Below are 57,362 nucleotides of genomic sequence, written 5' to 3'. Positions count from 1 at the left end.
CCCCCTGATTGTTCGTTCATCCGGCCGCGCACCGGCCGAGACCCAGCGGCTCGCGAGGATCGGAATGACCCTGCGACCGAGCGCCCTCATTCAAGGACCATGCCAAGCGGAACCTTTTGCGGAGCCGCGTTTCTGCCCAAGGGGTAAGCGTCGGCCGCGCGCAAGACGGGCAGCACCGACGGACAAAATGATCATAAAATATGCAATAAGCTGACTTTAGCAGCAGATTTCTGCTTAATTTTGCTGCCAAGCTGCATCTGAGACTGGAACAGCTCGAAGATTGGCGTCCGAATGATCACCTAGTGACGGGCGCGGATCAGCCCTTCCTGGGCGACCGAGGCGATGAGCTCGCCGGCCTCGTTGTGCAGGGTTCCACGGGTGAAACCCCGGGCGCCCACGGCCGTCGGAGTATCCTGCGAATAGAGCAGCCACGTATCGGCCCGGAACGGTCGGTGGAACCACAAAGCGTGGTCGAGGCTCGCCGATTGAATGTCGGAATCGAACACGGTGCGCCCGTGCGGAATCAGGGCGGCATCGAGCAGCGTCATGTCCGAGGCGTAGGCCAGCACGGCCCGGTGGATCGCCGGATCCTCCGGCAGCGCCTTCGTTGTCCGCATCCAGACATGATAGCGGCCCGGCTTCGGCGTGCGGTCGCGGTACCTGTCCGTCTCGACCGGGCGCAGCTCGATCGGCCAAGCCTGGGTGAAGTAGGCGAGCATCGGCGGAGGAACGATGCTGCCCTCGCTCCGCGCGAGGGTGCGGGCGTCGCGGAGCGCCTCGGGTCCGGGAACGTCCGGACGCTCGGCGGCGTGATCGAAGCCGGCCTCCATCTCGTGGAACGAGACCGACATCGCGAAGATCGCGCGGCCCTTCTGGATCGCCTTGACCCGGCGTGTGGTGAAGCTGCCGCCGTCGCGGATGCGCTCCACCTCGTAGACGATCGGCACTGCGGGATCGCCGCCGAGCAGGAAATAGGCGTGCAACGAGTGGGGCGCGCGCGTGGAGACCACGGTTCGTGAGGCCGCCACCAGGCTCTGAGCCACCACCTGCCCGCCGAACACCCGCGGCCAGCCGATCGGCGGGCTGACACCGCGGAACAGGTCGGTCTCCAGTCGTTCCAGGTCGAGGATCGCGAGGAGGGTGTCGACGGGATCGGACATGGCGGATCTCAAGCGGTGGAACGACGCGCGGGGGATGGGCCGCGGCGCGGCTATCACTCGACGCGGGCGCACGGCAAGGGCATGAGACCGGAACGCCGCCAGGGAGAAGTCGCCGATGGGCGAGATGGATCGCCGTTCCGGAAGCCGCAGGTTGGTGGTCGCCGGTGCGGGCTTGCCGGGCCTGACGCTCGCGGTGGCCCTCAAGCAGGCGCATGGACCGGCCCTCGACCTCGCGGTCTGCGACCCCGGCCTTCCCGCCGGTGCGACGCGCCATCGCGGGCGGGCCTACGCGGTCGCGGCAGGCCCGCGGCGGATGCTGGAACGGCTCGGCCTCTGGGCGCGCATCGCCCCCGCGGCGGAGCCGATGCGCCGCCTCGTCATCACCGACAGCCGGGTCGGCGATCCGGTGCGACCGGTCTTCCTCACCTTCGGCGACGGCACCGACGCGGCCCCCATCGAGGGCGAACCCTTCGCCCATATGGTCGAGGCGGAGCCCATGGCGGCGGCCCTGCTCGATGCCGCCCGCGACGCCGGCGTGCGGCTCGTACCGAGGGGCCTGCGCGCGGCGGTGCCGGAAGCCGGGGGCATCCGCGCGATGTTCGGCGACGAGACGTCCGAGAAGGTATCGCTCGTGGTGGCCGCGGACGGGGCGCGCTCGGCCCTGCGCGAGGCGGCGCAGATCGGCTGGGTCGGCTGGTCCTACCCGCAATCCGGCATCGTCGCGACGGTTCGGCATAGCCGCGACCATGAGGGCCGTGCCTTCGAACATTTCCTGCCGAGCGGCCCTTTCGCGATCCTCCCGCTCCGGGCCGGGGGTGAGCTTGGCCATCGCTCCTCGATCGTCTGGACCGAGCGCAGCGCCGATGTGCCGGCCTTGTTGGGAGGGGATGCGGCTGAGACGCTCGGCGAGATCGAGCGGCGTTTCGGGGCGGAACTCGGCCGGATCGACCTGGAGCACGGCCCCTCGGCCCATCCGCTCGCCTTCGGCATCGCGCGCAGCTTCAGGGCGCAGCGCCTCGCCCTGCTGGGCGATGCCGCCCACGTCATCCATCCGGTGGCGGGACAGGGGCTCAATCTCGGGCTTGCCGGTGCGGCGGCGCTCGCCGAGGCGGTCACGGAGGCCCTGCGGCTCGGCCTCGATCCCGGCACGGACGATGTGCTGAAGACCTATGAGCGGGCGCGCCGCTTCGACACGGTGGCGATGGCCGCCGCGACGGATGGGCTCAATAGGCTGTTCTCGAACGACAGCATGACCCTGCGCCTCACCCGCGACTTGGGGCTCGGCCTGGTCGATCGGCTGCCGGGGTTGAAGACCTTCTTCATCGGCCAGGCCGCGGGCCGGCGGGCACAAGGCCCGCGCCTGCTCCGCGGCGAAGCGCTCTGAGGTCGGGCTCCCGAAGGAATCATCCCTCTGGCGGGGTGCCGGGGCGAGGCCCCGGCGTCTCTTCAGGGCCCCGCCCTGGACCCGCGAAAGGACTCGTCCTTTCGAAACCTGGACTTACGCCTTGGCCTTGTTGGCCTTCTCGCGCTCGATCCCTTCGAGGATCAGGCGGTGGGCCTCCTCCTTGTCGCCCCAGCGGACGACCTTGACCCACTTGCCGGGCTCCAGATCCTTGTAGTGCTCGAAGAAGTGCTGGATCTGATGCAGCGTGATGTCCGGCAGATCGGTGTAGTTCTCGATCCGGTCGTAGCGCTTGGTCAGGTGACGCGAGGGGACGGCGATGATCTTCTCGTCCTCACCGGCATTGTCCTCCATCACCAGCACGCCGACCGGGCGTACGCTGATGATCGCGCCCGGCGCGATGGCGCGCGTATTGGCCACCAGCACGTCGCAGGGATCGCCGTCACCGGACAGGGTGTGCGGGATGAAGCCGTAATTGCCCGGGTAATGCATCGCCGTATAGAGGAACCGGTCGACGACGAGGGCGCCGGCCTCCTTGTCCATCTCGTACTTGATCGGCTCACCGCCGATCGGCACCTCGACGATGACATTGACGTCGTGCGGCGGTGTCTTGCCGATCGAGATGGCGTTGATGTCCATGGCGTCCGCTTTCTTGAGTTTGGCCGCGCGAGACCGATCCTGTCGGGGCGCGGCACCCGGTCGCTGTCTTAGGGCGCGACGCGGCGAAAGAAAATCGGCCGTTCGGACAGGAAGCCGCGAGTGTTGCTGCCGCGCATGGACTTTCAGGTGAAAAGGTAGACGATCTTGGGCAGGCTGAAGCCCGAGACACGCTCGAATCCCTCCGGCCCCGGAACGCCCCCGAGTCCCTCGTAGAAGGCGCAGGCGCGGGCGTTGTCGGCAAGCGCCCAGACGCCGATGCGGCTCATCCCGCGGTCGATCAGATCGTTGCGCACCGCCCGGAACAGACGTGTGCCGAAGCCGAGCCCCTGAAACTCGGGGGCGATGTAGAGCTCATCGATCTCGCCCTCGGCCCGCATCGTCCGCTCGCGCGCGCGACCATAGGCGGCGTAGCCCGCGATCCGCTCCCCGAACTCGACCACCGCGAGCCCCCGCCCGCCCCCGATCATGCCCCGCCAAACAGCGCCCCCGCGCCGTGCCAGGAAGCGCTCCAGGGCCACGCCGGGAATCACGCCCTGATAGGCTTCCCGCCAGGACGCGTCGAACACGTCCGCGAGCCCCGCCGCATCCGCCATTCGGGCTCGACGGATGCTCACCGTGTTCGTCGCCATAGCCGGCTCCGCTGAGGGGATCGCCGGCCATGATGCCGGCAAAGGCCGCACTTCGGCAACGGCCAAACGGGTGCGGAAGCGACGCGCGTTGTCGCTCGAATCACCGGCTGTTAGAGGAGCGTTCCCTCCGGCCATTCCGGCGTCCTGTGTTCAACCGCCTCTTTTCCCCCGAGACGCGCCTCGCCCGACGCAGGGCGCGCCTCGCGAAGTTCGAGCAGCCGATCGCCGGGCCCGTCGCGCGCGCCCAAGCCTGGGCGAACATGCTGCTCGTGGATCACGGCGTGTTCCGGCTCGCGTATCTCAACCGCCATCGCATCGGCACCGGACTGGTCTGGCGTTCGGCCCAGCCGAGTCCGCATCAATTGGCGTGGTTCAAGCGCCAGGGCGTGCGCACCGTGGTCTCGCTCCGCGGCGGGCGCGAGCACGGGTCGTGGCCGCTGCAGCGGGAAGCCTGCGAGCGGCAGGGATTGCGCCTCGTGGAATTCGTGCTGCGCTCCCGCGAGGCCCCGTCGCGGGAGACGCTCCTGGCTGCCAAGGATTTCTTCGGCGGGATCGAGTACCCGGCGGTGATGCATTGCAAGTCCGGCGCGGACCGGGCCGGATTGGCCGCCACCCTGTTCCTGATCCTGCACGAGGGCCGGCCGGTGCGGGAAGCCCTGCGCCAGCTCTCGCCGCGCTACGGCCATTTCCGCTTCGCCAAGACCGGCATCCTCGACGCGTTCTTCGCGACCTATCTGCGCGAGGGCGAACCGCGCGGCCAGAGCTTCACGGAATGGGTCGAGACGAGCTACGACCCGGAGGCGCTGAAGCGGGATTTTCGGGCGGGCTTCTGGTCCGATCTCGCGGTCGATCGGCTGTTGCGGCGGGAGTGAGCAGGGACCCCGCCGCGTTTTCATACCGAGGGGCTCGCCCTTCGAGGAACCCTAACCGTCGCTTTTCGGATCGCTGCCGGAGCGTTCGGCCAGACGGGCGAGCGTCGTCAATTCGCGGAACCATGCCCGCACCGGCTTTGCCGGGGTACCGCCCCAGCGCGATCCGGGCGGAACGTCACGATTGACGTTGGACGAACCAGCAATCTGCGATCCCATCCCGATGCGCAGGTGTCCCACGACGCCGACCTGACCGCCCAGGACGACGTAGTCCTCCAGCGTGGTCGATCCGGAGATGCCGACGCCCGAGACGATGACGCAGTGGCGGCCGATCACCACGTTGTGGGCAATCTGCACGAGGTTGTCGATCTTGGTCCCCTCCCCGATCACCGTGTCGCGGGACGCGCCCCGGTCGATCGTGGTGTTGGCACCGATCTCGACATCGTCCTGAACGATGACGCGGCCGATCTGCGGAACCTTGAGATGGCCGCCGGGCCCCATGGCGAAGCCGAACCCGTCCTGCCCGAGACGGGCACCGGGATGAACGATCACGCGATTGCCGACCAGGGCATGGGTTAAGGTTGAGCCCGCGCCGATCGAGCAGTCGCGCCCGATCCGCACATTCGGTCCGATCACGGCATTCGGACCGATTACCGTACCGGAGCCGATCTCGGCACCCGGCCCGACCACGGCACCGGGATCGATCCGCACACCGTCCTCAAGCCGAGCCTGCGGATGAACGTGGGCGCCGGGGGAGACACCGCTCGCCGCGAACAGCGATCCCGGCCGCATCGCCTCGCCGTAGAGTCGCGCGAGCAATCCGGCATAGAAGCGGTAGGGGTCGCGCAGCACCAGGGCGACCGTCCCTTCCGGGACGCGGGCGGCAAAGCGCGGCGAGACGAGGCAGGCGAGTGCGCGGGTGGTGGAGAGCGCCTCGGCATAGCGGGCGTTGTCCATATAGGCGATTTCGGTCGGCCCCGCCGATTCGAGGGGGGCCGCGCCGGTGACGGGGCGGGCCGGATCGGCGCCCTCGGGCAGGGAAACGCCGCAAGCCTCGGCGACATCGCCGAGGCTCAGGCCAGTCTGCGGTGTGATGAAAACGGGATCGGACATGAGGCAACAACGCGCCGACCCGCGAAGGGTCGGCGCGTCATAGGGTCAGAAGCGCGAGCCGCCGGAGAAGCGGAAGGCCTGGAGCTGATCCTTGCCGACCCGGCCGAAGCCGTTGTTCACACCCTCGTCCTTGGTGAGGGCATAGGCGTAGTCGAAGCGGATCGGACCGAGCGGCGAGTTCCACAGGATCGAGGCACCGACCGAGGACCGGATCTTGGCGCTGTCGCGGACGTTCACGCATTCCGGCTCGACGGTGATCGCGCCGGCGCCGAAGCTGTTGTAGTTGCAGGTCGCGCCGCGGCCGTCAGGCGTACCGTTGATGAAACCGTCGCGGTTCACGTCGAAGTTGCGACGCCCCGAATAGCCGAACAGCGTACCGGCATCGGCGAACACGGCGCCCTTCAGACCGAGATCCTTCGGGATGCCCGGGATCGGGAACTGAACTTCGAGCGTACCGCCGATATAGGTCGTGCCGCCGATGGCGTTGGAGCGGGCATCGGCGATGCCGACGTCGCGCGGGCCGAGACCGTTCGGGGCGAAGCCGCGGACCAGCGATGGGCCGAGGAAGAACTGGTCGGTGATGCGCAGCGGGTTGCCGTCGAGCGCCGAGATGTGACCGCCCTGGAGGCGGACGAACCCGATCACGTCCTCGAAGAACAATTCCTTGTAGTAGCGGGCATCGCCCGTCACGCGGAAGAACTTGGAGTCGCCGCCGAGACCGGCAACGTCGGGCTTCACTTCACCGTAGAAGCCGTTGGTCGGGCGCTGCAGATTGTCGAGGGTCGAGTAGGCCAGGGTCACACCCGCGAGCGAGGTGAGGGTCGAGCCCGTCGAGCCCTTGAGCGCGATCGACGCTTCGCCGTCATAGGCGCAGTTCGGATAGAGCGCCAACTGACCCGGCTGCGTGATCGGCTTGCCGTCCTGACCGAGCGTATAGCCGGGGATCGGTGCCGAGCAGTCGTTGTACGGCCGCTTGATGTTGTTCGGGATCGTCAGCTCGGTGTTGTACAGCGAGTAGCGGAACGTGACGCCGAAATCCTCGGTGATCGGCAGGCCGACGCGGAGCTGGCCGCCATAGACGGTCGTCTCGTAACGCGAGTAGCGGGTCAGATCCGAGTACTTGTAGAAGGCGTCGAAGCCGGCCGCCATGCGGTAGCCGAGGAAGTACGGCTCGGTGAACGAGAAGTCGAAGCCCTTGGCGTACTGGCCACCCTGGGCGGCGACGCGCACGTACTGGCCGCGGCCGAGGAAGTTGGACTCGGAGACCGAGACTTCGCCGATGATGCCGTCCTGGGTGGAGTAGCCGCCCGCCACCGAGAACGAGCCCGTGGGCTGATCCTCAACGTCGATGTTCACGACCACGCGGTCCGGCGACGAGCCGGGCTCGTTGGAGAAGCGCACCTTCTTGAAGAAGCCGAGACCGTTGAGGCGGCGCTCGGCGCGGTCCACCAGCACGCGGTTGTAGGCGTCGCCCTCGGTGAGGTCGAGCTCGCGGCGGATGACGTAGTCGCGGGTGCGGGTGTTGCCGCGGATGTTGATGCGCTCGACGTAGACGCGGGGGCCGTCCTCGACCACGAAACCGAGGGAGACCTGGCGGGAGGCGCGGTCGCGCTGACCGGTCGGGCGGACCTGGGCGAAGGGATGGCCCTGGCGATTGACCTCGTTGGTCACGCCGACGAGGGACTTCTCCACATCCTCGGCGTTGTACACGTCGCCGACGCGGGCGCGGATCTGGCCGTCGAGGGCCTCGCGATCGACACCGGGAATGCGCGGATCCACCGCCACGGCGCCGACGGTGTATTGCTCACCCTCGTCCACCGTGATGGTGACGACCCAGCCGGTGTTGTCGTCACCGCTCTCGACGTAGCGGGCATCGGCGTTGACGACGCGGAAATCGGCGTAGCCGTTCTTGAGGTAGTAGCGGCGTACGAGGTCCACATCCGCCGCGATGCGATCAGGATCGTAGACGTCGGACGTCTTGATGAAGGAGAGGAAGTTCATCTCCGTCGAGGTCATCAGACCGCGCAGGGTCGATTCCGAGTAGGCGCGGTTGCCGACGAAGTTGATGGCGCGAATGCCGGTCTTGTCACCCTCGTCGATGGTGAAGACCACGTCGGAGCGGCCGTTCGGCAGGTCGACGAGACGGTAGCTGACCTTGGCGGTGCCGCGGCCGGAGCGCTTGTAGACGTCGCGGATGCGCTCGACGTCCGCAGCGATCACCGCCTGGCTCAGAGCGCCGCGCTCCTTCGACTCGACGATGCCTTCGAGCGTCGCCTTCTCGACCTTCTTGTTGCCCTCGAAGAAGACGCGGCCGACCACGCTGTTCTCGCGCACGCGCACCACGGTGGTGCCGCCGCGCGCCGAAACCTGCACGTCGGAGAAGAGGCCGGTGGAGAGGAGATTGCGGCGCGCTTCTTCGGGCGAGCCGGAGGCGGTGCCAGTGACGTAGGAGCGGATTGTGCCCGCATCGACGCGCTTGTTGCCTTCAACGACGATCTGCTGGGCCTGCGCGACCTCGCCGCCGAGGATCACGCCGGCGGCGGTCGCGACCAGAACGATGGCCCGCTCCGCCGACTTACGCCGGCGCTTACCCGTCATCGACATCATGTAATCGCCCGTCTCTTTTTATCTCAGCACGGGTTCGCACCCGCAGGCAGCCGTCCTTGTGAGACGGACCGCCCTCTGGTCCCAGCCACGCTTGTATCGGGATTCCCCTGCGACGCAACGCGGGGGAGGTTCGTCGTTAAGGGATTTTGGGGGGTCGTGGCCTTCGCGCCACTTAACGGCGCAGCGCTTGCCCACAGGATCGCAAATTAAGGTGAATGAGGCGTAAATGCGGCCCACAGAAGGGTTTTTCGGAACGGGACTCGACCGTCCTTAGGCCTCGTTAACCATGTCTTCGAATCGAAATCATGGCCCTCATCCACGCAAAAGGCCCGGCCGAAGGGCCGGGCCTCGAGGCACGTCAGGCTAACCGTTTTCAGGTCCCTCGGCTCAACGAAGCACCGAGATTGAGGATATCGTTCCAGGCCGCGAACAACATCAGCATCAGCACGAAGGCCAGGCCGATACGGAACCCGATCTCCTGCGCCCGTTCGCTCAAGGGCCGCCCGCGGATCACCTCGAAGGCGTAGAACAGCAGGTGCCCCCCATCGAGAAGCGGGATCGGGAAGAGGTTGAGCAAACCGATCGAGACCGACAGGAGCGCGATGAGCCCGATCAGTCCGCCGACACCGCCGACGCGGGCGACCTCGCCGGAGACCCGGGCGATGCCGATCGGCCCCGAGAGCTGGTCGGCGGATTCGCGGCCCGTGACCAGTTTGCCGATGTAGTCGAAGGTGCGCTCGACCACGAAATAGGTCTCGTGGACACCGAGCTTGAGCGACTCGTAGGGACCGTAATGCACGAGCTTGGCCGCGTCGGCACGCGGACCGTTGATGCCGAGCCGTCCGAAGCGATGGCGGCCGAACGGGGTGCGATCCTCGATGCGGTCGGGCACCGCGGTCAACGTCTTCGCCTCGCCGCCGCGATCGACGACGATCGAGAGGGAGGAGCCGGCCGCCCCCGAGACCACGCGCTGCATCTCGCCGAAGGTCGCGATGGCCTGCCCGTCGATCGAGCGGATCACGTCGCCGGACTGGAATCCCGCGCGCTCGGCGGCGCTGCCGGGCTGCACCGCCTCGACGCGGGCGGGGGTTTCGTAGCGGCCGCTGACATAGATCGCGCCGGCGAACACCGCGATGGCCAGGATGAAGTTGGCGATCGGGCCCGCGGCCACGATGGCCGCGCGCTTGGCCACCGGCTGGGCCGGGAAGCTGATCGCCCGCTCCTGCGGGTTCATCCGGGCGACCGCCTCGGGATCGGGAACGCTGGCGCCGTTGGCATCGCCGACGAACTTCACGTAGCCGCCGAGCGGGATCGCGCAGAGCTTCCAGCGCGTGCCGCGGCGGTCGTTGAACCCGATGAGTTCCGGACCGAAGCCGATCGAGAAGGCGTTGACGCCGACGCCGCACCACCGACCGACGAGGAAGTGCCCCATCTCGTGGACGAAGACCACGATGGTCAGCACGAACAGGAACGGGATCACCGCGCCGAAGAAACCGGCCGCGTTACCGCCCATGCTGCTGAGGAAATCCATTCCGGCACCTTTCTGGCCGCGATCGACTCACCTTCGCCCTGACAGGGCGACCCCACGAGCCGCAAGCCGCGGATCGTCGCATGCCGCGGGCCCCGGCGCGAGACTTTTCGACAAATCCGATTCGTGTCGGTCCAGCCGGTCCCCGGCAAGCCCGTGCCAGGGTTAATGCCGAGGATCAGCCCACTGCCCGGGCGGCCGGTACGGCCTCGAGGCTCCAGGCCCGCACCTCGGCGTCGATGGCGAGGGCTTCCTCCACATCTTCGGGCGCGCGAATATGGACCGTCGCGAACCGCTCGCAGGCCCGCTCGACGAGGTCGGCGATGCCGTAGAACGGGATGGCGCCGCGGATGAAGGCCGCCACCGCGATCTCGTTGGCGGCGTTCATCACCGTCGGGGCCGCCCCGCCCTCCCGGAGCGCCGCGCGGGCGACGCGCAGGCACGGGAAGCGCGCCTCGTCGGCCGGCTCGAAGGTGAGGCTTCCGGTGGCGGCCAGATCGAGCGGGCGGCCGCGGGCGATCTCCAGCCGATCGCCCAGACCGAGGCAATGGGCGATCGGCACCCGCATGTCCGGCATGGCGAGGCCGGCGGTCACCGCCCCGTCGCGCCACGCGATCAGCCCGTGCACGATCGATTGCGGATGGACGATCACGTCGAGTCTCTCCGCCTCGATGGCGAAGAGATGATGGGCCTCGATCAGTTCCAGCCCCTTGTTCATCAGGGAGGCGGAATCGATGTTGATCTTCATTCCCATCGACCAAGTCGGATGGGCGGCGGCCTCGGCCGGGCTCGCGGCGGCGATGCGCTCCCGCGCCCAGGTGCGGAACGGACCGCCCGACGCCGTCAGCGTCATCTTGGCGATGTCGGAGACACGCCCGTCGCCCATGGCCTGAGCCAACGCGTTGTGCTCGGAATCGACCGGCAGGATCTTGGCACCGTAGCGGGCGGCATCGCGCATAAAGGCGTCGCCGGCGCAGACGAGGCTCTCCTTGTTGGCGAGCGCGATGGTGCGGCCGAGACGGAGCGCCGCATGGGTGGGCTTGAGGCCCGCCGCCCCGCTCACCGCGGCGACGACGATGTCGGCCTCGCGGGCCACCGCCTCCAGGACAGCGCCCTCCCCCGCCCCGTTGGGAATGCCGGAGCCGGACAGAGCTTCGGCCAGAGCCGGCCCGGCGCTCGCGTCGGCGAGCGCGGCGAAGTCCGGCCGCATTTCCAGGGCGAGCTTGGCGAGGGCCGCCGCATCCTTACCGCCGACCAGCGCACCGACACGGAAGCGGCCGGCATGCTGGGCGAGCAGGTCGGTGGTCGAGCGACCGATCGATCCGGTGGCGCCGAGGACGGTGACGGTGAGGCTCACGACGAAAGTTCCTTACAGGCGTCCGGCAATCAGGCGGTGAGCCGCAGCAGAGCGAGACAGAAGCCGGCCAGCAGCGCGACGGCGAAGAAGCCGTCGAGCCGGTCCATGACGCCGCCATGACCGGGGATCGAGCGGCCGGAATCCTTCACGCCGTAGCGGCGCTTCAGAGAGGATTCGACGAGATCGCCGCCCTGCGACAGGATCGAGGCGATGCCGCTGAACAGGGCGACTACCGGCAGCGAGACGGCGGGCAAGGCGTCCCAGCCGTGATGTCGGGCGGCATAGGCGGTCAGGGTACCGGCGACGATGCCGGCGGTCAGGCCGCCGAGCGCTCCCGACCACGTCTTGTTCGGGCTGACCCGCGGCATCAGCTTGGGGCCGCCGACGAGGCGGCCGGTGATGTAGGCGAGGATGTCGGTGGACCAGACCACGGCGAACATCCAGGCCGGTCCGACGAGGCCGATGGCGGGGTCGATCCGCAGCAGCGTCGGCACGAGCGCAACCACGGCGCCCCCGAGGAGGCCGCACACCGCCTTGCGACGGGTGATCCCGCGACCGAGGGCGACCAGACCGGCGATACCGACGAGCAGCACGAGGAGGAAGACATAGGCCGGCGCATCGAGAAGTGCGGCGGCGGCCAACGCCGCGAGCGTGACGCCGGTGACGCCGAGGAGCGGCACCAGCGGCTCCGAGCGCGTCATGGCGAGCCATTCGGCGGCGCCGACGATGCCGGCGATCAGCCAGACCAGGGCGAAGGCCCAGCCGCCGATCACCAGCGTGCCGATCACCGCCGTGCCGAGGACCAGAGCGGAGACCGTACGCAGCCGGAACTCGCGGGTGGCGAAGGGCGAGCGCGCCGGGCGGGCGAGGTCGGGAGCGCTCATGAGCCGGCTCCAGGACCGAGGCCACCGAAGCGACGGTCGCGGCGATGATATTCGGCGAGCGCCGCCTCGAAGGCATCGTGGTCGAAATCCGGCCAGAAGCCCGGCTCGATCACGTATTCGGCATAGGCCGTCTGCCATGTCAGGAAGTTCGACAGGCGCTGCTCACCGGACGTGCGGATCACGAGATCGGGATCGGGGATCCCGGCGGTGTCGAGGGCCTCCGTGATCGTCGGGAGGTCGATCTCCTCCGGCCGCAACCGGCCCTCCGCGACCGCATCGGCGATCCTGCGAATCGCACGAAGGATCTCCTGGCGACCGCCGTAATTGAAGGCGACGACGAGCGTCAGGCCGGTGTTGCCACGGGTGCGCGCCTCGGCCTCGTCGAGCAGGGCCGCGATGTCGTGGGAGAGATCGTCGCGGGCCCCGATCACCTTCACGCGCACATTGGCGGCGTGGAGATCGGCCAGATCGCCGCGCACGAACAGGCGCAGCAGGCCCATCAGCTCGGTGACCTCAGCGGGCGGGCGCCGCCAATTCTCGGAGGAAAAGCTGTAGACGGTGAGGTACTGGATGCCCAGGCTGATCGCCGAACGGACCGCGCGGCGCACCGCCTCGACGCCGCGGCGATGCCCCTCGAAGCGGGGCAGCCCCTTGCGGGCGGCCCAGCGCCCGTTGCCGTCCATGATGATGGCGACGTGACGGGGCGCAGGAGGCGATGCGGAACGCGCCGTCCCGGCGGGGGCGGCGTCCGCGGCCTCCCCGATCTGCCGCGCGCCTTCCGAGCGAACCACTCGTCTCTCCCCCGTCCAGCCGGGGCTCCGCCCCGGCACATCTCCGAAGGATTTGCCCTTCGGGAACCCCGTCCCAGCGATCGAACAGGTTCTCAGACCTGCATGATTTCCTTTTCCTTGGACGCCAGCACCTGATCCACCTCGGCGATGGCGTCGTCGGTGGCCTTCTGCACATCGCCGGCCTGACGCTTCTCGTCGTCCTGGCTGATGGCCCCGTCCTTCTCGAGCTTCTTGAGGATGTCGAGACCGTCACGGCGCACGTGGCGCACGGCGACCCGAGCCTCCTCGGCGTATTTATGAGCGACCTTGACCATCTCCTTGCGGCGCTGCTCGTTCATCTCCGGCACGCGCAGGCGGATGGTCTGACCCTCCGTCATCGGGTTGAGTCCGAGATCGGACTCGCGGATCGCCTTCTCGACGGCGGTGACCATCGAGCGGTCCCAGACCGAGATCGACAGCAGCCGCGGTTCGGGCACGCTCACGGTCGCGACCTGCGCCATCGGCATCGACGCACCGTAGGCCTCGACATTGATCGGTTCGACGAGGCTCGGCGTCGCGCGCCCCGTGCGCAGCGAGCCGAGATCCTTGCTGAGCGAGGAGACGGCGCCCTGCATGCGGCGCTTGATGTCGCCGAGATCGAAATCCGGTGTGGCCATAGGTGCAAAAATCCCGACGCGTTCGGGTGGCAGATCGGCACGAGGGCGCGGGGCCCCCGTCGCGGTGGCGCTACATGAACGAAAAATCCTGGGGCCGCAAATAGAGGCCGCGTGCGTTCCGCCTACGGCACCACGCGGGTCGAGACCGATCGACCGGTGAGAATCGCCGTGACCGAACTCGGGGCATGGACCGAGCCGACGACGATGGTCAGGCGGCTCTCGCGGGCGAGCGCGAAAGCGGCGGTGTCCATCACCTTGAGATCGCGGGCGATGGCCTCGTCATGGGTGATGCTGTCGTAGCGGATCGCCTCCGGATCGCGCTTCGGATCGGCCGAGTAGACCCCGTCGACCTGCGTCGCCTTGAGAACGGCGTCGCAGCGCAATTCCGCCGCGCGCAGCACCGCGGCGGTGTCGGTGGTGAAGTAGGGATTCCCCGTACCGCCCGCGAGAACCACCACCTGCCCCTTGTCGAGGTGATGCAGGGCCGGCTGGCGGGCATAGGTTTCGCAGATCGTCGGCATGGACACCGCCGACATGGTCCTGGCCTGCACGCCCGCGGCGTTGAGCGCCGTCTCGATCGCGAGGGAATTCATCACCGTCGCCATCATGCCGAGCGAATCGCCGGTCGCCCGGTCGATCCAGCCGGCCTGCGAGATGCGTGCCCCACGGATCAGATTGCCGCCGCCGACGACGATCGCGATCTCGATTCCGTGGGCGATGGCCTCGCGGATATCTTCGGCAAGCGCGGCCAGCATCGGTGGATGCAACCAGTAGCCGTCGGGGGCGGCCAGCGCCTCACCCGACAATTTGACGAGGACACGGCGGTAGGGCGTCGTCTCCGGCATCGGATCCTCGCTCGGCTCGGGGGTGCGGCGCCGGCTTCTAGCAAGACGGGGGGCCAAACGTCGAGGGGCGGCGGCATCGCTGCCACCGCCCCCTGTTCCGTCCGTCGTGTCTCTGCCGCGCTCAGCGCGACATGCTGGCCACTTCCGCGGCGAAGTCCGGGGCCTCTTCCTTCTCGATGCCCTCGCCGAGAGCGTAGCGGACGAAGCTCTTGATCGTCACCTCGCCACCGGCCTTGCCGGCGGCTTCCTTCAGCACCTGGCTGATGGTCTTGGAGCCGTCATGGACGAAGGGCTGCTCCAGGAGGGTGACCTCCTTGTAGTAGCTCTTCAGACCGCTCTCGACGATCTTGGCCATCACGTGGTCCGGCTTGCCGGCGTTCTTCTCGCGCAGGATGTTGCTCTCGCGCTCCACCACGGCCTGATCGATGCCCGAGGCATCGAGCGCCACCGGGTTGGTCGCGGCGATGTGCATGGCGATCTGGCGGCCGAGGGTGGAGAGGGTCTCCACGTCGCCCTCGGACTCGAGCGCGACGAGCACGCCGATCTTGCCGAGGCCTTCGCTGATCTGACCGTGGACGTAGGAGGCGATCACGCCCTTGCTCACCTCGAGCTTGGCGACGCGGCGCAGCGTCATGTTCTCGCCGATGGTGGCGATGAGGTTCGAGAGCGTGTCCTTCACGGTCGCGGACGAGCCGGGGAAGGTCGCAGCCTCCAGGCCCTCCAGGGTGCCGTCGGTGTTAAGGGCGAGCTTGGCGGCTTCGCGGGCGAAGGACTGGAAGCCATCGTTGCGGGCGACGAAGTCGGTCTCGGAATTCACCTCGACGATCGCGGCATGGCGGCCGGCGGACTCGACGGCGACGAGGCCTTCGGCGGCGACACGGCCGGCCTTCTTGGCGGCCTTGGCAAGACCCTTCTTGCGCAGCCAGTCGACCGCAGCCTCAAGGTCGCCGTTCGTCTCGTTGAGCGCGCCCTTGCAATCCATCATGCCGGCGCCGGTCTTTTCGCGAAGCTCCTTCACGAGAGCGGCGGTGATGTTGGCCATGGCGATCCTCTTGAGGCTGAAGTGCAGGTCTTGAAGTGAGCGAGCCCGGCGCTCGTTGAAAGCACCGGGCTTTGCAGGACGATGACGATCGCGCCGCCGGGACAGAACCCGGCGGCCGAGCGATGGGGCTTACGCCGCAGCGGCGTCGACGAAGGCGCGGGACTGCTCGATCCAGCCATCGCGGGCGATGCGGCCGTTGAGCTTCAGGTCCGCGTCGAGCTTGGACACGTCCTCGGGCTGCATGGCGGCGATCTGCCAGTAATGCCACACGCCGGCATCGTTGAGCTTCTGCACCAGCTGCGGGCCGACGCCGCTGAGCTTGGTGAGGTCGTCCGGCGCGCCGCGGGGGGCGGCGAGCTGCTCGAAATGCTCGGTCGACTCGGCCAGCGCCGCCACGTCCGCCGGGGCGATCGCGTCGGACGCCACGGAAGCGGCGACGTCGTCGTTGGCCGGGAGCTCCTCAGCGGTCGGCTCCTCGGAGGCGCCGGCATCGATGCCGAGCGCGCCCTGGCCGCGGCCGATGCCCTCGATCGCCGCACGGGCGATCAGGTCACAGTAGAGCGCGATGGCGCGGCCGGCATCGTCGTTGGCCGGGACGATATAGGAGATGCCGTCCGGGTTGCAGTTCGTGTCGACGATGGCGGCGACCGGGATGCCGAGGCGCTGGGCCTCCTTGATGGCGAGCTGCTCCTTGTTGGTGTCGATCACGAACAGGAGGTCGGGCACGCCGCCCATATCCTTGATGCCGCCCAGCGCCTTCTCGAGCTTATCCTTCTCACGGGTCAGCATGAGGCGCTCCTTCTTGGTGAGGCCGACGGCCCCGCCCTCGAGCGTCTCATCGACCTTGCGCAGGCGCTGGATCGAGCCGGAGATGGTCTTCCAGTTGGTCAGCATGCCGCCGAGCCAACGGGAATTGACGTAGTACTGGGCCGAGCGCTTGGCGGCTTCGGCGATGGAATCGGCCGCCTGGCGCTTGGTGCCGACGAACAGCACGCGACCGCCGCGGGCGACGGTGTCGCTCACCGCCTGGAGGGCGGCGTGGAGCGCCGGCACCGTCTGGGCGAGGTCGATGATGTGGATGTTGTTGCGGGTGCCGAAGATGTAGGGCTGCATCTTCGGGTTCCAGCGGTGCGACTGGTGTCCGAAATGGGCGCCGGCCTCGAGGAGCTGACGCATAGAGAAATCGACGGCCATGATCTTTGTACTCTCCGGTTATACCGCCGCGGAGGGTGCAGCCGGCTCGTGACCGGCCACCGGAAACGCCTCATTCAGGCATGAGGCCGACTCCGCGTGTGGAATGGGCGGGGGCGTTACCAGAGGTGGGCGGGAAGCGCAAGGCGGGGCGGAAGCTCCGACCGCTCCCTTGATCGGGCCGGCGGGCGTTCGGACGGCGTACGCGGCACCGATGGCCTGGAGACGATCCGCCGATCAGGCCGTGCAGATTCCGGCGACGGCGAGCTTCTGGAAGAGGTGGGGCCGGACCACGCAGGTGGACGGGTATCTCCCAATTTTGGCACGAAACTCGGGACGCTCGAAAGCGACTCGGAAGGCCGCATTGGTCTCCCTCACTGGACTCAACAACCGTCTGCTCGCTGCAGGCGACAGGCTGGTGGCCGGACTCGGCCAAACGAGCGCGCGATGGCAGGTGCTCGGCACGATCGTGGACGCCCAGCATCCCCAGCCCGTCGCCTGGCTCGCCCGCGGCATGGGAGCGAACCGCCAGAACGTGCAGCGCATCGTCCATGATCTGGAGCGGGACGGGCATGTGCGGTTCCAGCCCAACCCCCACCATCGGCAGGCGCATCTCGTGGTTCTGACGGAGCAGGGGCAGCAGGCTTACGACGATGCGATGCGTCTACGGGCGCCGTGGGTGAACGCGCTGTCGGACGGACTGAATCCGGACGACATCCAAGCGACGCGCAAGCTGCTCACCCTGCTGCGCGAGCGGCTCGAACGCGCCGACAGGGTCTATACGGGCGGAGATGCGACCTTTTGAGGTGACAGCCGTCTCCACGCATCCTGGAATCGCCGCCCCTGGGGACGGGGGCGACATCCATGGCGCTCAGGCGGCGGAGGCCACCGCCGGCGAGATCTTCTTGCGGGCGCGCTTGTCTTCGGTGGTGCCGACGAAGGCCTGCGCCTCCTCCTTGCGCTCGAAGACGTGAGGGGCGACGCCGCGCTTGGTCAGGGCTTCCTCCATCTTGAGACGCAGGAAGGCGCTGGTCGCGTAGCGGGTGGTCGTCGCGTAGTAGTTCGCCTGGAGATACTGCACCATCCCGGCGTAATCGTCGTAGAGGTTCTCGTTGAGGCGGAACCCGTCGTGGTTGATCACTGCATTGACCCGCTGCCCGGCCTTGCGGCAGGCCTCGACGATGGTCATGCGCAACTCGTCCATGTCGCTCTTCACCCGGCAATACCAGCCTTCCAAGTTGATGAAGAGAATGTTGCGCTCGCCGTCGTAGCTGACGCGGGACTTCAGATCGAGGTTGAGCAGATCGGAGATCAGCTCCATCGGCTCCTCGCGGAAGATGCGGGCGTCCATCGGCACGGGATTCCGTACTACCGGCGCGAAATCCATATGGGCGAGGATGTCGCGCTCGATGTCGATGCCGGGCGCCACCTCGATCAGCTCCAACCCCTCCCGGGTCAGCTGGAACACGCAGCGCTCGGTCACGTAGATGACGGGCTGCGAGCGCTCGACCGCGTAGGGTCCCGAGAAGGTGTTCTGCTGGACCGCGGTGACGAATTTGCGGGCCTTGCCCTCCTTGATGATCTTCACGACGCCGTCCTGCACGGCGATCTCCAGGCCGCCCGCGGTGAAGGTCCCGGCGAAGACGACGGAGCGGGCATTCTGCGAGATGTTGATGAAGCCGCCGCAGCCGTTGAGCTTGCCGCCGAACTTCGAGGTGTTGACGTTGCCGGCCTCGTCGCACTCGGCCATGCCGAGGCAGGTCATGTCGAGGCCGCCGCCGTCGTAGAAATCGAACATCTGGTTCTGGTCGATGATGCAATCGGCGTTGGTCGCCGCGCCGAAGCTCGATCCCGAGGCCAGCACGCCGCCGACGGCGCCCGCTTCCGTCGTCAGGGTGATGTAGGGGGTGATCTTCTCCTCGTTCGCGACGGAGGAAATGCCCTCCGGCGCGCCGACGCCGAGATTGACCACGCCGTTGGGCGGCAGCTCGAACGCGGCACGGCGGGCGATGATCTTGCGCTCGTTGAGCGCCATCCGCTTGATGCCGGTGACGGGCACGCGGATCTCGCCCGCGAGCGCGGCGTCGTACACGACGCCGTAATTCATGCGGTGCATCTCGGGCTCGGCGACCACGACGCAATCGACGAGGATGCCGGGGACGCGGACGTCCTTGGGCAGCAGGTAGCCGTCATCGACGATGCGCTCGACCTGGGCGATGACGATGCCGCCGTTGTTGCGGGCCGCCATCGCCTGGGCGAGACAGTCGAGCGTGAGCGCTTCCTTCTCGAAGGAAAGGTTGCCCGACGGGTCGGCGGAGGTGGCGCGGATGAAGGCCACGTCGATCTTGGTCGCGGTGTAGAACAGCCATTCCTCGCCATCGACCTCGACGAGCTTGACGATATCCTCGGTGGTCAGATCGTTGACCTTGGCGCCGCCGTGGCGCGGATCGACATAGGTCTTGAGGCCGACCTTCGAGAACAGACCGGGCTGGCCCGCGGCGCAGGCGCGGTAGAGCTGCGAGATGACGCCTTGCGGCAGGTTGTAGCCGCGGATCAAGTTGTTCTGCGCGGCCTGGGCGACCTTGGGCATGCGCCCGAAATTGGCGGCGATGACGCGCGACAGGAGCCCGTCATGGTGCAGGCGCCCGGTGCCGAGTCCCTTCGAATCGCCCGCCCCCGCGGTCATGATCAGGGTCAGTCCCCGCGGCGAGCCGGTTTCGACGAAACGCTTTTCCAGGGCGGCGTGCAACGCCTCCGGGATGCAGCTCTGGACGAAGCCCGTGGTGGTCACGACGTCGTTCTCGCGGATCAGCGCGATCGCCTCCTCCGCCGTGATGACCTTGTTCTTCTTCATGGAAACCGCATTCCTCCGCGTCTTCCGGCCCGGCGGGTGGTTCTCCACCTCTCGCCGTTCCACCCGAAACGATGCAGGCCGACCCCGCGACCCGGAAGCTTCCGGCCCGCGCGATCGGCTGGATTTTGAATGCATTCGCTGTTGCGGCGCATCGAAGAACTTCGGCGCTGCAAGAAAATGCACTGCTTGCTCAGGACAATACCGCAAAACTCTGATGGCGCACGCCTGAAAAACTCTTCTGCCACCGATCAGAAAAATTGCGGAAGCTCGGGATGCGGTGGGAAGTCGGCTTTTGTCGTGTCGGGTCTCGATCGGATGCGGCGGCCAATGCCGACAGGCTGGTGTGATGAATGCCAGATTCGTGGGACGGGCACCCCTTCCCCGGTCTTGTCGCTCCGGCAGGGCGGGATTACGAGGGCCGCGGGTTCCAAGCCGACACCTCCAAGCCGACACCTGGACCCCGGCACGCAGATTCAGATTTTTCGGAGCATTCCCATGGGCTTTCTCGCCGACGCCCTCTCGCGCGTCAAACCCTCCGCGACCATCGCGATGACGCAGAAGGCCCGCGAGCTGAAAGCCAAGGGCGTCGACGTGATCAGCCTGTCCGTCGGCGAGCCGGATTTCGACACGCCCTACCACATCAAGGAAGCGGCGATCGAGGCGATCCGCCGGGGTGAGACCAAGTACCCGCCCGTCTCCGGCATCGTGCCGCTGCGCGAGGCGATCGTGACGAAGTTCAAGCGCGAGAACGGGCTCGACTACAAGGCCTCGCAGACCATCGTCGGCACCGGCGGCAAGCACGTCATCTACAACGCCCTGCTCGCCACCCTGAATCCCGGCGACGAGGTGGTGATCCCCCGCCCCTACTGGGTGTCCTACCCGGAGATGGTGGTCCTGTGCGGCGGCACCCCGGTCTTCGTCGAGACCGACATGGCCCACGACTTCAAGCTCCAGCCCGAGGATCTCGAGCGGGCGATCACCCCGAAGACCAAGTGGATCATCCTCAACTCGCCCTCGAACCCCTCGGGCGCGGCCTATAGCCGTGACGAGTTGAAGAAGGTCACCGACGTGCTGATGCGGCACCCGCATGTCTGGGTGCTGACCGACGACATGTACGAGCACCTGACCTACGGCGATTTCGAATTCGTCACCCCGGCCCAGGTCGAGCCCGGCCTGTACGAGCGCACGCTCACCATGAACGGTGTCTCGAAGGCCTATGCCATGACCGGCTGGCGGATCGGCTACGCCGCGGGCCCGGAGCAGCTGATCAAGGCGATGGATTTCGTCCAGGGCCAGCAGACCTCGGGCGCCTCCTCGATCTCGCAATGGGCGGCGGTGGCCGCGCTCGACGGCACTCAGGAGCACCTCGCCCGCTTCAAGGCGGCATTCCAGGAGCGACGCGATCTCGTCGTCTCGATGCTGAACCAGACGAGCGGCCTAAAATGCCCGACCCCGGAGGGCGCCTTCTACGTCTACCCGTCCTGCGCCGAGCTGATCGGCCGCAAGACCGAGACCGGCAAGACCATCGAGACCGACGAGGACTTCGTGACCGAACTGCTTCAGGCGGAAGGGGTCGCGGCGGTCCACGGTTCGGCCTTCGGCCTCGGCCCCAACCTGCGCATCTCCTACGCCACCTCCAACAAGGCTTTGGAAGAGGCCTGCCGGCGCATCCAGCGCTTCTGCGGCTCGCTCCGGTAAGTCGCTTCGTCGCGGGCGCGAGAAGCGCCCGCGACACGCATGATCGAAGCCGGCTAACCGGCTTGTACCCACCGATTCCCTCATCCTGAGATCCCACGGCAGCGGCCTCGAAGGAGGGCTCCAGGGACCACAACGGCGACTGAAGGCCTCCTTCGAGGCTTCGCTTCGCTCCGCGCCCCAGGATGAGGGTGAGAGCGGGAGCAACGACCGAAGGGCCGCGCTCGCAACAGGCCTACGGCTCATCCTGTGCTGTGTTCCCTATCCGGCGATGGGCGAAACGTCGCCGCGCGGGCGGTTGCCCACGGCGGCGCGGCCCTCTACATCGGCCGTCCCCGCGGCCGATGCGCCCGATGGTTTCGCGAGCCCTCTCGGGCCGGCGTGGCAGCGGGGCCGGCAGTGACGGGGTGGGGCGGACCAGTTCTCTGCACCAAACCTGTGAGGCTTAGTGGGCCGAGCGGCTGCAGGCGTGTTGGAAGCGCGGGGAACAGGAACCGCGACTCCGGCGCATGGCCCACCCAATACCCTCGCGCCTGAGCCTATCGAGAAAGTGTTCGGCGCGTCGGGCAAGAATTACGCGGATTCCAAATTTGCGAAACGAAGTGCTGACGCATTTCGCGCATCCTGCAGCCTTCGATCGCAGGAAAGCCGACCCCATGTCTCGCACCGGTGAGCGCAGCGCGGCCCGTCATTATTTGCCCGAGGCGAAGCTGGAAGATCTCGCGATCCAGCTCAAGCGGCTCGCCAACCATCGCGGCCTCGTCCGCAAGGAAATCACCAGCCCGATGCTGCAGCGTCTTCTGCCCGCGCCGCTGCGCGGCGAGGCCCATGTCTACGACAGCGAACTGCGCCGCAAGCTGATGGATGCCAATCTGGATGCGGAGCGCGTGGCCTACCTGCTCTCGCATACCCAGCACGAGATCGGCATCGCCCATGCCCGGCTGTCGGGCTGACCCGAGCGGCCCACGCATCGTCCGAAGTTTCCGCCGGGAGCCGAAGCGTCAGGGCGCCTGAGCCGGGAACGGGGCGAGCCGCACCGTCTCGACCTCGACCGGCCGACCGCGCGCGGTCGCGACCTCGATCCGCAGGCGCAGGGGCAGCCAGCGGGGGCCGTCCTGCGCCGTCTGCGGCGCTCCGCCGACGCCGTTCTCCGGAGCGGGCGGGCTCGGCAGCGGCAGGTCGAGACTCTGCAGGCCGATGCGCCAGCGGCGTCCGTCGGTGACGCCCTCACGACCGCCGGCGGCGACGGCCACCGGCGTCAGCGGTTCTTCCAGCAAGGTGCGGGCGAGCCGTTCGGCACCGGTGCGATCCTCCACCGCAGCCCAGCCGACCCGCGACTGAACAAGACCGCGCTGCACCACGAGGCTCAGCGCCGCCACGATCGCGAAGGCGACGAGCGCCTCGATCAGGGTGAAACCCTCGCGGCCGGCGCGTCTCATGCCGCAGCCGCCCTCCCTTCCGAAACCCTATTCCTTGCCGATCATCCCGGCCCCGCGCTGGCCGTCGGCCCCCAGGGAGACGATGGCGTAGGGGCCGGCCTTGCCCGGGGCACGGTACTCGTAAGGGCGGCCCCAGGGATCGGCCGGGACGTTGCTCTGCTTGAGATAGGGCCCGCTCCAGGCCTCCGCGGCGGGGGGACGCTTGACCAGAGCGTCGAGCCCCTCGCTGGTGGAGGGGTAGCGACCGTTGTCGAGGAAGTAGAGGTCGAGCGCCGAGGAGAACGACTCGATCTGGAGCCGCGCGGTCTTCTCCCGCGAGCTGCCGAGATAGCCGAGCACCCGAGGTCCCGCGAGCCCCATGACGAGGCCGAGGATGACCAGCACGACCAGCAGCTCGACGAGGGTGAAGCCGCCGCGGACATCGCGGGCGCCGCGCCGGTCGCGACGGAGCGCCGTGAGGAAGCGGGAGAGGGGCATCGGGCGATCACTCATCACATCAGCATGTCGTTGATGCTCATCAGCGCGGTCATCACCGAGATGATCAGCCACGCGATCAGCACGCTCACCACCACCATCACCGCCGGGCCCACCACCGCGATCACCCGGCCGAGGGCGGTGTCGAGCTTGGCCTCGTAGAACACCGCGACCCGGCCGGCGCTGTCGGCCAGATCGCCCGCCTCCTCCCCGACGCGCAGCATCTGCACGACGTGGCGGGGGAACAGCTTGCCCCGCGTCAACGCTTCGGACAGGCGCTTGCCCTGGCGGACGTCGGCGGTCACCCGGTCGATCTCGACGGCCGCACCCGGCAGACGCACGACCCCGCGGATGAGGCGCAACGCCGTCGAGATGTCGACTCCGTTGCGCACCAGGATGGCGAGCGTGCGGCAGAAGGTGACGGTGAGTTCGTGCGCCAGCACCGAGCGGGAGAGCGGCAGAGCCGCCACGAGCCGCAGCCACAGGCCCCGCTCGCGCCCGAGCCGGTTCGCCACCATGGCGGCGCCGAGGAGCGCCGCCATGCCGATCACCACCGCGTCGAGGTTGCGGTTGAGGAAGGCCGACATGTTGAACACGACGAGCGCGCTCGGATCGATCCGCTCACGGAAGCCCTGAAGCGCCACCTCGAATTTCGGGATCAGGTAGATCAGGACGAAGAACAGCACGGCGATCGCGGCGCCGACGAGGAAGAGCGGGTAGGAGATCGCCGAGACGAAGCGCTTCTTCAGCCGCTCGCCGCGCTGGCGCTCGGCGGCGAGGGCCGTCAACGCCTCTTCTAGACGGCCCGCCGTCTCGGCGACCTCCACCATCTTCACGTAGATCGGCGGGAACAGCCTCGGGTGCCCCCCGAGCGCCTGGGAGAAGCTCTTGCCGTGGGAGAGGGCGACGTTGAGTTCGCGCAGAACCGCCACGAGCCAGCCCTTGCCCTCCATCTGGATCAGGATCGCCAGCGCCTCGTTCAGCGCCACGCCACCCTTCAGCAGCATGGCGAGATCGAGAGTCATGGCGGTGATGTCCTCCGGCCGCGGCTCCGGGGTAAGGAGGTCGCGCCAGGACCGGCCGGCGCTCACGGCCTTCGGCTTCGCGGCGATCGGCGTCCAACCGCTGCGGTCGAGCTGCGCCATCACCTCGGCGCGCGTCTCCGCCTCCATGGTCCCGGACAGCAGCTTCCCGGCCGCGTCCAGCGCCTGATACTCGAAGGCGGGCATCAGCCGGCCGGGATCGCGGCGGCGAGCCAGCCCAGCGCCAGGGCCGGCGCCAGGACCGCACCGAAGGCCAAGCGTTCCTCAGAGCCTCCGCCCCCGGACACGGCCAGGGCCCGGCGTCCCACGAGCAAACCGATGCCGACGAGGCTCGCGCCGAACAGGCACCACGCGAAGCCACCGGTTCCGACGAGAATACCTCCGGCGGCGGCGAGCTTCACGTCACCGAGCCCAATCCCGTCATATCCGCGACGGCGGAAGTACACCTCCCGCAGGATCAGGAGGGCACCGAAGCAGAGGAGCCCATCGAGGGCCAGGAGCGTGAGTTCCTCCGTCACGCTCTCCCCCGACGCGCCAGCGGTCGCCATCCGCCAGATCGCCCCGAGGATTGCGAGCGCCAACGTGGCGCTGTCGGGAATGGTGAAATCGGTCAGGTCCTGCCACGCGATGCGGGCGACCAGCAGGGCGAGCACCGTCCCGGCCGCCGTGAGTCCGAGGGACCCTGTTCCCCAAACTAGGACGGCGAGCGCGCCTACGCCCGTCAGGAGCAGGCAGGCCGGTCCGTAATCGTCGGCGGTGACGGGCCGAGCCATCCGGGCCTCACGGCTTCACGACCACGGGCCGCGCCGCGGCGGGGACGCGACCGCCCCGGCGGGCGGCGGCGTCGTAGAGCTGGCCGCGGTAATCCTCGGCCACGCGCTGCGCATCCCGGCCCGAGCGCACGACGACGGGGCGGATGAACACGACGAGCTCGGTCCGGTCGGCGGCGTTGTCGGTGGAGGAGAACAGCTCGCCGACATTCGCCAGTCGGCTCAGGAACGGAATGCCGTCGCGCCCGCGCAGGTTCTTTTCCTGGATCAGGCCCGCGAGCAGCACGGTCTGGCCGTTGGGCACCGAGATCATGCTGGCGACCCGCCGCTTGGAGATCGTCGGCGTGAGCGTCTTCTGCGCATCGACGACCGCGGAGATCTCCTGCTCAATCTGCATCGTCACGGCGCCGTTCTGGCCGATGCGCGGGATGACGTTGAGGATGATGCCGGTGTCGCGCATCTCGACCTGATTGACGAGCGGCGCACCGGGCACGGTGACGCTGGTCGCCTGGGTCGTGGTGATCGGCACGGAATCACCCACCTGCAGGGTCGCCGGCTGGTTCTCCAGCACGACGAGCGAGGGCGAGGACAGGATCTTCACATCGGTGAAGCCGTCGAGCGCCGAGATCACGATATCGGGCCCCGAATAGCCGCCGACGAGGAAGTTGAAGCCGGCCCCGCCCGGCGTCAGCTTGTTCACCACGCCGCCGGAGGCGCCCGCTGCGGCGCTGAGCAAGCCGATCGAGCCCTTGTTGCTACCGATGCCAACACGGGTCGAATCGAGGAAGTACTGCACGCCGTATTTCAGCTGATCGGTCAGCCGCACCTCGGCGATGGTGACGTTGATGGCGACCTGAACCGGGGTCGCGTCGAGGCGCTGGAGCGCCGCGTGGATCTTCCGGTAGGTCTCGCCGTCGGTATAGGTCACGACCGCGTTCTGGGCCGGGTCGGCGCTGATGTTGACGCGCTTGGCGCTCGACCGCTGCGTCAGGTCGAGGCTGCCCCCGCCCATCATCGCGCCGCTCTCGCCGTAGGCGCCGCCTCCCTGGCCGCCCTGCCCCGCCTGATCGCCGAAGGCCGAGGCGAAGCGGGCCTTGAGCAGGTCGGCGCCGTTGCCGCCGTTCTGGTTCAGCCCGCCGCCGGATCCCGCCCCGAGACCGCCGCCGCTCGTGCCGCCGAGACCCGAATTCCCCGAGGACATCCCGCCCGAGGCCATTCCGCCATCGGTCCCGCCGAGCCCGGAACCGGCCTGGTTCGACAGGCCGGACCGCGCGCCGCCGAGGCCGCCGCCGCCGGGCAGTCCGGAACCGAGGCCGCTCATCAGGCCGGAACCGCCGCCGCCGAACAGGCCGTTGACGACTCGGGCGAGCTCCACCGCATTGCGGTAGCGCGCCTTGTAGACGAACACCGTTTCCTCGGCGGCCTCCGCCGTGCCGTCGAGCTCGCGCACGAACCCTTCCGCGCGGCGCAGGAGGCCCGCGTTCTTCGAGGTCGCCAGCACCGCGCGCAGCCGCCCGATCGGCTTGAACTGGATCAGCCCCTGGCCCGACCCGTTCTCCCCGGTGTCGAACAGCTGGGTCAGTTCCGCCACCACCGCTTCGGGCCGCGCCCGCTTCAGCTCGAACAGGCTCACCGTCTGGCCGCGCATCCAGTCGGCATCGAAGGCAAGGATCGCGCTGACCGCCTCCTGACGCTTGGGGCCGGGCCCCTTGACGATCATGGTGTTGCGGGTCGCATCGAACCGCAGGCCATCGGCATCGGCGACGAAGCCGGACACGAGCTTCGACATCGTCGCGGCGGACACGTAGCGCAGGGGCACGACCGAGACGCCGTAGCCGGGGCCACCCGCGCCGAGATTGACCGTGCCGAGGCCCGCCGCCGCCGGCACGATGCGGTAGCCGGTGCCGGCCTTGCTCATCGAGAAACCCTGGCCGGCGAGCACGCTCTCGAGCGAGCCGAGAAGTTCGGTGCGCGAAAGCGGACGGGGCGAGGAGATGGTGATCTGCCCCGAGACGTCCGCACCCATGGTGTAGTTGAGTCCGAGGGTATCGGAGAGAATGGCGTGGACGACGTCCTTGATCTCGGCCCGCTCGAAATTGAGCCGGAAGCCGCCGCCATTGGTGGCATCCTGCGCCGGACCGCCGCCGATCTCGATCGCCTCGGCCTGCTCGGACAGGCCGCCGAGGCCGGTCCCCGCCGTGCCGTCGACATCGTCGGGCCCGAAATAGCGGCTGCGCCCCACGCCCTTGGCCGGGCGGGTGACGGCGTCGGACGCCGGGCGGGCGGCCCCGCCTCCGCGCATCGGCTTGGCAGAGAGATCCATGCCGACCTCCGGCCCGGTCAGGCCCGTGCGCGGCATGGTTTGACCCAGAGCCGGCGCGAGCGAGGCCAGCACGAGCAGCAGGGAGGGAATCAAGGCGCGCCGGAGCGGATGCATCGGGTTCTCTTGATGAAGCCGACGCGAAGCTTACCGGCGGGGCCCGCTCCTACCCAAGACGGCATTCGTCCAGATCACCGGTTTCAATCACCGAGTGCTCGATATGACACACAATTCGGCAAAGCTCGGCAAGCTCTTAAAGCACACGTTAACCGCAGCGTATTCCAGACAGGCCGGCGGCCAATGCAGTCACGGAATCGCGAGCACTTCGCTCAAGGGACGCGAACGATGGCTCCGGCGGGGAGCTGCGCGCCGGGCGTCGAACCGTGGGGCAGCGCGAAAAGGCGGTAGGTCTGCTCCCGTTCGCCCTCGCGCAGCACGACCCGGTCGGGCGCGATTCGGTCGACCCGCCAGGAATCGACTTGATCGCCCACCCGAAGACTCAGCGAGCCGCCCTCCTGCCGGCTGACCAAAGCCACGGCCCGGTCGACGCCGGCGACGATACCGACGAGGCGCAATTCGGGCGGCGGACTCGCGGGTATGTCGGCGGGCGGTGGAGCCGTAATCGCCAGGGGTTGGTCCGGGCGGCGGCGCGAGGGCGCAAAGAGCGGGCGCTGCCGGAAGGTGCCGAGATCCTTGAACGCCATCCGGCTCAGAGGATTGGCGGAGGGTACGAGCGAGGGGATCGGGAGTTCGGGCGCTTCGGCCGGTATGGCTTCGACGAGCCCCGGCGCCCCCGTTTCCGGTGCCGGCACGGCTCTGGACGAATCGGACGCGGCCGATCCGGCCGCCGGAAGCGGCCCGGTCTTGCGTGCCCGCTGGCGCGCGTCCTCAGCCTGCCGCAGGGCCTCCTGCTCACGGACCCAGGCGGGCGAGCCGAACGGGCTGCCGGCCAGGCAGGGGCCCGCCATCCCGATGAGCACGAGCAGCGCGCGCGCCAATCCCGGGACGGTCACGAGCGGCCCTCCCGGCGATGCCCACGGATCGCGAGCGCAACCCGCAGGGTCGGCTGCGGATCGTCCACGATTGCGCCCCGGCCGGCCTGTGTACGGATGTTGATCGATTCGACCGTGAGGAGCGGCATCCCGGCCTCGATGGCGGCGAGCAGATCGAACAGGCCGTCATTGGCGATGTCGAGGCTCGCCCGCAGGAGAACGCTGCGGCCGTCATCGGCCTCGTCCTCGCCGCGGACCTCGATGAGCCGGCCACCGGCCGCATCGACCATGGCGCTCAGACGGCGCTGCATCTCGGCGCGGGCAAGGCCCGGCGCGACGGCGTCGAGGAAGACCGAGCGGGTCGGCGCTTCCCCGCCCTCGGACGCGTCGCCCGCGCGCGCCTTGGCCTGCTCTGCCGCGAGGCGGCGGATCCGCGCCTCGATCTGGCCGATGCGGACGCGATGGTCGTCCGCGGTCGATCCCGCCTCCCACCATGCGGCGAGGCGATCGAAGGTGAGAGCGGCGAGCAGCAGCGGCAGCCCGACGAAGACCGCGACGGAGATCGGACCGAGCCAGCGACGCAAGCTCGGCGGCACGGTCGCGAGAGGCTGCGGATCGGCGCTCATCGCCCGGCCTCCGCGCGCGGGCCCGGAGCCCGGCTCGCCACGATGTCGAAGGCCTCTCGGCGCTCGGCATCACGGATGACCGGGGCGGCGAAGCGCACCGCGCTCAAGCCGCCCTGCCCTTCGAGCAGCCCGATCAGGGCGGCGGCGTCGTCCGAGCGGCCGACGAGGCGCACCTTCGCGCCGTCGGCATCGAGTTCGCGCAGGACGGTTCCGTCGGGAAGCGCCGCGCTGAGACGATCGATCAGCACGAGAGCGCTCGCCTCCGGGCGTTTGGCGGCGAGCAGGCCCGCCTCCCGCGTTCCGCCCATCCCGGTACGGGCGGCAAGTCGGGAGCGGAGGGCGGACAGGTGCGCCTCGGTCTCGACCTGCTCCGTCTCGGCGGAAGCGGCCAGCAGCGCGCTCGCGAGGCAAGCCGGGGCGAGGATGCCGAGCGCGAGCGCGGCGGCGAGGGCGACCGGCCGGCGCAACGGGCTCGTCCCGCCGGTGCCGGGGCGGCCCCGGTAGAGGTCGATCGCCAGCGGTGCCTCGAGGGGATCGGCCGAGCTGCCGAGGGCCGTGACCTTGAGCCCGGCAGAAGCGAGAGCGTCGAGATGGGGTGCGACGAGGTCGGCGGAGGTCGCCAGAAGATCGACCGCGATGGTGCCGTCGGCCCCGGCCGGTTCGGGCACGTCGTAGCCGTAAAGCACCCGATCGGGCCTCCAGGGCGTCAGGCGCTCCAGGCGATGGGACAGGATTGGGCCGAGATAGTCGCGGCCGGCATCCGGCAGGCGCAGGGTGCGGGAAAGAAACACTTCAGGCGGCAGGCGGAGCTCGAGGCCGCGCCCGGCGAAATTCTGCGGCGCCGTACCATCGAAACGCCCGCGCGGGTCGATCCGTCCGTCGCGCACTTCGTAGAGGACGAGCCCGTCCCCCTCGGCCACGGCGATGCGGCGGCTGCGATCGAGGAAGCGGCCGAGCTGCGGCTCGACGGTGGCCACGAAGGCGTCGAGCAGGAGCGAGACGACGCCGCCGATCCGCGCGACGGGCGCAGAGGCACCGAGGCGCCCTCGCACGGCCGCCATCTGCGCGGTGATTCGTGCCGCCGTTCGGGCCGAGGCCGCCATCGCCACCCCGCTAACCGGTGATCCGCATCACCTCGTCGAGGGAGGTGAGACCCTGCCCCGCCTTGGTGATGCCGTCGTCCAGCATGGTGGTCATGCCGCGCGCCCGCGCCGCCTCGACGATGCGCGAGGGGTCTGGCTCGCGCCGCACCAGCGGCTCGATCTCGGCGTCGATTGTCAGAACCTCGAACACGCCGACCCGGCCGCGATAGCCGGTGCCGCCGCAATGCGGGCAGCCGGCCGCCTTGAAGAAGTCGCGCCGCTCCGGTGCCGGCGTGCCCCGCCGGGCGCAGATCTCGACGGCCGCCTCCGCGGCGCGGGGGTCGGGTACCTTGCACTTCTCGCATAGCCGGCGGACCAGCCGCTGACCGAGCACTCCGCGGAGCGAGGCGGCGATCAGGTACGGTTCGACGCCCATATCGGCGAGCCGCACCACGGCGTCGGCGGCGGTGTTGGTGTGCAGCGTGGTCAGGACGAGGTGGCCGGTGAGCGCGGCCTGGATGCCGATCGCCGCGGTCTCGCGATCGCGCATCTCGCCGACCATGATGACGTCGGGGTCGTGGCGCAGGAACGAGCGCAGCGCGGTCGCGAAGGTCAGGCCGATCTGCGGCTTCACCTGGGTCTGATGGATGCCCGGCAACTGGTACTCGACCGGATCCTCGACGGTGACGATCTTGCGCGAGGGATCGTTCAGCATCGAGATGGCGGTGGCCAAAGTCGTCGTCTTGCCCGACCCGGTCGGACCAGTGACGATCAGGATGCCGTGCGGCTCGGCGAGCAGGCTCTCCATCGCACGCTGGTCGCGCCCGGACATGCCGATGCGCTTGAATTCGAGGAGCCGCGTGTCCTTGAGCAGGATGCGCAGGACGGCGGTCTCGCCGTAGAGCGTCGGCATCACCGCAACGCGCAGATCGGCCTCCTGCGAGCCGACCTTGACGTTGGTGCGCCCGTCCTGCGGCAGGCGCCGCTCGGCGATGTCGAGCCCCGCCAGAATCTTCACGCGCGACAGGATGGCCGGGGCCATGTGCTTGGCCAGGGTCTGCTGCGCCCGCAGGTGGCCGTCGATGCGGAAGCGGACGCGCAGATCCTCGCGGCCGGTCTCGATATGGATATCGGTGGCACCCTGCTCGACGGCGCGCTCCAGCATCGCGTCGATGGCGCGCACGATCGGGGCGCCGCGGGCGAGGTCCTGAAGCGTCTCGACATCGTCGGAGAAGGCGATCTCGGCCGGGATCTCCTCCGGCTCGGCCGCGGCCTCTCCGCCGCCGCGCTCGAACAGGGCTTCGATCTCCTCGAAGGAGAGCACGGCGAGCGCCACCGATCCGCCGAGGGCGAGGCTGGCCGCCTGGATCGGCTCGACGAGCGACGGATCGGCCACGCATAGGAGGGGGCGGCCGGCTTCCGAGACCGGGTAGAGGAAGGCCTCGCGCAGGAAGCGCCGCGACAGCCCGTCGAGCAGATGGGGCCATTCGGCGATGCGCCGGGCGTCCGCCCGCGTCAGACGGTGAAAGGCCGCGATGGCGTCGGCCAGATCGCCCGGCGGCAGTCGGCCCTCGCGCCAGATCGCTTCCGCCGCGCCCGCACCGGCCCGCGTGCCCCTCGCCTCACCGGATTCGGCGCCGTGGCGGGCGCGCAGGAAGGCGAGGAGGTCGCCACCCCCGCCCTCGTCCGTGCTGTGCGCCCCTGCCTGCACTGTCGCTTTCCGCTTTGGCGCTGAGGCGCCCGGCCGATCCAAGAAGCGCGAACGTGCGCGGCCCGTCCAGCTTGCTGGCGGTGCCGCGGGCGTCCGGGACTCAGGAAGCGGTGGAGATGTGGCGGATTGACGACAGCGTTATGGGCGTCCCCCAAGCCTAGAGCCGCAGGGTGCCGGCCGCGATCCGAGCGTAGAGGGCCGGATCGATCGCGCAGTAAGCACCGTCGCGATCGAGGAAGAGCGGATCGCCAGTGCGGGCGGGATCGTAGCCCTCCTCGGCAAGGACCGCCTTCTTCTGCTTGAAGGTCTCGGTATGGCCGAGCTCTTCCGTGAGGCGGAGGAACAGCGGCCGGGCGTAGGACGGCAGCCGTTCGACCAAGTCCGCATGGAGCCGTTCGAGATCGAAGCCGGGCCCGACCGTGAGAGCGGCCATGCCGGCGCGCCCGTCGGCGCCCGGCACCGCGACGCCGTAGACGCAGGCCTCCGCGACGCCCTCGCTGCGGGCCAGCGCCTCCGCGACCTCGGTGGTGGCGACGTTCTCGCCCTTCCAGCGGAAGGTGTCGCCGATGCGGTCGACGAAGTAGAAATAGCCCTGCGCGTCGCGCCGCATCAGGTCGCCGGTGCGCATCCAGGCATCGCCCGGCTTCAGCACGTCGCGCAGCACCTTGCGGTCGCTCTCGGCGGCATTGGTGTAGCCCTCGAACGTGTACTCGGCCTTGTCCGACAGGCGGCCGAGCAGTTCGCCGGCCTCGCCGAACGCGGCCGGGACGCAGCGGCCCTCGGCGTCGCGCAGGGGCAGGCCGGTCGTCACGTCGTGCCGGACGATGAGGGCGGGCGAGCGGCGGGCCATGAAGCTCGGCACCCGGCCGACCGCCCCGACCCGACCCTCGACATTGTAGAGCGAGAGCGTACCCTCGGTCGCCGCGTAGAATTCGAGGATGCGGGGAATGGCGAACCGCGCCTGGAAGCGTTCCCAGACCTCCGGGCGCAGGCCGTTGCCGGTGCAGAGGCGCAGGGAATGCGCCCGCTCCTGCGGGTCGGGCGGGGCCAGGGTCAGGTAGCGGCACAGCTCGCCGATATACTGGAAGAGGGTCGCGCCGGATTCGGCGACATCCGACCAGAACCGGCGCGCCGAGAATTTTTCGCGGATGACGACGGAGCCGCCGCCCAGGAGCACGCTGCCGGGGGCCACGACACCGCCGACGCTGTGATAGAGCGGCAGGCAATCGTACATCCGGTCGTCCGGCCCCGGATCGACCAGGCCGGCGAACCAGTGGGTCCACATCATGATGCGATGGTGGCTCACATGGGCGGCCTTCGGCAGGCCGGTGGTGCCGGAGGTGTAGATCAGGAGCGCGGGATCGCGCAGGGTCACCGTCGGCGCCTCCTCGGGGCCGAGCGGCTCGCCGCTGAAACCGGCGCTCTGGGTCGCGAGCGAGGTCTCGGCCCCCTCGCCCTGCCAGCACAAGGCAGGCTGCGAGACGAGGTGCGGCCACGCGCCCTCGAGCGCCTCGGCGAGATCGGTCGCCGCGATGACGAGGCGCGGCGCGGCCGCATCGATGCAATGGGCAAGGCCCCGCTCGCGCAGATGGATGTTGAGCAACGCCACGCGCAGGCCGATGCGGGTCAGGCCGAGCCAGATCGCGAGATAATCGGGCCGGTTGGGCATCAGCAGCGCGACCGTGTCGCCCTTGGAGAACTCCTGCGCCAGGGCCCAGCGGGCGTAGCGATGCCGCCGCGCCGCGAGATCGCCGTGGGACAATGTCTCGTCGGTGCCGATCAGGGCGGGCGCGCCCGCCCGCTCGGCGGCAATGGCATCGAGGACGAGGGGGAAGATCCGCTCCGGATGCGCGTCGATGCGGGCGGTGCGCGCCAGCGCCCCGATCCAACCCGCCGTGGAGGAGACACGCGGCGGGATCGCGGTGGGGGAGAGATCGGTCTGCAGGGTCGTCATGCGATGTCCATTCGATCGCGCCGAAGGCGGCCGCGCTTCTCCCTCGCGGGGATATTGCCCGCCTCAGGCGACCGCCTCGGCGGTCGCGCGCAGGGCGCGGTTTGCGGCGACCAGGGACAGCCAGTTGCGGAAGAGGCGCGCGGCCCCGTCCTGCCAGGCGGCGGGGCGGGGCGGCGTCGCCGCCATGCCGGGGAAATCGGCGTGAAGCGAGAGCGCACGCTTGATCCGGGCGAGTTCCGCGAAGGTTTCGAGGCGCTCGATCGCGTCGTCGCTGTAGTAATTCTCAGGAATTCCCGGGCAGGTGTCGCGGCTACCCTCGAGGAAGCGGCCGATGTCCCGGCGGTATTCTCGGGCGAGGGTATCGATCTCGTATTCCGGATGCCCCTGGAGGAACACCATCAGGCTCGCGCCCTCACGCACGAACAGATCGACGCCCACGGCCTCCGAGCGGCGCAGCACCGTGTAGCCCTTCGCCGCGAGTTCGCCCTCGGGCAGATCGTTCCAGCGGGAATGCGGCACCGGCATCACCGGCGCCATGCCGGAGAGCAGCGGGTGAGGCTGGGACGCCGCGCAGGGATAGACGCCCGAATGCTTGGCCGGCAGCGGACGACGCTCGATTCCATCGAGATGCAACACGGCGGCATGCGCTGCGAGGCAGGAGAACAGCGTCGAGGTGGTGGCCTGGGCGGCCCAGTCCACCACGGCGGTGAAATCCGCGTAATAGGGCTCGGCATCGAGGCGGGCGGCCTTCGGTTCGGAGCCGGTGATCACGAGGGCGTCGAGGCCCGCCGTCGGCAGGGCGGTGTGCGGTGCGTAGAACCGATCGAGATGCGCGCGGGCGAGCGGTCCGCGCGGCACCGAGGCGAGGCTGAAGAAGCGCAACTCGACCTCGGGACCGATCAGGCGCCGGAATTGACGCTCGGTCTGGACCAGGGCGGTGTCCGGCATGTTGTTGAGGAGGCCGATCCGCAGGCGCGGCGCCGGGGCCGCCGCCTCGCTCAGGGACGGCGGAACGGTGTCGACGAGACCGGTTTCGCCGTAGGCCGCACCGGAGCCACCGTGTTCCAGCATGGGTCTCTCCTCTCGAAACGGGACGGGATGGACCGGGCGCGCCCGGCTGACGCCTCAGGCGGCGCGGGCGAGGGGCCGGGCGGCGGCCAGCGCCTGATCGAGATCGGCGACGATGTCGTCGATATGCTCGATGCCAACGCTGATGCGGATGGTCTCGGGCAGCACGCCCGCCATCCGTTGCTCGTCGGGCGTCATCTGGCGATGGGTGGTCGAGGCCGGGTGGCAGGCGAGCGACTTGGCGTCGCCGATATTGACCAAGCGCTTCACCAGCTTGAGCGCATCGTAGAAGGTCTTGCCGGCCTCGAACCCGCCCTTCACGCCGAAGGTGAGAAGCGAGGAGCCCTCGCCGCCGAGATACTTGGTCGCCATGGCGTGGTGGGGGCTGTCGGGAAAGCCGGCATAGTTCACCCAGTCGATGCCGGGATGGGCGCGGAGGTACTCGGCGACCTTGCGGGCGTTCTGGACGTGGCGCTCGACGCGGAGCGCCACCGTCTCGATGCCCTGGAGCAGCAGGAAGGCGGACATCGCCGGAAGCACCGCGCCGGTGGTGCGCTGGTAGACGCTGCGGGCCCGGGCGGCGAAGGCGCCGCGGCCGAAATGATCGGCGTAGACGAGACCGTGATAGGACACGTCCGGCGTCGAGAATTGCGGGAAGCGCTCGGGCTCGGCCTTCCAGTCGAAACGACCGGAATCGACGATGATGCCGCCGAGCGTGGTGCCGTGCCCGCCCATGAACTTGGTGAGCGAGGCGATGACGATGTCGGCCCCGTAATCGATCGGCCGCATCAGGATCGGGGTCGGAACGGTGTTGTCGACGACGAGCGGCACACCGTGGGCGTGCGCCACTTTCGCCAGCGCCTCGATATCGCAGATGTTGCCGGCCGGGTTGCCGATCGACTCGCAGTAGACCGCGCGGGTCTGGCGATCGATCAGCTTCTCGATGTCCTCGGGGCGGTCGCTCGCGGCGAAGCGGGTGGTGATGCCCTGGCGCGGCAGCACGTGGGCGAGCAGCGTGTGGGTCGTGCCGTAGAGCTGGGGCACGCAGACGATGTTGCCGCCGTGGTCGGCGAGGGTCGCGATGGCGTAATGGAGCGCGGCCTGACCGGTGGCGACGGCGAGCGCCGCATGGCCGCCTTCCAGTTCCGCCACGCGCCGCTCCAGAACCGCGACGGTCGGATTCGCGATGCGGCTGTAGCGGAAGCCCTCCTCCTCAAGGTTGAACAGGGCGGCGCCGTGATCGGCGCTGTCGAAGGCGTAGGCGACGCTCTGATAGATCGGCACGGCGACCGCGTGGGTGGTCGGATCGTGCTCGAAGCCGGCGTGGACCGCGATCGTTTCGCTGCGCATGGTGACGTGTCGTCCCTGGAACCCAAGGTTCGGCGGGCCAGCCGCAAGGCCGGGACCACGCCGAGATGTGCCGAAACGGCACGCGATCCGCGGCGCCCGGCGAGGCCGATACTGTCCCGCTCGCCGGTTGATTTTTCCGAAAGATCAGTGGGATGGCCTGAGAACGCACAGGTCATCGAGGCATTTTCGAGCCGCATGGTTGCGAAATTCTGCGTAGATTCAGCGTCTCTCCGTGAAGCAGACGTGCCGTTTCGATCACTCTACTTCAGAGCCAAGTCACCCTTGAGCCTCAATTGCAATCTTCACCGTATCTGCGTTAGCCATATTGGATAGAGCATCTTGCAAGAACAAGACGTTTGTGGTGCTGCTTGATTGAGGCGCCTCCGGAGTGGTCCTGGACGCCCGACGACCCGAAGCGAGGAAGACGTGTCTACCACCCCGATGATTCCGTCCGTGACGACGGGCGATCTGCGGTCGGCTCCGATCGAGCCGAGCTGGATTCACGAGGGGATGCCGATCGCGCGCAACACCATGCTGTCGCGCAGCGCCGACCGGCTGGCCTGGACGCTGGTCTGGGATTGCACCGCCGGCAAGTTCGAGTGGCATTACGACATCGACGAGACGATCCACTTCCTCGAGGGATCGGCCACGATCAGCGACGGCATCAATCCGGCCAAGACCTTCGTGGCGGGCGACGTGCTGTTCATTCCCCGCGGCGCCGTGTGCCACTGGCATGTCGAGAGCTACGTGCGGAAGGTCGCCTTCTGCCGTCAGACCCAGCCGAAATATCTCGCGCTGGCGCTGCGGGCATTCAACAAGGTCAAGAAGATGCTGCGCCGCAAGTCCTCGCCGACCGTCGGCGGCGGCCTGTTCGAGGCGGCCTGATTAGCGCGCCCAGCCTCGGGGCCGCCACGCCGGCCCCGCTTCTCCCCCTTCGAGGCACACGCCATGACGACGCCGGAGATCGACGCGACGATCGACACTTGGACGTTCTTCGAGGGTGCATGGCACCCCGGAAACGTCCGGATCATGGGTCCGCGCAGCCACGGCGCGTGGCTCGGCTCCACGGTGTTCGACGGCGCCCGCGCCTTCGAGGGCGTGACGCCCGACCTCGATCTTCATCTCGCCCGGGTCAACCGGTCGGCCGTCGCATTGGGCCTGGAACCGAAAGTGACGGTCGAGGGCTGGAGCGATCTCGTCGCGCAGGGCCTGTCGCGCTTCGCGCCCGACGCCGAACTCTACATCCGACCGATGTACTGGGCGGAGAGCGGCTTCGCCGGCGGCGTGCGTTTCGATCCCGCCTCCACCAATTGGTGCCTCTCGATCTATCACGCGCCGATGCCGCTGCCGTCCGGCGTGCGGGCGACGCTCTCCCCCTTCCGCCGCCCCTCGATCGAGGTCGCCCCGGTCGATGCCAAGGCGGGCTGCCTCTACCCGAACGGCGCCCGCGCGCTGACGGAGGCGCTCTCGCGCGGCTTCGGCAATTGCCTGATGCTCGACGGCCTCGGCAACGTCGCCGAATTCGCCAATGCCAACGCGTTCCTCGCCCGCGACGGAATCGTTTACACGCCGGTGCCGAACGGGGTGTTCCTGGCCGGCATCACCCGCGCGCGGGTCATCACGCTTCTGCGGAAGGCCGGCGTCGCGGTGATCGAGAAGACGCTGCGCTACGACGATTTCCTCAAGGCCGACGAAGTGTTCACCGCCGGCAACTTCGCCAAGGTGGCACCGGTGACGGGGCTCGACGACGTGCGGTTCGAGCCGGGTCCGATGTTCCGCATGGCGCGGCAATTGTACTGGGACTTCGCGCACGGGCGGATGGATTGAGCTGAGCGCTCGGCCTTCCCCCCGCGTCGTACTCGCGGGCCCCCTGCCCTCCGCAGGGGCGGAGGATGTCCTTACTGTCCCGCCAGCGCCTTCTCGCGGATGGCCGTCAGCGTCGAGCCCGGCGCGATCGCGTCGACGGCGATCTTCACGTGGATGATCGCCGGCTGATGGGCCGCGAGCGCCGCGTCGAGCGCCGCCGGGAAATCCTCGGTCCGCTCGACCGTAAAGCCGACGCCGCCGAAGGCGCGGGCATAGGCGGCAAAATCCGGATTCACGAGGTCGGTGGCATAGACGCGGCCCGGAAAATCGCGCTCCTGATGCATCCGGATCGTGCCGTAGCTGGCATTGTCGGCAACGATGCAGACGATGTTCAGTCCGTACTGCACGGCCGTCGCGAATTCCTGGCCGTTCATCAGGAAATCACCGTCGCCGTTGAGCGAGATGACGATCCGCTCGGGATGAAGACGCTTCATCGCCACCGCGGCCGGCACGCCGTAGCCCATCGAGCCGGAGGTCGGCGCCATGTGGGTGGCGAGCCGGCGGAAGCGGTAGAAGCGGTGGATCCAGGCGGCGTAATTGCCTGCGCCGTTGCACAGGATCGCGTCCGTGGGCAGCGCCTCGCGCAGCTGGATCATCACCGCGCCGAAATTGACCGCGCCGGGCTGCGGCGTGGCCGTCTCGCTCCAGGCCAGATACTCGGCGTGACCTGCACGCGTTGCTTCCGACCAGGGCTTCGACGCGGGCGCGGGCAGCCGTGCGAGGGCGGCGGCCATGCGCGTCGGCGCAGCGTTGATCGCGAGATGCGGGACGTAGACCCGGCCGAGCTCCTCCGGTCCCGGATGGATGTGGACGAGGCGCGTGCGCGGCGCCGGAATATCGAGGAGCGCGTACATCTGGCTCGCCACCTCGCCGAGGCGCCCGCCGAGCACGATCAACAGATCGGCCGCCTTGACCCGTGCCACCAGCTTGGGATTGGCGGCAAGGCCGAGATCGCCCGCGTAATTCGGGTGGAGCGGGTCGAACAGGGGCAGGCGGCGATAGCTGGTGGCGACCGGCAGATCGAAGCGTTCCGCGAAGGCGCGCAGATCGGCGTAGGCCCGCTCGTCCCAGCGGCTGCCGCCGAGCAGCAGGAAGGGGTTTTGGGCCTCCGAAAGGAGGGCGGCCAAGCGCTCCATGTCCTCGATCCCGGGCGCGGCCTCAACCGGCGCGAAGGCCGGCGCGATAGGCCCCGGCGCTGGATCCTTCAGCATGTCCTTCGGCAGCGCCATCACCACCGGACCGGGCCGCCCCCCGCAGGCGGTGTGGAAGGCGCGTGAGACGTATTCGGGCACCCGCGCGCCCGTCTCGATTTCGGTCGCCCATTTCGAGATCGGCCCGAAGGCGGCGCGGTAATCGACCTCCTGCCACGCTTCGCGGTCGCGCAAGCCCCGCTCGATCTGACCGACGAACAGGATCATCGGCGTCGAATCCTGCTGGGCGATGTGGATGCCGGCCGAGGCGTTGGTGGCGCCAGGACCGCGGGTCACGAAGCAGATGCCGGGCCGGCCCGTCGCCTTGCCATGCGCCTCCGCCATCATCGCCGCGCCGCCTTCCTGACGGCAGACGGTGATGGCGATGCCGGAATCGTGGAGGGCATCGAGCACCGGCAGGTAGCTCTCGCCGGGCACCGCGAAGACATGCTCGACGCCATTGGCGACCAGTTGATCGACCAGGGCCTGGGCGGCGGTTCGGGGGAGCGGTCTCGCGGCCTCTTCAGACATCACTCGAACCTCTTCGGGAAGATCCACTCAACACATTGTCCCGGATCAGGACGTCCCCCCGCCTCGGATGGGAATCGTGCCACGTCCGGACAGAAATCGGCCCTTCTGGCTGGGCCCTTCACTTGCAGAAGAGCCTCCGAAGACCGGAGCCGTCATAGGCCAGAACCCATAACGTCCGGTTTCGAAACGGATCGCGGCGGGCCTCGATCGATCCGGATTGATCTGAATTCACTGCCCTTCGAGTGGTCGATGCCATGGATGCGGTTCGGAGTTCCCTCGCAGCGAATCTCCGGCTCACCCCGCCCGAGGGGGCGATGAGCCTGGCCGTCGATCGCGTCCCCCCGCCGATCGCCGATGCCGGCCTCCTGAAGCAGGCGATGCGCCGCCTCGTCGGCGGCGTCGTCGTGGTGACGGCGGGCAGCGGCGAGGATCGGGTCGGGCTCACCGCTACCTCGGCCGTGTCGCTCTCCGTCGATCCCCCGACCATGCTGGTCTGCGTCAATCGCGCCTCCGCGACTTGGCCGGTGATCGTCCAGCGCCGACATTTCTGCGTCAGCATCCTGGCCGACGGGCACCGTTCCATCGCCGAGCGCTTTGCCGGGATCGGCTCCCTGCGCGGTCCGGCCCGCTACCTTGGCTCCGAATGGACCACCATGGCCTCGGGCGCGTCCGGCCTGACCGGCGCACAGGCGATCATCGATTGCGACCTGGAAGAGGTCATCGAGCGGCACAGTCACGCCATCCTGCTCGGTGCCGTGCGCGAGGTGCGGCTCGGCGCGGAGTCCGGCGCGCTGGTCTACGGTCGCGGCAGATTTCATGATTTGCCCAGCCCCGACGGACGAGCCGAACCTTAAGATTTTTCAATACGTGCCGTCACCACTCGATTAACCTATCAAGTCATTAATGATCTCAAACGAATTGATTCGAAAACTAAGAAGGGTATTTATTGAGATCATGATGATATTGCGACCCATCAGATCGCAGCGCAAATCAGACAACCTAGAACAGTCGAACCAGCGCGAGCCACCATGTCAGAGACGATGACGCAGACCGTAGCGAACCGCACGATGGGCCTAGCCTACGAGATCGCCAGTCGGCACGCGATCAAACCAGAATTCGGACCGGGTGATGCATTGGTCGATGTCGGCCTATCCTCCCTGGACTTGGTCAATCTGATGATCGCCGTCGAGGCCGAGTTCGACATCATGATTCCGCCGACGGCGCTGACGCCGAAGAACTTCTACTCGATCGAAACCATCGCCCACATGGTCGAGACCGTGCGCGCGGCGCCGTCCGCCTGATTTCACCCCAGCCCGACCGCCGGCATGGCCGGCCTCACACGCCGAGCCCAGCCATGACCATGCAGTCGATGTCCGGTCCCGATGAGACCGCCGAGGCCACCGACCTCGCTGCCCGCGCGGCGGCGGTCGCCGCGATCGCCGCCCTCCACGCCGAGGCGGTGGATCGCGACGGGCGCTTCCCGGAGGAGGCTTTGGCCGCCCTCAAGTCGCAGCGCCTGCTGGGCGCGATGGTGCCGATCGAACTCGGCGGGGAAGGCGCCGCGATCCGGGCGCTCGCCGACATCGCCTACGCACTCGGCCGGGCCTGCGCCTCGACCGCCATGATCTTCGCCATGCATCAGACCAAGGTCGCCTGCCTGATCCGGCACGGCCGCGGCGACCCGTGGCGCGACGGCCTGATCCGGCGCATCGCCGACGAGCAGCTGCTCATGGCGTCCTCGACCACGGAAGGTCAGGGCGGCGGCAATGTCCGCTCCTCGGCGGCCGCGGTAGAGAGCGACGGCGAGAGCGTGAGCCTGGAGCGGGCCGCCACGGTGATCTCGTACGGCGCCCAGGCCGACGGTGTCGTCACCGTGGCCCGCCGCAACGCCGAGGCCGCCGCCTCCGATCAGGTGCTCTGCGTCTTCCTGAAGGAGGACTACACCCTGGAACGCCTGAGCGGCTGGGAAACGCTGGGGATGCGCGGCACCTGCAGCAGCGGCTTCCGCCTCGTGGCGAAGGGGCGCCCCGAACAGGTGCTCTCCGCCCGCTACGGCGACGTCCACAACCAGACCATGACGCCGGTCTCCCACATCCTCTGGTCGAGTGCCTGGGCCGGCATCGCGGCCTCCGCCGTGGATCGGGCCCAGGCCTTCACCCGCACCGCCATGCGCGGGGCCGGCGGCGTCGCACCGCCCGGTGCGCTCCACTATGCCCGCGCGGTCTCCAGCCTGAAGCAGGCCCGCGCCCTGATCGTGCAGGGGCTCGACCGGTTCGAGGCCGCGGGCGACGACGCGGCGGCGCTCGCCGCCCTCGATTTCCAGACCGCGATCACGATGCTGAAGGTCGAGGTCTCGGAACTCGCGGTCGCCACGGTGTCGAGTGCGATGCGGGCCAACGGGCTCGCGGGCTACCGCCAGGACGGCGCCTTCAGCATCGGTCGCGCGCTGCGCGACATTCTCTCGGCGCCGATCATGATCCACAACGACCGGATCGTGGCCAACCTCGCCACCGCGACCCTGATGTCCCCGGTCGCCGCCTCGCTCAGCGCCTGAACCCGCCACCCTCGCCCTCTGCCCGAGAGTTTCCCGCCATGAACATGCCCGTGATGAACGCGCCGGCCGCCCCGCCCGCGACCGATCCGCTCGATTCCCTGTTCGACGCGATGTTCAAGCCGATGAACGCGCTGGGCGTCTATGCCCGCACCGGCGCCTACGAGTCGGTGGTCGAGGCGCTCGCCGCCTTCATCTCGGCCCGCCGCGACGAGGGCACGGAGGTGTTCCGCTTCCCGCCGGTGATGAGCCGCGCCCATCTCGAGCGCCACGGCTACCTCAAGAGCTTTCCGAATCTCCTGGGCTGCGTCTCCTGCCTGGAAGGCTCGGAAACCGAGATCCGCAGCTATGCCGACCGTCATCTCGCGGGCGGCGACTGGACCGAAGGCCTCGAGACCGCCGATCTCGTGCTGACGCCGGCCGCCTGCTATCCCGTCTACCCGATCGCCGCCGCGCGCGGACCGGTGCCGGAGAGCGGCTACCGCTTCGACGTCGCCTGCGACTGCTTCCGCCGCGAGCCCTCGCGCCATCTCGACCGGCTGCAATCCTTCCGGATGCGCGAATACGTCCGGATCGGCACGCCGGAGCAGATCGTCGCCTTCCGCGAGAGCTGGATCAAGACCGCCACCGCCATGGCCGACGAACTCGGCCTGACCTACACGGTCGAGACCGCGAGCGATCCGTTCTTCGGACGCCTCGGCCAGATCATGGCCTTCAGCCAGCTGGAGCAGGCGCTCAAGTTCGAGCTGCTGATTCCGCTGCGGGGTGCCGCTGCCGGCACCGCCTGCATGAGCTTCAACTATCACCGCGAGCATTTCGGCACGACCTGGGGCCTCCATCTCGCCGACGGCGAGCCCGCCCATACCGGCTGCGTCGCGTTCGGGATGGACCGCTTGGCGGTCGCGATGTTCGCCACCCACGGCGAGACCATCGCCGACTGGCCGGACTCGATCCGTGCTGCGCTGAAGCTCTGAGCGATCGCGATGGCCCTCGACCCCCATGTCAGCCGTTTCCTCGACATGATGGCGCTCGGGGGCTCGAACGGCATCGATCTCGCCGCCCGTCGCGAGGGCCTGCGCGGACTCTCGCGGCTCGCCGCCGCCGGCCTCGCGACGGGGCCGATTGCGACCCGCGACCTCACCATGCCGGGCCCCGGCGGCGCCCTGTCCCTTCGCCTCTACACGCCGGAGGGCGAGAAGCCGGGCCCCGGCCTCGTCTTCCTGCACGGCGGCGGCCTCGTCACCGGCGATCTCGACACCCACGACGCCCTGTGCCGCACCCTGTGCGATGCGGGCCGGATGCGGGTGGTGGCCGTCGATTATCGGCTCGCCCCGGAACACCCGTTTCCGGCGGCGCTCGACGACGCGCTCGCCGCGACCCGCTGGGTGACGGAGCATGCGGACGAGGTCGGCATCGATCCGGCCCGGCTCGCCGTCGGCGGTGAATCCGCCGGGGCGGGACTCGCCGCCCGTATCTGTCAGGAGCTGCGCGAAACCGGGCAACGTCCGGCGGCGCAGCTGCTGATCTGCCCGGTCCTCGACGTGCACGGCATGGGCGCCTCGCGCCGGGATTTCGCCCGCGGCTATTTTCTCGACGAGGCGACGATCCAGGGCGATCTCCTCGCCTGCGGACCGAAAGCCCTGCCGAACGCGCGATTCTGCCCGCTGCGCGAAGAGGATCTGACGGGCCTGCCGCCGGCTCATCTCCACACCGCCGAGTACGATCCGGTGCGCGACGACGGCGAAGCGTACGCCGAGCGGCTGACCCGCGCGGACGTGCCGGTCGTCCATGCCCGGCATGACGGCATGATCCACTTCTTCTACGGCCTCGGGCGCCTCGTGCCCCGCTCCCGGCCGATCCTCTCCGACATCGCGCGCGGTTTTTCGGATGCGCTGCGCGCGCCCCTTCCAAACGCCTGACCGTTCGACCCGTGGAGTTCCCCATGTCCCTGCGTTCCACCATCCACGCCGAGATCGCCGCCGTCGCTGCCGAGCAGGAGAAGCGGATGCCGCCGATCACCGACGATCTCGTGATGCTGGAGACCGAGTTCGATTCGCTCTGCTTCGCCCTCCTGGTTGCTCGGATGGAGGACCTGACAGGCGCCGATCCGTTCTCCGAGATGGAGGCGGACGACCTGCCCGTGACGGTCGGCGACCTCGTCGCCCTCTACGACCGCGCGGCGGCCAAGCTGGCGGCCTGACCGCCATGATCCTGCGCGAGAGACTCTTTCGGAGTTGCGGGCTCGAAGGCCTGTTCCTGTCCGACCATCGCGAGCACAGACATCTCGCCGGGATCATCGGCGGCCCGCGGGACACATCGGTGAGCGAGCAACTCGCCGGCAAGCGCGTGCTGCTCGCGGTCGGTGGGCAGATGGCGGCGGCCCGCGCTATGCTGGCCCTCGACGGCCTCGTCGCGCGCCTCGCCCTGGTGCCCCCGGGCCTCGCGCCGGAACACGTCGCCCGCATCGCGACGGATTCGGACGCCGAGATCGCCGTCTGCGATGCCGAGGGACTGCCCGACGACGCCCTGCCGGGTCTGCCCCGCATCGATGTCGAGGCCGCGTCCAGGGCCTCCTTCGAGGCCACGGCCGGGACGGGACGGGAGACGGAGTGGGCGCTCGCCACCTCCGGCACCACCGGCGCCCCGAAGCTCGTCGCCCACACCCTCGAAGGGCTGGCCGGCGGCATCAACACAGCCGCCACGCCGGAGCCCGGCACGGTCTGGTCGACCTTCTACGACATCCGCCGCTACGGCGGCCTCCAGGTCTTCCTCCGCGCGATGCTGGCTCCGGCCTCGCTCGTGCTGTCGGACCGGCACGAGACCGTACGCGACTTTCTGGTTCGCGCCGGGGATGCGGGCGTCACCCACATCCTGGGTACGCCCTCGCACTGGCGGCTCGCCCTGATGAGCAACGCCCTGAGCCGGCTCTCGCCGCGCTACGTGCGCCTCTCCGGCGAAATCGCCGACCAGACCGTTCTCGATCTCCTGCGCGCCGCCTTCCCCGACGCGCGGATGGCCCACGCCTATGCCTCGACCGAGGGCGGCGTCGGATTCACCGTCGAGGACGGATGCGAAGGCTTCCCGGCCTCGCTGATCGGCACGCGCGCCGGTATCGAGATCGCGGTGCGGGACGACGCCCTCTACGTGCGCTCGAACCGCACCGGCCGGCGCTATCTCGGCGCCGCGCCCGAGCCCCTGATGGCCGAGGACGGATTCGTGGATACAGGCGACCTCGTCGAGCGGCGGGGCGACCGCTTCCACTTCCTCGGACGGCGCAGCGGCGTCATCAATGTCGGCGGTGCCAAGGTGCAGCCCGAAGAGGTCGAGGCCGTCGTCAACCTGCACGCCAGCGTGTCGATGTCCCGGGTGCGGGCGCGGCCCAACCCCATCCTCGGGGCGGTGGTCGAGGCCGAAGTGGTTCTGCGCGCCGGCACCGACGCCGCCGACCCGGCTGCCCTGAAGAAGGCGATCATCGCCCATTGCCGCCCGCGCCTCTCCGGCCACAAGGTGCCGGCGAGCGTGCGCTTCGTCGACGATCTGCCGCTCACCTCGGGCGGCAAGCTGGTGCGGAGGATGCCGTGAGCGAGATCCGAGAAGGCCGCCTCGTCGTCGTCACCGGGGCGAGCCGGGGATTGGGTCTCGCCATGGCCTCGACGCTCGCGGCGGAAGGCTATCGCGTGGTCGGCTTGGCCCGGCGCCCAAGCGAAGCTCTGGAAGCAGCCTGCGAGGCCGCCCCGTTCGGCGCGATCCAATTCATGCCCGCCGATCTCGGCGAGATCGACGCGCTCCAGGCCCTCGTCCAGCGGATCAAGGCGGAGCACGGACCGGTCTACGGCCTCGTGAACAACGCCGCCATCGGCACGCCCGGCCTGCTGACCACCATGCCGGCGAGCAAGATCACCGAACTCGTCCACCTCAACACCGTGGCCCCGATGGTGCTGACCAAGTACCTCGCCCGCGGGATGATGACGGCGGGCGCGGGCCGCATCGTGAATGTGAGCTCGATCATCGCCTTCACCGGCTACAACGCGCTCTCGGTCTACGCCGCCACCAAGGCGTCGATGATCGGCTTCACGAAATCCCTCGCCCGCGAGGTCGGACGTCTCGGCGTCACGGTGAACGCGGTGGCGCCGGGCTTCATCGAGACGGCCCTGACCGATGGCATGGACGAGGCCGAGCGCGGTCGGGTGGCCAATCGCAGCGCCCTCAAGCGCCTCGCCGAACCGCAGGATGTGGCCGACGCCGTCGCGTATCTGATGTCGGACAAGGCCCGCAACATCACCGGCACCGTGCTGACGATCGACGCCGGCAGCACGGCTTGATCCGGTCCGATCCCCCCTCTCCCGCCCTTCGCCAAGACCCAGCCCACCCGCCGACCTGACCCCCGATCCGAACGGACGCCGCCCCGCATCCGGCCCTGGGTCCCAAGCTCAGCGAAGCTCCGAGAGTGTCGCCGATGTTAGCCCTGTCCGAATCCCACGAAGTCCCCGTCTTCTCCGGATCCGATCCGGCCCCGGCCGCGCCGAAGCCCGAACGCGCCAAGACCCGCTGCCGGATCATCGAGGAGAGCGATCTCGATGCGGTGATCGGGCTGCTGCGGGCCGGCTTCGCCGACCGCTCGGAGGCTTACTGGCGCAACGGGCTCGCCCATCACCGCGCCCAGCCCCTGCCGGACGGCGTGCCGCGCTACGGCTACCTGATGGAACGGGACGGCGAGGCCGTCGGCGTGCTGCTCGCGCTCTATCGGGTGATCGAGGACGAAGCCGGGACGCATCTGCGCTGCAATCTGTCGAGCTGGTACGTGAAGCCGGAATACCGATCGCTCGGCACCCTGCTCGACGGCTTCGCCATGCGCGACCGCTCGGTGACCTACGTCAACGTTTCGCCCGCGCCGCAGACCTGGGCGATGCACAAGGCGCGCGGATTCAAGACGATCTGCGCCGGCCAGATGCTGGCCGTGCCGCTGCTCGGCCGACATCGGGGCCGGGCACGCGCCGTCTCGCCCGCGACCCTGGCGCTGCTCCCCCCGGCGGAGGCGCGGCTCGTCGCCGATCACGTCTCTTACGGATGCCTCGGACTCGTCTGGTCGCACGGGCCGGTGGCGGGCGCGCTGCTGTTCCAGCGACGCGCTATCAAGGTGCTGCCGGGCCGGTTCGCGTGGCTGCGCTTCCCCGGGCTTCAGCTCGTCTACCACTCGCCGAATCTCGATCTTGCCGCCTGCCTTGGGGCGGTCGGTCGGCACCTGATGCTGCGCCGGGGGATGCCATGGTTCGTCCTCGACGCGCTGGAGCGGTGCGCCGACATTCCCGGCCGCTACTTTCCCGGCCGCGCCCCGAAATTCGCCCGCGGCCCCAACCCGCCGGTGGCGGGCGACCTGTCCTACACGGAGATCGTTCTGTTCGGGGCATGAGGCGGAGCGCCCTCTGCTCGATCGGCTCGAACCCCTCCTTCGCACGGCGAGGGAGGGGTTTTTCGTCGGACCGGACTGCGGCGAGAAGGGACGCGACGGGCACCCCTGCGCTCGCCATCGACGCCTCGTTCCATCGGGCGCGGCTGCTCGAATGCCGAGAGAAGTCGCCGCGCAGGAGGCGCGGAGAGATCGCCCCCGGGAAGCGTCGGTTCCCTAATTCGGTGCCGCGACCGGTGGGTGGCGATGGGTGGACCAGCGCAGCGGCGCGGTGGCCGCAAGCGGCATGGACGCGGCGGCGCGCAGCACGACCAGCACGATGACGTGGTGGAAGGTGTAGATCAGCGAGTTGTCCGTGGTCATCACGATGGCGGTGTAGAGGTAGATCAGAATTCCGAACGGGCTGCCCGCAAACATCCGCAGCAGGATGAGGTGGAACAGCACGAAGCCGAACGCGCCGTAATCGACGAAGATCTTGAGCCAGTCGTTGTGCGGATTGCTCGCATGGTCGTCAGCGGTCTGCACGATGGTGTCGGCCGAGCCGGGCCCGTGCCCGAACAGCAGCTTGGCCATCGGCGCGGCCTCGACCTCGCGCCAGATCGCGACGGAGAACTCGAACCGCCCGAGCGACAGGCTGTTGGCGGAGACATTCTCGCCGCCGACGAATTTTGCGCCGTACTCGAACAGCTGCATCGAGAACAGGGAGCTGAGCGAGAGCAGGATCACCAGTAGGATCGCCAGCGCCCGACGCCGCCGGGCGAGTCCAAAGGTGACGATTGCCCACTCGAAGGCCAGCACGGCGATCACCGCCATGATCGCGATGCGCTTGTAGGCCGCGAAGAACAGGATCCCCGTCACCAGCCCGAAGACGAGACGCCGCGTGCGGAAGGCGTAGAGGACGATGACCCCAAGCGGGAACGCCATCACCGATTCGAGAATGCCGTCGGAGGCGAGGATATCGACGTTCAGGCTGATCCCCTCCTGAAGGGCCTCGATCAGCATGCAGGCGAAGCAGGTGGCGGCGACGATCATCACCTCACGATGCGTGGCGGACCACGCCACCGAGAACATCATCAGGTACGTGCCGATGATCAGGAGGTCGCGGACGAGGAAGGGATTGCTGCTGCGGCCGGCCAGGATCGCGGCGCCCGCAGCCAGCACGTACAGGCCGACGGCCTGCGCGCCGGGCGGATGGAACGGCACGACGAGGTTCCGCAGCAGCGCCTGAAACGCGATGCAGAAGAACGGCAGCAGGTAGAGGATGTACTTCATCTGACCGCCGCCCTCGGCGTCGATGCTGCTGAACCGCCACACCACGAGAACGACCGCGATGAGGAGCGCGGTCCAGAAACCGATCCGAGGGTCGTCGGGCAGGGCCCGATTTTGAAGGGCCGGATTCTGAATTGCGCTCACGCGGGCACCCTGTTCTCAGGCCGACTGGAACGTCGACGCCCGACGGTTGGGCTCTCTCAGCGGTGCGGGGGTAGAGAGCATGTCCCGCAGCCAGACGAACAGGACACCGAGGCCGAGGCCGGCCACGATCGCACCGACCAGGAGGAAGGCCAGGGGCAGGTTCATGGCCTCGCGGGGCGGGACCGCGCGGGAGATGACGCGCAGGTTGGCGCTGTCGATCGCCTGCTGTTCGCCGACCTCCTTGGTTCGACGCAGGAAGGATTCGTAGACGCCGCGGCTGCTTTCCGCCTCGCGCTCCAATTCGCGCAACCGCACGAAGGCCCGGTTCGTCGTGAGGGCTTCGCCCTTCAGGGACTCGACATCGCGCGCCAGCGCGATCTCCTTCGACTTGGATCGCTGGTAATCGACCCATGCGGCGCGGGCGATCCGGTCGAGCTCCTCCTTGATCTGGGTGCGGACCGTGCGGGCCTGCGCCTCCAGGGTGATGACGTCGGGATGGCGTGCGCCGAGCAGCGTCATCACGTCGGATTGGCGACGCTTGAGCTCGAGATACTGACCGCGCATCTGGCCGATCGTCGGCGATTGAACCGCCTCGCTGATCGCCGCCGGATCGGCGCCTCTGCGGCGGGCGCTCTCGATGAGATCGGTGCGGGCCTTCAGCTCGGCCGAACGACCGCGGGCGGCGCCGAGCTGCGTGTTCAGTTCGAGAAGCTGCTGCTCGTTGATGAGACGGCCGGACGCGCCGATGATGTTGTTCTCGGCCTTGTAGGTCTCGACCTTCTCCTCCGCGCCGCGAACCTGATTGCGCAGTTCGGCGAGGCGGCCCGACAGGGACTGCTCGACGCGCTTGGCGACGTCGTTGCGGGCGGCCAGGTCGCTTTCGAGATACGCGGTGGCGAGGGCGTTGGCGAGATGGGCCGCCTTCGCCGCGGTCGAGGCCTCGAAGAAGATATCGATGATGTAGGAACGCTCCGTGCGGCGGACGCTGACGCGGCGCTGAACGGTCCGCAGGGCGCGCAGCATCGGATCCTCGCGGGTCTCGGTGACGCCGAGCATTCGATTGATGCCGCCGAGGACCTGGGAGACGAGGCCGGACGGCTCGATGAATTCCGGATCGTTCTGCAGGTTCTCCCGGGCGATCAGATCGCGCAGGACCCGCTCGGAGGTGATGACCCGCAACTGGCTCTCGACGAGCGGGAGGCTCGCCTCGCCGCTCTGCGCGCCCGGCGAGAGTTCCTTGTCGATGATCTGGAGCCCGCGCGGATCGATCAGCAGCTGCGTGCTCGCCTGGAAGCGCAGGGGGATGAGCGGGTAGACCATCAGGACGAGCAGGACGGCCGAGATCGCCGGCAGCAGGATCCAGACTTTCTGCCGCCTGAGATTGGTGAACAGGGCGCGCAGATCGAGCACGGGGGCGGAGGGACCGAACGGCGCAGTCGCCTCGAACGAACCCGAGCTCTGATGAAACATCGGTCTCGGAGTATGCGCTGTCACTATCGTCTCCGCCGTCCAGAAAGAGAGGAATGGGACCGGCTTCCGTGTCGTTCGTCCCAGGATCCGCACGAAGGCGTCCCGTTTCGCGACATCGGCCTCCGATCGGGCCTTCTCGACCGGAATGGCAGCAAGAGCCGAACCAGCGGAGAGAATGTCCTTCCCGTTGCGCGCACGGACTCGTGTCTTTCTACGGATAGCGGAGCCCAATTACGTGTCTCATAAATTCGCAAATCTGACTTCGCCGCAAGTTGTGGATTACGGGTGTTCTCCACTCCTTTTAGACCGCAAGCCTTTTGGATGCGGTATCCGGACGCGGCCCTGACATTTCTGGACGGGTCTGTGCTGTATCGGCTTCCATCGAAAGCCAGCGGCAACCTTTCGGCTTAATGCTCATCGCATGAAGCCTCGCACTGTCGAGCCATCGTTTCGGAACGGGTTCATGCGGGCCAAATGGAGCGCCGGCATTGACGTGATGCGCGTCAGTCTTCTCGTCGGCTTGGCCAGTCTCGCATGGCCGGCAGAAGCGGCATCGACCGATGTCGCCGCGCGAACCCGCATCCTCAAGGTCGTCCCGGACGGTGCTCCGGCAATCGGCGAAGGCCGCTTCTCGACCTTGGCCGCAGCCCTCGCCAAGGCCGCCGAATGGCGGCGTCGGGACGGCTCGACGATCGTGGTCGAACTCGAGTCCGGCCTCCATCGGCTCGATCAACCGGTTCGGATCGGCCCCGAATTGTCCGGGACGGCCGATCGACCGCTCGTGATCCGCGGCGCCGCCGACGGCTCGTCCCGGCTCACCGGCAGTCGCGCGCTGCGTTCCGCGTCACTCCCGCCGGATCTTCTGGCCCGCCTCCCGCCGGCTGCCCGCGACAAGGTGCGGGCCTATCGACTGCCCGACCGGATCGCCGGCGAACCGCAGTTCCGCGAACCGAAGATGCTGAACGATCCGGCCCCCCTGGTGACCGAGGTGTTCGATGGGATCGGGGCCCTGCAGCCGGCGCGATGGCCGAACCAGGGCTATGCCGATGTCGTGCTCGGCGGCCGTTCGGACCGCACCGGCTTCGTCTTCAAGGCCCCGTCCGGATGCGCCTGGGACCAGGAGCCCGAGCTCTGGGCCGAGGGCTTCTGGCAATGGGACTGGTTGCTGGAGACGATCCCGGTCGAGCGAGCGGGCCCACGCGGTGGCCGGATCGGACTCGCCCAAATTCCCTACGAGGGCGAGCGCCCCGGCGGTCGCGCGGCTTTGCTGCATGCCCTGTGCGAACTCGATGCACCAGGCGAGTGGTGGCGGGATCGCAAGCGGGGCCTGCTGCTCGTATGGCCCCGCGAGGGCAAGGTCGATCTCGAAATCGGCCTGGCCGAGACTCTGCTGCGGATCGAGAACGCGCGACATCTGCGCGTGGAGAACCTGCAATTCGAGCGGGCACGGCGTGACCTCGTGACGGTGACCGGCGGTTCCGACATCACGATCAGCCGCAGCACCTTCGCCTGGGGCGCAGGACGGGCCGCCGTATTCGAGAACGTGGCCGGAGGCGGCATCACGGAGAGCGTGATCCGCGATATCGGCGCGACGGCTGTGCGCTTGTCCGGGGGTGACCGGGTCCGGCTCCTGCCCAGCGGACTGTTCGTGCGCAACACCCGACTCACGCGCTTCGCCCGCCTGTCGCAGACCCAAAACCCCGCCGTGCAGGCGGAGGGCGTCGGTGTTCAGGTGACCGGCAACCTGTTCCACGATGCGATCGGCTACGCGATCCATTTCCGCGGCAACGATCATCTCTTCGCGCGAAACGAAGTCGCCCGCCTGATGAACGGCCTGAGCGATTCCGGCGCAATCTATGCGGGACGGGACTGGACGGCGCGCGGGACTTCGATCCGAGACAATTACGTCCACGATATCGAGCCCGCACCCGGTTTCGAGGTGAAGGGTGTCTATCTCGACGACATGGCGAGCGGCTTCACGGTGGAGCGCAACCTGTTCGTCAATGTGCAGAAGCCGGTCTTCATCGGCGGCGGCAGCGACAACATCGTGTCCGACAATGTGTTCGTGAATTCGAGCCCCGCGATCAGCCTCGACTCGCGGGGTCAAACGTGGATGGAAGGCGCGGTCAACGATCCGCAATCGGAGATCCGCACGGCCTACGCGGCGATGCCCGTCACCTCGCCGCGCTGGCGCGAGCGCTTTCCGCGTCTCGCGACTCTTTTGACCAACGAACCCACGGTAGCCCGCGACAATCAGATCGTCGGCAATCTCTCTCTCAACAGCCGGCCGCTCTTCACCGAGCAGGAAGCCGATCCGCGCCGGCAGACGATCATGCTCAACAGCGAGGCCACCCAACCCGATCTGACGCGGGCGGTCACGGGCGACCCGCGCGCTCTGGCTGCCTTCCTCAAGGCGCGTCGGGTGTCCGTTCCCCTGTCGATCGAGGCGATGGCCCGCGCGTCCGGCCCCACCCAGCCGTCTCAGCCGACGCGCGACTGACGGCCGGGGCGGTCGCTTCGAGACGGCGTCAGGCTTTCAGGACGGCGCCCAGAGCTTCGACATATCCCTGCGCCGCCACATCCGCGGTAAAGCGCGGCAGCGCGCTGCGGGCCGCCTCGCGCAGGGCCGCGCGTCGTTCGGTGTTGTCGAGCAGGTCGAGGGTGCCCGTGACCCAGTCCTCGATATCGAGGGGGCGCACCTCGCCGCAAAGATGTCCTTCCAGAAGCTCGCGGGCGATGCCGGAATGGGGCGAGGCCAGCACCGGCGTTCCACTCTGCAAAGCCTCGTGCACGACGATGCCCCAGACATCGCCGCGGCTCGGGAACAGGAACAGGCGGGACGAGGCGTAGACCGCCGGCAGCGCGGCCTGCGTCAGGTAGCCGTCGAACTGCGCCTCGATCCCGGCTGCGGCCAAGCGCGCTTCCATCTCCGCCCGCAGGGGGCCGTCGCCGGCCACCCGCACCCGAAGGCGTCGGCCCCGCGCGGCGCAAGCGAGGATGACGTCGGTGAAGAAGCGCGCGCCCTTCACCTCCTCGTTGAGGATGCCGCAGAACAGGACATCGTAGGGCCGCTCGGCATCCGGCGGCGGCGGCCCCGCCGGCGACCAGGCCGGGAAGAGCGGGCTCGTGGCAAAACGCTCCGGCGCAACGCCGTAGAGGGCGAGGAGCCGGGCGCTGCCCAGGCTCGGGCCGATGCCGGCGCGGGCGCTGGCCACGATGGCCCGGCGCAGCCAGCGATGCGGAGCCGAGCGCTGCCCCGGATCGGTCTCGGGCACGCCGTCGGTCCGAATCAGATACGGGATGCGCCGGAGCTGGGCGAAGCCCGCCGCCATCAGCATCGTCGGCGAGAAATCGTTGAGCACCAGCGCCGCCGGGCGAAGCGCGGCGAGCCGCGTCACCACGGCGGGGTTCACATAGAGGTTGCGCACCGCGTCCCGGTGCCAGCGCAGGCCCGGCAGCACCTCGTGCCGGAACAGGCGCGGCGCCTCCACCACCCATTGCCGGGCACTTTCCCGCTTGGTGCAGGACAGGACATGGAGCGGCCTGTCGAGCCGTTCGGCCAGACGCTCGTAGAGGACATGGGTATAGGGCGCGAGCGCCCCGGTCACGATCACGACGGGTCGTCCGTCGCGCGCTCCTGCCGGCGGAAGAACGGGCACGCGCTCAGGCCGTCCCATCGATCGACCTTCCCCATTTCGCCCCGCCCAGCAGGGCTTCGAATTCGAACAGCGACCAATGCGGCTCCACGACGTGGCGCGGCATCAGGAACAGATCCTCGGCGCTGCGGGTATGGCCCCGGCGGGTGGTGAAGAAAGTGCGGAAACCCGCCTCCCGCACCAGGGCCGGATCGCGCGAGGGATCGAAATCATGTACCGCCACGCCCCAAGGGCAGGCGAAGTGCTCGACCGGCCGACCGGTTAGGGCGGAGAGCTGGTGGCGGGAGCGGGCCAGGTCGGCGGCGATCTCCTCCGCATTAAGGCCGCTCAGGCGCAGATGACGCGAACCGTGCGAGCCGATCTGGAGGCCAGCGTCCAGCCACGCCGCCACGTCGGCGCGATTCATATAAAGACGCTCGCCGGGCTGCTGAGGCGGCGCATCGATCCAGTCGCTGACGAGGAAGACGATGGCCGGCACGCCCAAGGCGGTCAGCACCGGCATCGCCACATCGCGATTGTCGGCATAGCCGTCGTCGAACGAGATCAGAAAGGCCCGGTCGCGGGCGGGCCAACCGGCGGCGAGCCGCTCGCAAGCCGTATCGGCGTCGATGAAATCGCCGTGCGCGGAGAGGTGGCGGAGTTGGTCGGCGAAACGCCCCTGAAGCGATGCCGGTATCTGATGATAGCAGAGTGTATAGAGTCCAGGCTCCGCGCAAGCGAGCGACCGCAGTAGAGAGCCGCCGCGAAGGGCCAATTCACGCAGGCCCGGCGTATCGCGCAATGTGGTTTTGACCCAGTGATACATGCTCACCTCGCCGTACCATCTCCCTTACATTGTTTCGGTTCATTTCTGCAGACAGCCGCAAGCCGGTTTAACCTCAAGTGGTTAACTCAGCAATAAATGTCTGCATTGATCTCTTTGGCTCTGGATGATTGTATCCGTTGGCCCATAGATTGCCCCGGATCGGCCACGTACGCAGCATCTGTCCCTCACCGGGACAGGCGAAGAGAAGCGATGTTCATGACGGGTCATTGGACGATCTCGCCCCCGGGCGTCGAACCCGGATGGCACAGACCGACCCGGCCGCGGACAGCCGGATGGCCAAGGGTCTCGACCGTCACGGCCGCATCCCCCCCAGTTTCCCTCTGAGCGGGGCGCATCCCATGCACGACACCGCGATCCTTCCGCTCAGTCTGCGCCTGCGCCAACGCGCCGGCCAATTCGCCCGCCGACCGCCGGCCGCCCTCGTCTCGCTCGCCGATCAAGGCCTCGTCAGCGGCTTCGGATTCATCAGCGGCATCGCCGCCGCGCGCCTTCTCGGCATCGTCGAGTTCGGGCATTTCGCGATGATCCTGATCGTGATCTCCTTTGCCCAGGGGCTGCACAACGCCCTCATCACGGCACCGATGATGACACTGGCCGGTGCCCGCGGTTCGATCTCCCGCGTCTACGGCGCCAATATCCTGATCGCCGCCTTTCTGCTCTCGGTTCCCGGCGCGGTCTTCGTGGTCTTCGCCCTGATGCTGAGCGGTCAGATGACCCCTGCGGCCCTGACCGCCGCCTGCGCGCTGATGTTCACGCAGAACCTGCAATTCACCCTGCGCCGTCTCCTGTTCGCACGGGGCAAGGGCGTGCGGGCGCTGTTCATGGATCTCGCGCGGGCGGCGAGTTTCCCGCTCGCGGCCGGGTTCATCTGGCTCCAGCACGGAGCCGTCGGGGTCAACGGCTATGTCGGAATGCTGGCGCTGACCTCGCTCGTCACGAGCCTGCCCTTCATCATCGCGGTCGGGCGCCCCCTCCTGCGCGCGCCGTCCTCGGTGCAACTCGGAGCGGTCAGCCGGCGTCACACTCCCATCGCGCGCTGGCTTCTGCCGATCGTGTTCGTCACCTTCGCCCAGGAGCAGGTGGTGTGGATGGTGGCGGGCTCCACCCTCGGCCTCGACGCCCTCGGGGGGTTGCGGGCGGCGCAGTACCTCGTCGGCACGGTGCTGATCCTGCTCAGCGCCACCGAGAACGTCCTGCCGGTCCGCGCCGCCCGTGCGCACAGCGAGGGCGGCGAGGAAGCGCTGCGTTCCTATCTGGTGAGCGCCGGCATCCGTCTCGGCGCACCGATCGTGGCCATCCTGGCGCTTCTCGCCGGCCCCGCCGAGTTGTGGCTGACCCTGATCTTCGGATCGGAATTCGCGGCCTATGCCGGTTGCCTGCGGATCCTCTCGGTCGGGGTGCTGGTGATCCTCGTGCGAGACCTCGCGGCCCATTACTTCCGGGCCAAGCACAACACCCGCGTCATCTTCGAATCCCTCGGGGTGAGCATGGTGGTTTCGCTCGCCGTCGTGGTGCCGCTGATGAACCATGCCGGCGTCACGGGCGCGGCCGCGGCCGTCACCGCGGGCCATATCGCCTCGCTCATCTACCTCGCGGCGGCGATGCGCTGGCAATCCCGCCCGATGATGACGTGGCTGGCCCGAGCCCGCTGACGGAGATCGCCCGGAGCGGTCCAGCCGCTCCGGGTTCCGTCGCACCGCGACACAGCGGGCAGTGGTTCAGTACCATCACGGCCCGTTTCGCTGGAAACTGGAATGCTTCGAGCCCTGCCGACATGTTGGCAGGGCTTTCTCATGTCGACGCGATGCCGGTCCGTATCCTGACGAAGCGAAGCAGCCCATCCGGGCTCATCTCGGTGCGGCCCTGCCTTCGGTGGCCACAGGGGCGGTGGGAACGAGGCTGGTCACCCAACGTGATCTGAGGGCCCAGACGCCCCCACACGAACAGAGTGTCCGTGGGCCTCCGAGCGCCCTCCCCTGCCCTCCCGGATCGCCGCGCCGCGTCACTGGCACTGGACCGGCAAAAGCCCGCCGAACCGCTCACCACAGCGTCGGGGCGTCCCGGCATGACGATCCATACCCCTGAACGCGCCAAGGCCCGCGCTGTGGGGGCGCGGGCCTTGGCGTGTCGGTTCGGTGATGGTGTTGTGTTTGGTTGCGGGGGCTGGATTTGAACCAGCGACCTTCAGGTTATGAGCCTGACGAGCTACCGGGCTGCTCCACCCCGCGGAAGGTATGTGTGGGTCGGGCCGGGTCGGCGTGAGCGTCGGGGCCGGATCGGATCGATCGAGGGAATGTGGGGGGCACCGCGGTGGGCGGTGAGGTGTGACGCGTCGTGCGC

The 57,362-nt window shown here is 68.6% G+C and carries 50 protein-coding genes and 1 tRNA gene; 19 read left to right on the top strand and 32 right to left on the bottom strand.

What is annotated here, in order from left to right; genetic code table 11:
- Positions 1–299 precede the first annotated feature (299 nt).
- On the bottom strand, positions 300–1,160 hold the full coding sequence (gene tesB, locus OWC43_RS04975; RefSeq protein WP_393955919.1) for an acyl-CoA thioesterase II: 861 nt from the start codon (positions 1,158–1,160) through the stop codon (positions 300–302).
- A gap of 124 nt (positions 1,161–1,284) precedes the next feature.
- Between tesB and OWC43_RS04970 the strand changes: the two genes are divergently transcribed.
- Positions 1,285–2,544, top strand: a complete 1,260-nt coding sequence (locus OWC43_RS04970; protein ID WP_393955918.1) for an FAD-dependent monooxygenase — start codon at positions 1,285–1,287, stop codon at positions 2,542–2,544.
- Positions 2,545–2,658: 114 nt separating this feature from the next.
- Here the strand turns inward: OWC43_RS04970 and ppa are convergent, their stop codons facing one another.
- Positions 2,659–3,201: an inorganic diphosphatase gene (gene ppa / locus OWC43_RS04965; protein WP_137828379.1), complete on the bottom strand. Its 543-nt coding sequence runs from the start codon at positions 3,199–3,201 to the stop codon at positions 2,659–2,661.
- 143 nt (positions 3,202–3,344) lie between these two features.
- Entirely contained in the window at positions 3,345–3,851 is a 507-nt protein-coding gene (locus OWC43_RS04960; protein ID WP_238308215.1) for a GNAT family N-acetyltransferase, read from the bottom strand.
- A 146-nt stretch (positions 3,852–3,997) separates the two neighbouring features.
- On the opposite strand from OWC43_RS04960, the gene OWC43_RS04955 reads away from it, so the two are divergent.
- Positions 3,998–4,723: a tyrosine-protein phosphatase gene (locus tag OWC43_RS04955; RefSeq protein ID WP_137830703.1), complete on the top strand. Its 726-nt coding sequence runs from the start codon at positions 3,998–4,000 to the stop codon at positions 4,721–4,723.
- Between the two features lie 51 nt (positions 4,724–4,774).
- Here OWC43_RS04955 and lpxD read toward each other — a convergent pair whose 3' ends face one another.
- The 10 genes from lpxD to OWC43_RS04905 form a co-directional block, all read right to left on the bottom strand.
- The gene (gene lpxD, locus OWC43_RS04950; protein ID WP_393955917.1) at positions 4,775–5,833 is read right to left on the bottom strand and encodes a UDP-3-O-(3-hydroxymyristoyl)glucosamine N-acyltransferase; all 1,059 of its coding nucleotides are present in this window, start codon (positions 5,831–5,833) and stop codon (positions 4,775–4,777) included.
- Positions 5,834–5,878: 45 nt separating this feature from the next.
- Entirely contained in the window at positions 5,879–8,440 is a 2,562-nt protein-coding gene (gene bamA, locus OWC43_RS04945) for an outer membrane protein assembly factor BamA (RefSeq protein ID WP_137830705.1), read from the bottom strand.
- 373 nt (positions 8,441–8,813) lie between these two features.
- Positions 8,814–9,971, bottom strand: a complete 1,158-nt coding sequence (rseP, locus tag OWC43_RS04940; protein ID WP_393955916.1) for an RIP metalloprotease RseP — start codon at positions 9,969–9,971, stop codon at positions 8,814–8,816.
- A gap of 175 nt (positions 9,972–10,146) precedes the next feature.
- Entirely contained in the window at positions 10,147–11,325 is a 1,179-nt protein-coding gene (gene dxr, locus OWC43_RS04935) for a 1-deoxy-D-xylulose-5-phosphate reductoisomerase (protein ID WP_393955915.1), read from the bottom strand.
- Positions 11,326–11,354: 29 nt separating this feature from the next.
- Complete coding sequence (locus OWC43_RS04930) at positions 11,355–12,209, bottom strand: phosphatidate cytidylyltransferase (protein ID WP_393955914.1); 855 nt, start codon at positions 12,207–12,209, stop codon at positions 11,355–11,357.
- Complete coding sequence (locus tag OWC43_RS04925) at positions 12,206–13,000, bottom strand: isoprenyl transferase (RefSeq protein ID WP_393955913.1); 795 nt, start codon at positions 12,998–13,000, stop codon at positions 12,206–12,208. The genes OWC43_RS04930 and OWC43_RS04925 overlap by 4 nt, the downstream gene beginning before the upstream one ends.
- A gap of 92 nt (positions 13,001–13,092) precedes the next feature.
- The gene (gene frr, locus OWC43_RS04920; RefSeq protein WP_137830710.1) at positions 13,093–13,656 is read right to left on the bottom strand and encodes a ribosome recycling factor; all 564 of its coding nucleotides are present in this window, start codon (positions 13,654–13,656) and stop codon (positions 13,093–13,095) included.
- A gap of 122 nt (positions 13,657–13,778) precedes the next feature.
- A complete protein-coding gene (pyrH, locus tag OWC43_RS04915; protein WP_137830711.1) occupies positions 13,779–14,501 on the bottom strand; it encodes a UMP kinase in 723 nt (240 codons plus the stop codon).
- 121 nt (positions 14,502–14,622) lie between these two features.
- The gene (tsf, locus tag OWC43_RS04910) at positions 14,623–15,543 is read right to left on the bottom strand and encodes a translation elongation factor Ts (protein WP_393955912.1); all 921 of its coding nucleotides are present in this window, start codon (positions 15,541–15,543) and stop codon (positions 14,623–14,625) included.
- Between the two features lie 129 nt (positions 15,544–15,672).
- The gene (locus OWC43_RS04905; RefSeq protein ID WP_137830713.1) at positions 15,673–16,737 is read right to left on the bottom strand and encodes a 30S ribosomal protein S2; all 1,065 of its coding nucleotides are present in this window, start codon (positions 16,735–16,737) and stop codon (positions 15,673–15,675) included.
- Positions 16,738–17,098: 361 nt separating this feature from the next.
- Here OWC43_RS04905 and OWC43_RS04900 point away from each other — a divergent pair, with 361 nt between their 5' ends.
- A complete protein-coding gene (locus OWC43_RS04900) occupies positions 17,099–17,539 on the top strand; it encodes a MarR family winged helix-turn-helix transcriptional regulator (protein WP_393955911.1) in 441 nt (146 codons plus the stop codon).
- Between the two features lie 66 nt (positions 17,540–17,605).
- Here OWC43_RS04900 and OWC43_RS04895 read toward each other — a convergent pair whose 3' ends face one another.
- Positions 17,606–19,588 carry an acyl CoA:acetate/3-ketoacid CoA transferase gene (locus OWC43_RS04895; protein WP_137830714.1) on the bottom strand — a complete coding sequence of 661 codons (1,983 nt, stop codon included), beginning with the start codon at positions 19,586–19,588 and terminating at the stop codon, positions 17,606–17,608.
- Between the two features lie 71 nt (positions 19,589–19,659).
- Here OWC43_RS04895 and OWC43_RS04890 point away from each other — a divergent pair, with 71 nt between their 5' ends.
- From OWC43_RS04890 to OWC43_RS04880, 3 genes are all read left to right on the top strand, one after another.
- Complete coding sequence (locus OWC43_RS04890; RefSeq protein WP_393955910.1) at positions 19,660–19,803, top strand: hypothetical protein; 144 nt, start codon at positions 19,660–19,662, stop codon at positions 19,801–19,803.
- Positions 19,804–20,083: 280 nt separating this feature from the next.
- On the top strand, positions 20,084–21,286 hold the full coding sequence (locus OWC43_RS04885; protein WP_393955909.1) for a pyridoxal phosphate-dependent aminotransferase: 1,203 nt from the start codon (positions 20,084–20,086) through the stop codon (positions 21,284–21,286).
- Positions 21,287–21,885: 599 nt separating this feature from the next.
- Entirely contained in the window at positions 21,886–22,236 is a 351-nt protein-coding gene (locus tag OWC43_RS04880; protein ID WP_238308214.1) for a hypothetical protein, read from the top strand.
- 48 nt (positions 22,237–22,284) lie between these two features.
- Here the strand turns inward: OWC43_RS04880 and OWC43_RS04875 are convergent, their stop codons facing one another.
- The 12 genes from OWC43_RS04875 to OWC43_RS04820 all read right to left on the bottom strand — a co-directional run bounded on the left by OWC43_RS04875 (position 22,285) and on the right by OWC43_RS04820 (position 36,112).
- Positions 22,285–22,722, bottom strand: coding sequence for a prepilin-type N-terminal cleavage/methylation domain-containing protein (locus tag OWC43_RS04875; protein WP_393955908.1), 438 nt, complete (start codon positions 22,720–22,722; stop codon positions 22,285–22,287).
- A 27-nt stretch (positions 22,723–22,749) separates the two neighbouring features.
- Positions 22,750–23,199 (bottom strand): type II secretion system major pseudopilin GspG, encoded by a 450-nt coding sequence (gene gspG / locus OWC43_RS04870; RefSeq protein WP_393958495.1) that lies wholly within the window; start codon positions 23,197–23,199, stop codon positions 22,750–22,752.
- Between the two features lie 14 nt (positions 23,200–23,213).
- Entirely contained in the window at positions 23,214–24,425 is a 1,212-nt protein-coding gene (locus OWC43_RS04865) for a type II secretion system F family protein (protein ID WP_393955907.1), read from the bottom strand.
- A complete protein-coding gene (locus OWC43_RS04860) occupies positions 24,425–25,012 on the bottom strand; it encodes a prepilin peptidase (RefSeq protein WP_393955906.1) in 588 nt (195 codons plus the stop codon). The genes OWC43_RS04865 and OWC43_RS04860 overlap by 1 nt, the downstream gene beginning before the upstream one ends.
- Before the next feature lie 7 nt (positions 25,013–25,019).
- On the bottom strand, positions 25,020–27,446 hold the full coding sequence (gene gspD, locus OWC43_RS04855) for a type II secretion system secretin GspD (protein WP_393955905.1): 2,427 nt from the start codon (positions 27,444–27,446) through the stop codon (positions 25,020–25,022).
- 212 nt (positions 27,447–27,658) lie between these two features.
- Complete coding sequence (locus OWC43_RS04850) at positions 27,659–28,342, bottom strand: hypothetical protein (protein ID WP_393955904.1); 684 nt, start codon at positions 28,340–28,342, stop codon at positions 27,659–27,661.
- A complete protein-coding gene (gene gspM / locus OWC43_RS04845; protein WP_393955903.1) occupies positions 28,339–28,947 on the bottom strand; it encodes a type II secretion system protein GspM in 609 nt (202 codons plus the stop codon). The genes OWC43_RS04850 and gspM overlap by 4 nt, the downstream gene beginning before the upstream one ends.
- Positions 28,944–30,008: a PilN domain-containing protein gene (locus OWC43_RS04840; protein ID WP_393955902.1), complete on the bottom strand. Its 1,065-nt coding sequence runs from the start codon at positions 30,006–30,008 to the stop codon at positions 28,944–28,946. Before OWC43_RS04840 ends, gspM begins: the two co-directional genes overlap by 4 nt.
- A gap of 52 nt (positions 30,009–30,060) precedes the next feature.
- Positions 30,061–31,740 (bottom strand): GspE/PulE family protein, encoded by a 1,680-nt coding sequence (locus OWC43_RS04835; protein ID WP_393955901.1) that lies wholly within the window; start codon positions 31,738–31,740, stop codon positions 30,061–30,063.
- A gap of 157 nt (positions 31,741–31,897) precedes the next feature.
- The gene (locus tag OWC43_RS04830) at positions 31,898–33,694 is read right to left on the bottom strand and encodes a long-chain-acyl-CoA synthetase (protein WP_393955900.1); all 1,797 of its coding nucleotides are present in this window, start codon (positions 33,692–33,694) and stop codon (positions 31,898–31,900) included.
- A gap of 63 nt (positions 33,695–33,757) precedes the next feature.
- Entirely contained in the window at positions 33,758–34,765 is a 1,008-nt protein-coding gene (locus OWC43_RS04825) for a homoserine O-succinyltransferase (protein ID WP_393955899.1), read from the bottom strand.
- Between the two features lie 54 nt (positions 34,766–34,819).
- The gene (locus tag OWC43_RS04820; RefSeq protein ID WP_393955898.1) at positions 34,820–36,112 is read right to left on the bottom strand and encodes an O-acetylhomoserine aminocarboxypropyltransferase/cysteine synthase family protein; all 1,293 of its coding nucleotides are present in this window, start codon (positions 36,110–36,112) and stop codon (positions 34,820–34,822) included.
- 441 nt (positions 36,113–36,553) lie between these two features.
- Between OWC43_RS04820 and OWC43_RS04815 the strand changes: the two genes are divergently transcribed.
- Both OWC43_RS04815 and OWC43_RS04810 read left to right on the top strand, forming a co-directional pair.
- A complete protein-coding gene (locus tag OWC43_RS04815) occupies positions 36,554–36,997 on the top strand; it encodes a cupin domain-containing protein (RefSeq protein ID WP_393958494.1) in 444 nt (147 codons plus the stop codon).
- Between the two features lie 63 nt (positions 36,998–37,060).
- On the top strand, positions 37,061–37,939 hold the full coding sequence (locus OWC43_RS04810) for a branched-chain amino acid aminotransferase (protein ID WP_393955897.1): 879 nt from the start codon (positions 37,061–37,063) through the stop codon (positions 37,937–37,939).
- Positions 37,940–38,010: 71 nt separating this feature from the next.
- On the opposite strand, the gene OWC43_RS04805 is transcribed toward OWC43_RS04810, so the two are convergent.
- Complete coding sequence (locus tag OWC43_RS04805; RefSeq protein ID WP_393955896.1) at positions 38,011–39,699, bottom strand: thiamine pyrophosphate-binding protein; 1,689 nt, start codon at positions 39,697–39,699, stop codon at positions 38,011–38,013.
- A 314-nt stretch (positions 39,700–40,013) separates the two neighbouring features.
- Between OWC43_RS04805 and OWC43_RS04800 the strand changes: the two genes are divergently transcribed.
- The 9 genes from OWC43_RS04800 to OWC43_RS04760 all read left to right on the top strand — a co-directional run bounded on the left by OWC43_RS04800 (position 40,014) and on the right by OWC43_RS04760 (position 47,660).
- Positions 40,014–40,553 (top strand): flavin reductase family protein, encoded by a 540-nt coding sequence (locus tag OWC43_RS04800; RefSeq protein WP_393955895.1) that lies wholly within the window; start codon positions 40,014–40,016, stop codon positions 40,551–40,553.
- 174 nt (positions 40,554–40,727) lie between these two features.
- Entirely contained in the window at positions 40,728–41,000 is a 273-nt protein-coding gene (locus tag OWC43_RS04795; protein WP_137830727.1) for a phosphopantetheine-binding protein, read from the top strand.
- 53 nt (positions 41,001–41,053) lie between these two features.
- On the top strand, positions 41,054–42,253 hold the full coding sequence (locus OWC43_RS04790; RefSeq protein ID WP_393955894.1) for an acyl-CoA dehydrogenase family protein: 1,200 nt from the start codon (positions 41,054–41,056) through the stop codon (positions 42,251–42,253).
- Between the two features lie 38 nt (positions 42,254–42,291).
- Positions 42,292–43,224 (top strand): amino acid--[acyl-carrier-protein] ligase, encoded by a 933-nt coding sequence (locus OWC43_RS04785; RefSeq protein WP_393955893.1) that lies wholly within the window; start codon positions 42,292–42,294, stop codon positions 43,222–43,224.
- Between the two features lie 9 nt (positions 43,225–43,233).
- Positions 43,234–44,169: an alpha/beta hydrolase gene (locus tag OWC43_RS04780; protein WP_393955892.1), complete on the top strand. Its 936-nt coding sequence runs from the start codon at positions 43,234–43,236 to the stop codon at positions 44,167–44,169.
- A 23-nt stretch (positions 44,170–44,192) separates the two neighbouring features.
- Positions 44,193–44,450 carry an acyl carrier protein gene (locus OWC43_RS04775; protein ID WP_137830731.1) on the top strand — a complete coding sequence of 86 codons (258 nt, stop codon included), beginning with the start codon at positions 44,193–44,195 and terminating at the stop codon, positions 44,448–44,450.
- Between the two features lie 5 nt (positions 44,451–44,455).
- Positions 44,456–45,832 carry a class I adenylate-forming enzyme family protein gene (locus OWC43_RS04770; protein ID WP_393955891.1) on the top strand — a complete coding sequence of 459 codons (1,377 nt, stop codon included), beginning with the start codon at positions 44,456–44,458 and terminating at the stop codon, positions 45,830–45,832.
- Entirely contained in the window at positions 45,829–46,572 is a 744-nt protein-coding gene (locus tag OWC43_RS04765; protein ID WP_137830733.1) for an SDR family NAD(P)-dependent oxidoreductase, read from the top strand. The genes OWC43_RS04770 and OWC43_RS04765 overlap by 4 nt, the downstream gene beginning before the upstream one ends.
- Before the next feature lie 134 nt (positions 46,573–46,706).
- Positions 46,707–47,660 carry a hypothetical protein gene (locus tag OWC43_RS04760; protein ID WP_393955890.1) on the top strand — a complete coding sequence of 318 codons (954 nt, stop codon included), beginning with the start codon at positions 46,707–46,709 and terminating at the stop codon, positions 47,658–47,660.
- Between the two features lie 213 nt (positions 47,661–47,873).
- Here OWC43_RS04760 and OWC43_RS04755 read toward each other — a convergent pair whose 3' ends face one another.
- Both OWC43_RS04755 and OWC43_RS04750 read right to left on the bottom strand, forming a co-directional pair.
- Entirely contained in the window at positions 47,874–49,070 is a 1,197-nt protein-coding gene (locus OWC43_RS04755; RefSeq protein ID WP_393955889.1) for an O-antigen ligase family protein, read from the bottom strand.
- Positions 49,071–49,085: 15 nt separating this feature from the next.
- Complete coding sequence (locus OWC43_RS04750) at positions 49,086–50,540, bottom strand: GumC family protein (RefSeq protein ID WP_393955888.1); 1,455 nt, start codon at positions 50,538–50,540, stop codon at positions 49,086–49,088.
- Between the two features lie 463 nt (positions 50,541–51,003).
- Between OWC43_RS04750 and OWC43_RS04745 the strand changes: the two genes are divergently transcribed.
- Positions 51,004–53,040, top strand: a complete 2,037-nt coding sequence (locus OWC43_RS04745) for a right-handed parallel beta-helix repeat-containing protein (RefSeq protein ID WP_393955887.1) — start codon at positions 51,004–51,006, stop codon at positions 53,038–53,040.
- A gap of 28 nt (positions 53,041–53,068) precedes the next feature.
- On the opposite strand, the gene OWC43_RS04740 is transcribed toward OWC43_RS04745, so the two are convergent.
- Together OWC43_RS04740 and OWC43_RS04735 are read right to left on the bottom strand one after the other, a co-directional pair.
- The gene (locus tag OWC43_RS04740) at positions 53,069–54,199 is read right to left on the bottom strand and encodes a glycosyltransferase (protein WP_393955886.1); all 1,131 of its coding nucleotides are present in this window, start codon (positions 54,197–54,199) and stop codon (positions 53,069–53,071) included.
- A gap of 4 nt (positions 54,200–54,203) precedes the next feature.
- A complete protein-coding gene (locus tag OWC43_RS04735; RefSeq protein WP_393958493.1) occupies positions 54,204–55,001 on the bottom strand; it encodes a polysaccharide deacetylase family protein in 798 nt (265 codons plus the stop codon).
- 260 nt (positions 55,002–55,261) lie between these two features.
- On the opposite strand from OWC43_RS04735, the gene OWC43_RS04730 reads away from it, so the two are divergent.
- The gene (locus OWC43_RS04730) at positions 55,262–56,674 is read left to right on the top strand and encodes a lipopolysaccharide biosynthesis protein (RefSeq protein WP_393955885.1); all 1,413 of its coding nucleotides are present in this window, start codon (positions 55,262–55,264) and stop codon (positions 56,672–56,674) included.
- Positions 56,675–57,173: 499 nt separating this feature from the next.
- On the opposite strand, the gene OWC43_RS04725 is transcribed toward OWC43_RS04730, so the two are convergent.
- Positions 57,174–57,250, bottom strand: a tRNA-Met gene (locus OWC43_RS04725).
- Positions 57,251–57,362: the final 112 nt, after the last annotated feature.

Source organism: Methylorubrum sp. POS3 (assembly GCF_043352485.1).
Classification (GTDB): domain Bacteria; phylum Pseudomonadota; class Alphaproteobacteria; order Rhizobiales; family Beijerinckiaceae; genus Methylobacterium; species Methylobacterium suomiense.
This window is presented reverse-complemented; position numbering and strand designations above follow the sequence as displayed.

Coding starts and splice junctions, on each gene's coding strand:
- OWC43_RS04830 (WP_393955900.1), bottom strand. CDS start 33,694: ATGACGACCCTGCAGACCGATCTCTCCCCCACCGCGATCCCGCCGCGT.
- OWC43_RS04785 (WP_393955893.1), top strand. CDS start 42,292: ATGAACATGCCCGTGATGAACGCGCCGGCCGCCCCGCCCGCGACCGAT.
- OWC43_RS04885 (WP_393955909.1), top strand. CDS start 20,084: ATGGGCTTTCTCGCCGACGCCCTCTCGCGCGTCAAACCCTCCGCGACC.
- OWC43_RS04780 (WP_393955892.1), top strand. CDS start 43,234: ATGGCCCTCGACCCCCATGTCAGCCGTTTCCTCGACATGATGGCGCTC.
- OWC43_RS04745 (WP_393955887.1), top strand. CDS start 51,004: ATGCGGGCCAAATGGAGCGCCGGCATTGACGTGATGCGCGTCAGTCTT.
- OWC43_RS04840 (WP_393955902.1), bottom strand. CDS start 30,008: ATGGCGGCCGTGCGAGGGCGCCTCGGTGCCTCTGCGCCCGTCGCGCGG.
- bamA (WP_137830705.1), bottom strand. CDS start 8,440: ATGATGTCGATGACGGGTAAGCGCCGGCGTAAGTCGGCGGAGCGGGCC.
- OWC43_RS04820 (WP_393955898.1), bottom strand. CDS start 36,112: ATGCGCAGCGAAACGATCGCGGTCCACGCCGGCTTCGAGCACGATCCG.
- gspD (WP_393955905.1), bottom strand. CDS start 27,446: ATGCATCCGCTCCGGCGCGCCTTGATTCCCTCCCTGCTGCTCGTGCTG.
- OWC43_RS04895 (WP_137830714.1), bottom strand. CDS start 19,588: ATGAAGAAGAACAAGGTCATCACGGCGGAGGAGGCGATCGCGCTGATC.
- OWC43_RS04960 (WP_238308215.1), bottom strand. CDS start 3,851: ATGGCGACGAACACGGTGAGCATCCGTCGAGCCCGAATGGCGGATGCG.
- OWC43_RS04775 (WP_137830731.1), top strand. CDS start 44,193: ATGTCCCTGCGTTCCACCATCCACGCCGAGATCGCCGCCGTCGCTGCC.
- OWC43_RS04750 (WP_393955888.1), bottom strand. CDS start 50,540: ATGTTTCATCAGAGCTCGGGTTCGTTCGAGGCGACTGCGCCGTTCGGT.
- OWC43_RS04815 (WP_393958494.1), top strand. CDS start 36,554: ATGATTCCGTCCGTGACGACGGGCGATCTGCGGTCGGCTCCGATCGAG.
- OWC43_RS04860 (WP_393955906.1), bottom strand. CDS start 25,012: ATGGCTCGGCCCGTCACCGCCGACGATTACGGACCGGCCTGCCTGCTC.
- rseP (WP_393955916.1), bottom strand. CDS start 9,971: ATGGATTTCCTCAGCAGCATGGGCGGTAACGCGGCCGGTTTCTTCGGC.
- OWC43_RS04735 (WP_393958493.1), bottom strand. CDS start 55,001: ATGTATCACTGGGTCAAAACCACATTGCGCGATACGCCGGGCCTGCGT.
- OWC43_RS04800 (WP_393955895.1), top strand. CDS start 40,014: ATGAGCCTGGCCGTCGATCGCGTCCCCCCGCCGATCGCCGATGCCGGC.
- OWC43_RS04795 (WP_137830727.1), top strand. CDS start 40,728: ATGTCAGAGACGATGACGCAGACCGTAGCGAACCGCACGATGGGCCTA.
- OWC43_RS04805 (WP_393955896.1), bottom strand. CDS start 39,699: ATGTCTGAAGAGGCCGCGAGACCGCTCCCCCGAACCGCCGCCCAGGCC.
- frr (WP_137830710.1), bottom strand. CDS start 13,656: ATGGCCACACCGGATTTCGATCTCGGCGACATCAAGCGCCGCATGCAG.
- OWC43_RS04730 (WP_393955885.1), top strand. CDS start 55,262: ATGGCACAGACCGACCCGGCCGCGGACAGCCGGATGGCCAAGGGTCTC.
- OWC43_RS04905 (WP_137830713.1), bottom strand. CDS start 16,737: ATGGCCGTCGATTTCTCTATGCGTCAGCTCCTCGAGGCCGGCGCCCAT.
- gspG (WP_393958495.1), bottom strand. CDS start 23,199: ATGCCCCTCTCCCGCTTCCTCACGGCGCTCCGTCGCGACCGGCGCGGC.
- ppa (WP_137828379.1), bottom strand. CDS start 3,201: ATGGACATCAACGCCATCTCGATCGGCAAGACACCGCCGCACGACGTC.
- OWC43_RS04875 (WP_393955908.1), bottom strand. CDS start 22,722: ATGAGACGCGCCGGCCGCGAGGGTTTCACCCTGATCGAGGCGCTCGTC.
- OWC43_RS04810 (WP_393955897.1), top strand. CDS start 37,061: ATGACGACGCCGGAGATCGACGCGACGATCGACACTTGGACGTTCTTC.
- OWC43_RS04930 (WP_393955914.1), bottom strand. CDS start 12,209: ATGAGCGCTCCCGACCTCGCCCGCCCGGCGCGCTCGCCCTTCGCCACC.
- OWC43_RS04890 (WP_393955910.1), top strand. CDS start 19,660: ATGCAGGCCGACCCCGCGACCCGGAAGCTTCCGGCCCGCGCGATCGGC.
- tsf (WP_393955912.1), bottom strand. CDS start 15,543: ATGGCCAACATCACCGCCGCTCTCGTGAAGGAGCTTCGCGAAAAGACC.
- OWC43_RS04970 (WP_393955918.1), top strand. CDS start 1,285: ATGGATCGCCGTTCCGGAAGCCGCAGGTTGGTGGTCGCCGGTGCGGGC.
- OWC43_RS04760 (WP_393955890.1), top strand. CDS start 46,707: ATGTTAGCCCTGTCCGAATCCCACGAAGTCCCCGTCTTCTCCGGATCC.
- OWC43_RS04790 (WP_393955894.1), top strand. CDS start 41,054: ATGACCATGCAGTCGATGTCCGGTCCCGATGAGACCGCCGAGGCCACC.
- pyrH (WP_137830711.1), bottom strand. CDS start 14,501: ATGCCGGAGACGACGCCCTACCGCCGTGTCCTCGTCAAATTGTCGGGT.
- gspM (WP_393955903.1), bottom strand. CDS start 28,947: ATGAGCGCCGATCCGCAGCCTCTCGCGACCGTGCCGCCGAGCTTGCGT.
- tesB (WP_393955919.1), bottom strand. CDS start 1,160: ATGTCCGATCCCGTCGACACCCTCCTCGCGATCCTCGACCTGGAACGA.
- OWC43_RS04865 (WP_393955907.1), bottom strand. CDS start 24,425: ATGCCCGCCTTCGAGTATCAGGCGCTGGACGCGGCCGGGAAGCTGCTG.
- OWC43_RS04770 (WP_393955891.1), top strand. CDS start 44,456: ATGATCCTGCGCGAGAGACTCTTTCGGAGTTGCGGGCTCGAAGGCCTG.
- OWC43_RS04825 (WP_393955899.1), bottom strand. CDS start 34,765: ATGCTGGAACACGGTGGCTCCGGTGCGGCCTACGGCGAAACCGGTCTC.
- lpxD (WP_393955917.1), bottom strand. CDS start 5,833: ATGTCCGATCCCGTTTTCATCACACCGCAGACTGGCCTGAGCCTCGGC.